A 54171-nucleotide genomic window follows, 5' to 3' on the forward strand; every position below is an offset into this window, starting at 1 on the left:
CCCCGCCGGCACCCGTGGGCGCCGCGGGGGGTGGGGCCCCCCCCCCCCCCCCCCCCGGGGGGGGGGGGGCCCCGGGGGGGGGGGGGGCCCGGGGCCCCACGACACTGTGGGGTGTGAGTGAGGCCTGTGTCAGATCTCCGCGAGCGAGCCCGCGTACATGCGGTCGATGTCCGGCGCGAACGACTTCTCCACGGCCCGGCGCTTGACCTTGAGCGAGGGGGTCAGCTCGCCGTCCTCGATGGACAGGTCGCGGCCGAGGATCGTGAACTTCTTGACGGTCTCCCAGCGGTTGAGCTTGGTGTTGAGCTCATTGACGTAGCCCGCGACGAGCTCCTCGGCCTCCTTGGAGGCGGCGATCTCGGCGTAGGACTTCCCGGCCAGCGCGGTGCCCTCCGCCCACGCCTTGATCGCGTCGGGGTCGAGCGTGACCAGCATCGTCACGTAGTTGCGGGCCTGGCCGACGACGATCGCCTGCGAGGTGTACGGGCATACCGACTTGAACAGGCCCTCGATGTAGCTCGGCGCGACGTACTTGCCGCCCGAGGTTTTGATCAGGTCCTTCTTGCGGTCGGTGATGCGCAGGTAGCCCTCGGCGTCGAGCTCGCCGATGTCGCCGGTGCGGAACCAGCCGTCCTCGGTGAACGCCGCGGCGGTCTCGTCGGGCAGGTTGTGGTATCCCCGCATGACGGGCGTGCCCCTGAGCAGCACCTCGCCGTCGGTGTCGAGCTTCACCTCGAGGTCGCCGAGCGCCTGGCCGACGGTGCCGATGCGCTCGCGGCCCTCGCGGTTGACGAACGAGCCCGCGGACGTCTCGGTCAGCCCGTACCCCTCCAGGATGGGCAGGCCGGCGGCGAAGAAGAACTCGCCGATCTCCGGGGCCAGCGGCGCGGATCCGGAGACCATCGCGCGCATCCGGCCGCCGAGGCGGGCGCGCAGCTTGCTGAAGACCAGCTTGTCGGCGATCGCGGCCTGGACCTTGAGCATCCCGCCCGGCTCGCGGCCGGCCAGCCGCTCGGCGGAGGCGCGCTTGCCGACCGCGACCGCCCAGGTGAAGATCTTCCACTTGGCGCCGCCGTCGGTCTGTGCGCCGGTGACCACGCGGTTGTACACCTTCTCGAAGATCCGCGGCGCGGCGCACATGAGCGTCGGGCGGATCCGGCCGAGGTTGTCGATGATCTTGTCGACCCGGCCGTCGACGTACGTGGGCTGGCCGACGTACAGCATCCCGCACAGCAGTGTCTTGCCGAACGAGTGCGACAGCGGCAGCCACAGGAACTGCAGGTCGTCGATGTTGAGTACGCCCGTGTCCTGCTGCGTCTTGCCCTGCCAGACCCAGCCGGCGTGCAGCAGCTCGACGCCCTTGGGCCGGCCCGTGGTGCCCGACGTGTAGATCAACGTGGCGAGCCGGTCGCCGTCGATGCCGGCCGCGATCCGGTCGATGAGCTCCGGGTCCGCGGTGGTCGCCGCCCGTCCGGCCTCCTCCAGCTCCGCGAGGGTCAGCGTCTTCACGGGTTCGGTACCGCTGGGAGCCCCGTCGATCAGCACGACCGCCGTCAGGTTCGGCAGGTCCGCGCCGCCGAGCTTGGCCGCCTGGTCCGGGTTTTCGGCGATGAGCACCTTGGAGCCGGAGTCGGCGACGATGTAGACGGCCTCTTCGGGCTCGGTCGTCGGGTAGACGGTGGTGGTGGCGGCGCCCGCCAGCATGATGCCGAGGTCCGCGAGGATCCAGTCGACGCGGGTGCTGGACAGCACCGCGACGCGGTCCTCGGCCTGCACGCCGAGCGTGGTCAGGCCGGCGCCGATGGCGCGGGCGCGCTCGCCGGCCTCGCGCCAGGTCATCCAGATCGGGTCGGCGGCGTCGTCCGGGGCGGGGCGGCCGAAGGCGCGGGCGTCCGGGGTCTCGGCCACCCGGTGGAGGAACATGTCCGGGATCGAGCGGTACGGCAGTTCGAGCCGCTGGGTCTGGGTCATGATCGGCCTTCCGGGGGCGTCCGGGAGCGAGCACCGGCGCCCGTGACTGCCATCACGTCCTCCGGTTACCAGACGGTAAACCGTCGATCCCTTCACCGGCTAGACCCGAAACCGAAACGTGAGGAACCGCCGGATCCCGTGCCCCGGAACCTCACCGGAATCCGTTACTGGAACCGGAATCGAGACCCAGCGGCGCCGCTCAGATGCCCAGTCGCGCTCCCCGGAGGCGTTCGACCAGATCTTCCGGCCCGGTGAGCTCGACCTGGGCGGCGGCCTGGCGGCCGGTGAAGAACAGCAGCAGCTCGCCCGGGGCACCCTCGACGGTCACCTGCCGGGCCGGGTCGGGGTCGCCCTTGCCGGCCGTGAACGGCTCCATGATCGGTTCCGAGGCCGGTTCCAAGCCCGGCGACCGCACCACGATGCTGGCCGGGAACCGGCGGGTCGACAGCCGCGCCGAGCCCCTGGCGCGGGCGCCCAGGGCCCGCGCGTAGGCCTCCGGCAGCTCGCGCGGCGCCCAGCCCGGCGCCGCGCGGCGGACGTCTTCGAGGTGGATGAAGAACTCGACGAGGTTGACGGCCTCCTCGGCGAACCCGGGGCGTACGAGCGGCGCGGGGGTGCGCACCTTCTCGACCAGCGCCGCGTAGTCGCCGGCGGCGAGCCGGTCCTGGACCTTCTTTGTGTGCCCGGCCACGGGCTTGATCAGGATGCCGGCCGCCGCGTCGGGTCGGCGCTCGCGCAGCACGAGGTGTGCGGCGAGATCGCGGGTGGCCCAGCCCTCGCAGAGGGTGGGCGCGTCGGGGCCGGCGGCGAGCAGCGCATCGGCGAGCGCCGCGCGTTCGGCGCGGGCGAAGGACGTCATGTGCGTAACGCTAGCCCCGAAATTGTCGTAGGTCGTCGGTAAGGTTGGCGTGCGTTCGGGGTCGCTTACCGGGCGCGGCGAAAACAGGGGGCTGATGTGACCAGCGGCAAGGTGCTCGCGAAGGGCTTTCGGGTGCTGGGTCACGCCGTCCGTGACGAGCCTCACATGTTCGTCGTCTCGGTCGTCGGCAGCGTGTTGTTCAGCATCCTCACGATCGCGACCGCCTTCGTCTCCGGCGGGGTGGTCGGCCGGATCGTGGTGCCGGCGTTCGAGCGAGGTCACGTCGCCACCGGCACGCTTCTGCTCGGCGGCCTGGCGATCCTCGCGGTCAGCCTCGGCAAGGTCGTCGGCATCTTCGGCCGCCGGCTGGGCGCCGGGGCCATGCAGTTCAACCTCCAGGCGAAGTACCGCCGCGCGGTGACCCGCCGCTATCTGCGCCTGCCGCTGGCCTGGCACCAGCGCCACCCCACCGGCACCCTGCTGTCCAACGCCAACGCCGACGTGGAGTCGGCGTGGTATCCGATCGCGCCTTTCCCGATGGCGGTCGGCACGGTCGTCATGCTGGTCGCCGCGGTCGTCTCGCTGTTCGCCACCGACTGGGCGATGGCGCTGGTCGGCGTCGCGATCTTCCCGGCCCTGCTCGGCGTCAACGTTGCCTACTCGCGCCGCATGGCGCCCCGGGTCGCCCGGGCCCAGCAGCTGCGCGCCGAGGTCAGCGCGGTCGCGCACGAGAGCTTCGACGGCGCGCTCGTCGTCAAGACCATGGGGCGCGAGGCGTCGGAGACCGAGCGCTTCGCCGCGAAGGCCGTCGAGCTGCGCGACGCCACGATCCGGGTCGGCCGGATCCGCGCGCTGTTCGACCCCGTCCTCGACGCGCTGCCCAGCGTCGGCACCCTCGCGGTGCTCGTCGTCGGCGGCTGGCGCTATCAGCAGGGCGCCGCCGACGTCTCCGAGGTCGTCAGCGTCGCGTTCCTGTTCACCGTGCTGGCCTTCCCGGTCCGGGCCATCGGCTGGGTCCTCGCCGAGCTGCCGCGCAGCGTCGTGGGCTGGGAGCGGATCCGGCACGTGCTCGACGCCGAGGGCGACACCGTCTACGGCGACACCGATCTGCCCGGCACCGGACCGGCCGCGCTGCGCTTCGCTGGCGTCGGCTTCGCCTACACCGACGAGGACGGCGCCGGCCCCGGCGTGCTCACCGACGTGACGTTCGACGTGCCGGCCGGGCGCACCGTCGCGCTCGTCGGCCCGACCGGCTCGGGCAAGTCGACCATCGCCGCCCTCGCCGCCCGGCTCGTCGACCCCGTCTCCGGCGTCGTCGAGCTCGACGACGTCGACGTGCGCGAGCTGACCCAGGACGCGCTCGTGCGCAGCACCGCGCTGGTCGCCCAGGTCCCGTTCGTCTTCGACGACACCATCCGCGGCAACATCACGCTCGACCGGCCCGGCGTCGACGACGGCGCGGCCTGGCGGGCGCTGCGGCTGGCCCAGGCCGACGGGTTCGTCGGGCACCTCGCCGACGGGCTCGAGACGACCGTCGGCGAGCGCGGCACGTCGCTGTCCGGCGGGCAGCGCCAGCGACTCACCATCGCCCGGGCCCTTGCCGGCGCCCCGCGCCTGCTCGTGCTCGACGACGCGACCAGCGCCGTCGACCCGCGCGTCGAGGCCGCGATCCTCGCCGCCCTGCGCCGCGCCGACGGCGCCACGCAGCCGGCCTCGATCCTCGTCGTGGCCTACCGGCGGGCCACCATCGCCCTGGCCGACGAGGTGGTCTACGTGGAGCGCGGACGGGTCGTGGCCCGCGGCACCCACACCGAGCTGCTGGACAGCGCGCCCGGCTACGCCGACCTGGTCACGGCGTACGAGAAGGCCGAGGAGGAGCGGGAGCGCGAGCACGCCTTCGACGGCGACCGCCTGGACGACGGTCTGGACGACCGCCTGGACGAGGAGAGCGTGACCGCATGACGAGCACCGTCGAGGCCGCCCCGCGGGCGGGCATCCTGCGGCGCGGCCTGGCGCTGTCCCCGGAGCTGTTCACCGGGCTGGCCGGCACGCTCGGCCTGGCCCTGGTCGCCACCGCCGGTCGGGTCGCCGTGCCGGTCGCCATCCAGAAGAGCATCGACCTGGGCATCCACGCGCGCGGCGGGCCCGACCTCGGCCTGGTCGGCACGATCGTGGCGATCACCTCGGGCGCGCTGGTGCTGACCACGTTCAGCGCCTACCTCATGAACGTGCGCCTCTTCACCGTCAGCGAGACAGCGCTGGCCGGCATCCGCGCCCGCACGTTCCGGCACATCCACGATTTGTCGATGCTGCACCAGCAGTCCGAGCGGCGCGGCGCGCTCGTCTCCCGGGTCACCAGCGACGTCGATCAGATCAGCCAGTTCCTGCAGTTCGGTGGACTGTTGTTCCTCGTCAGCCTCGGCCAGCTCACGGTCACCACGATCGTCATGCTCGTCTACTCGTGGCAGCTGACCCTCGTCGTCTTCGCCGCCTTCGCGCCGCTGCTCTTCGTCGTGCGGTTCTTCCAGCGCCGGCTCAGCGTCTTGTATCTCGAGGTCCGCGAGAGCGTCGGGGCGATGCTCGGCGCCATCGCCGAGAGCGTCGTGGGCGCCTCGGTCGTGCGCGCCTACGGCATCCAGGGCCGCACCGGCGAGCGGCTGGACCAATCGATCGAGCGCAGCCGGCGCAGCCAGTTCCGCGCCCAGACCAACAACGTGATCAGCATGAGCTTCGGCGAGCTCGCGGCCGGCCTCGCGCTGGCCGGTGTCGTGGTCGTCGGCACGCTGCTCGGCGTCGGCGGCCGGCTCAGCGTCGGCCAGCTCACCGCGTTCCTGTTCCTGGCCACCCTGTTCGTGCAGCCGGTGCAGGTGGCCACCGAGGTGCTCAACGAGGCGCAGAACGCGATCGCCGGCTGGCGGCGGGTGCTCGACATCGTCGAGACCGAGCCCGACGTCGCCGACCCCGGCGCCGACGGCCGCGCCCTGCCGGACGGCCCGATCGACGTCCGGTTCGAGCACGTCCACTTCGCCTACCCCGACGGCCCCGAGGTGCTCACCGACGTCCACCTCACCGTCGCCGCCCGCACCCGGGTCGCCGTCGTCGGCGAGACCGGCAGCGGCAAGACCACGTTCGCCAAGCTGCTGACCCGGCTCATGGACCCGAGCCGGGGCCGGGTCCTGCTCTCCGGCGTGCCGCTCGGCGACGTCCGCTTCGACTCGCTGCGCAGCCGCGTCGTCATGGTTCCGCAGGACGGTTTCCTCTTCGACGCGAGCATCGCTGACAACGTCCGCTTCGCCCGCCCCACCCTCACCGACATCGATCTCGAACTCGCCTTCACAGAGCTCGGCCTCATCGACTGGGTCGAGGGCCTGGCCGACGGCCTGCACACCCAGGTCGGTGAGCGCGGCGAGGCGCTGTCGGTGGGGGAGCGGCAGCTGGTGGCGCTGGCCCGGGCATACGTGGCCGACCCCGACCTGCTCGTCCTGGACGAGGCCACGAGCGCCGTCGACCCGGCCACGGAGGTCCGCCTGCAGCGCACGCTCGACGCGGTGACCCGCGGCCGCACGACGATCGCGATCGCCCACCGCCTGTCGACCGCCCAGGCCGCCGACGAGGTCATCGTGGTCGACAAGGGCCGCGTCGTCCAGCGCGGCCCGCACGCCCGCCTGGTCACCGAGCCCGACTCAATCTACGCCCGCCTTTACGCATCCTGGCTCGAACAAACCCGCTGACCCCGTCCCGCGGGCGTTCCCCTCCCGCAGCGTTCGGCCCCGCCTGCGGCGCTGGGGCCCGCCTGCGGCGCTGGGCCCCGCCTGCGGCGCTGGCTTGGAGCGACCGTCATGCGCTCGGCGGTCGCGGTGCGCGGGTTTTCATCATCACGGAGTGAACGTGCTGCTCCTTGTACATGTTGACTCCGTGATCACGGCGAAAAGCGCACGCCGGTCGGCGCGGATCGCACGCCCGGCCGCTGCTTGCTCGGGCGTGTGTCGTTGTCCGGCGGCTTGTCGTTTGCGGTGACCTCGATCGTGGACGCTGGGCGTAGGTTTTGTCACCGGGACGGATTCCATTTACGTGCGGCTCTATGCGTCGAGGCGGGGTGGGCGCGCCGATCGCCTACATTTGGCTGCATGCCAGCCGGGGGGCGCCGATCCGTGCCAATGCAGGTCCGCATCGCGGTGACGGGTTTCAATGCGGTCGGCGGCGCCATGCTCACGCTCGCGCTGGCCGCGCTCGGCGTGCTGCTGTCCGGTATGCAGATCGACCCCGTGGCGCAGGGCGGCACCGCCTACCTCGACTTCGTCCTGTTCTTCAACGCGGCCCTGTTCATGTCCCCGCTGGCGGCGGTCCTGGTCTTCCTGGGCATCCGAGTGCGGCGCGGCGAGTACTGGGCCTGGCTGGCGAGCCTGGTGTTCTGGGCGTTCGTCGGCACCACGACCCCCCTGCTGGCGTGGCTGCTGGAGGCCCCGCTGCCCTTCGGCCTCCTGCCGGTCCTGTGCGCCGTCACGCTCCTCGCCCTGCTGCTGACCCCCCAGGCTCGCACCTACTGCGCCGACCTCGTCGACTACTGACCCCTCGGCGTGGCCTCGCGGACCGATTTGTTCGACACATCCGGTCGGGGGAGGGGATCGGCGAGGTAGTGCTGGATGGTGGGGCCGATGTTGCGCACGACGTCGTCCTGGGTCATGGAGGCCAGGGGCTCGAGCTTCAGGATGTACCGCATCAACCCCAGGCCGATCATCTGCGAGGCGACCAGGGCGGCGCGCTTCGGGGCCTCGGCGGGGTCCAGGTTGAGGGTGCGGGTCGCGCGGCGCAGGATCTGGCTCACCAGGAACTCCCGCAGCATGCGGGCCGACCACTCGTGCTGCAGCGCGCTGCGGACCAGGGCGGCTGCCGTGCTGCCGGCGGGGGAGTCCCAGACGGTGAGGAAGGCGCGTACCAGGCGCTCGCCGACGCCGTCCAGGCCGGGCTCGAAGACCTTCGGCAGGACCGTGCCGGGGTCAAGCGGGGCGTTCATCGCGGCGAGGAACAGCTTGTCCTTCGACCCGAAATAGTGGTGCACCAGCGCCGGGTCGACCCCGGCGCTGGTGGCGATCTGGCGGATGGACGCCCCGTCGAAGCCGCGCTCCGCGAAGGCCTTGGTGGCGGCGGCCAGGATGGCCTCTCGCGTGTCCTGGTTGCCGGGGCGTCGTCCGGTGCGGGCCATGAGCCTCTTTCTGCCGTTCCTTGTTGCCTGTTCGTGCCGTTTCCTCGTTGCCTTACTGCCGCTGCGTTGCCTGGTGCCACCGCGTGTTGCCGGTCGTGCGGTGCCTTGTTGCGGTGGCGCCGTCCGGTTTGCGGTCCCCACGGCCGTCGGCTCGCCGGCCGGCGGGGTCCGCGCGTTCGGGCGGTGCTGCCATGCGGTGCGCCGGCCTGCGTGGCCGGGTGCCCGCCCCCGGGGCGACGGGGCGGGCGCGGGTCATGCGGTGCGGCGGCGGAGCGTGGCCGCACCGAGCAAGAGTGCCACGATCACACAGCCGACGATGATGGCGAGGTCCCGCCACATGATCGACGTCGGGTCCGTGTGGGTGCCGAGCTCGGTGAGGGCCTGCACGGCGTACGACATGGGCATGACGTCGCTGATCGCCTCCATCCAGCCGGGCATCCGGTCCCGGGGCTGCAGCAGGCCGCAGAGCAGGACCTGGGGGAGTACGACGGCGGGCATGAACTGCACGGCCTGGAACTCGCTGTCCGCGAAGGCGCTGACCAGCAGGCCGAGCGCCATGCCGAGCACGGCGTTGCCGACCGCGATGACGCCGACGAGCCACGCCGGCCCCAGCGTGTCCAGGCCGAGCAGCCAGAACGCGAGCGTCGAGACGATCGCGGCCTGTACCGCGGCGGCCACCGCGAACGCGATGCCGTAGCCGAGCAGGATGTCGACCTTGCCGATCGGCGTGGTGAGGAGCCGCTCCAGGGTGCCGCTGGTGCGCTCGCGCAGCATCGCCACGCTCGTCAGCAAGAACATGATCACCAGCGGGAACACGCCCAGCATGATGAGGCCGACGCGGTCGAACAGCAGGGGGTTGTCGTCGTAGAGGTACCGAAGCAGGGTCAACAGGACGGTCGGGACCACGAGGATCAGGGCGATCGTCCGGCGATCGTGCCGAAGCTGGCGCAGGATGCGCCCGGCGGTGCCGAAGGTCAGTCGCAGGGACATTGGGTCAGCCCACCTTCTCCGGGTCCTGTGCCTTCGCCGTTTCCTGTGCCTGCACGAGCCTGAGGAACGCCTCGTCCAGGTCGTCGGTGCCGGCGCTCTGACGTACCTCCGCGGGGGTCTGATCGGCGATGAGGTACCCCTCGCGGATCAGCAGGAGCCGGTCGCAGCGGCCGGCCTCGTCCATCACGTGGCTCGACACGAGCAGCGTCGAGCCGGCGGCGGCCAGCGCGTGGAAGTGCTGCCAGAGCTCGTTGCGCAGGACCGGGTCCTGACCGACGGTCGGCTCGTCGAGCACGAGGAGTCGCGGCTTGCTCACGATCGCGCAGGCGAGCGACGCGCGGGCGCGCTGGCCCCCGGAGAGCTGGCCGACCAGCTGGTCCTTGGCCTGACTCAGGCCGACGTCGCTGATCGCCGCGTCGGCCTGCTTCGCGCCGAGGCCGTAGAGGGACGCGAAGTACCTCGTGTTCTCGCGGACGGTGAGGTCGGCGTACACGCTCGGTGCCTGGGTGAGGTAGCCGACCTTGTCACGCAGCGGCTTCGACCCTGCGGGGTGGCCGAGGACCGTGACGGTCCCACTGACGATCTTCTGTACGCCGACGACGGCGCGCATGAACGTGGTCTTGCCGCTGCCGCTGGGGCCGAGCAGGCCGGTGACGCTGCCGCTGGGCACGGTGCAGGTGAAGTCGTGCAGCACCCGCCTTTTGCCGCGCGCGATGACGAGGTGTTCGACCTCGACCGCGTTGCTCATCGTGGATTCCTTCTTCCGGGCGGTCGGTCTGGGTTTGTCGGGGCGGTGCGATGTGCGGTGCGATGCGGCGGTCTCGAAACTCAACGCCTGATGAACTCAACGGTAGATGAAATCTGCGCGGCCCGTCAATGCGACAGGGGGCGGACCGGTTGCCGGTCCGCCCCCTGTGCTGGGGTTTTCGGGTTGCGTCAGAGCGACAGGACCCGCTCGAGGAAGTCCTTGTACTGCCGCAGCGCCACGCGCAGCGCCTCGGTGTCGGGGTGCTTCGACGACTTGGCCGGGTTGAGGGCGTGCTGCTGCTCCTGCAGCTTCTCGGCGAGGGTCTCGATCGCGTCACCGACCACGGCGGACGCGCGGGCGACCGCCTTGACCGGGTCGTCGACGAACCCGGCCTCGGCCTTCCCCAGCCGCCGCCGGAACTTGTCGGCACGCTTCTGCTTCCACAGCACGATGCGCCGCTCGACAATGTCCCCGGGCCGCAACGGCGCGGGGGCGACGGCCGCGTACTCGACCTCGTCGTCCTCCTCGTCCACGACGATGTCGACCGGCTCGGCGTCCTCCTCCTCTTCGTCGACGTCCTCGATCTCGGCCACGAGCACCAGGACGTCCTCGTCCTCGTCCTCGTCGTCCTCGTCGACGGCCGCCTCGATGTCGCCGTCCTCGTCTTCGTCGTCCTCAGCGTCGGCTTCGGCTTCGGGCTCCTCCGCGGCGTCGTCGTCGCCTTCCTCGGCGTCGGCGTCGGCGTCGGCGTCGGCTTCGGCCTCGGCCTCGGGCTCTTCCGCGGCGTCCTCGGCCTCGGCGTCCTCGGCCTCGCCGGTCACCTCTTCGATGTCCGCGACAAGGTTGACCTCCTCGGCCGACCCTTCCTCCTCGGCGTTGTCGACGCCGGCCTCGATGACCTCGACCAGCTCGTCGGTCGGCTCCTCGGCGGCCTCCTCCTGAGCCTCCTCGGCCTCGGCGGCGACCTCCTCTGCGGCGTCCTCCACGGCCACCTCGTCCGACGCCTCTTCGGCCTCGGCCGTAGGCTCCTCGGTTGCGTCGTCCTCCGACTCCTCGGCGGCCTCTGCGGCGGGCTCCTCGGCGTCCGCGTCCTCCGACTCCTCGGCGGCTTCCTCGGAGGCCTCGGCCTCGGGCTCCTCCGTGGTCTCCTCTTGGGCCTCTTCGGTCTCGGCGGCGGGCTCCTCGGTGACCTCGTCGGCTTCCGCGGCGGGTTCGTCGTCGGTCTCGGCGGCGGGTTCGTCGTCGGTCTCGGCGGCGGGTTCGTCGTCGGCTTCCGCGGCGGGCTCTTCCTCGGTCTCGGCGGCCGGCTCCTCCTCGGCGGGGGCGTCGGCGGCTTCCTCGGTCACCGCCTCCGGTTCGTCCTCAGCCGCGACGTCCTCCGCTTCCGCAGCCGGTTCGTCGCTCTCCGTTGCATCGACCTCCGCGACCGGGTCGGCATCTTCGTCCGTCTCGCTCTCTGCGGCGTCGGCGTCGCTCTCGGCGACCGGCTCCTCGTCGCCCTCGGCCGCGGCGGGCTCCGCCTCGGCTTCCTCGTCGGCGGGCGCCTCCTCGACGACCACCTCGGCGGCCGGCTCGTCCGCGTCGGCCTCTTCGCTCTCGTCCCCGGCCTCGTCGGCAACGGCCTCGGGCTCCACGTCGTCGCTCTCGGCGACGGCCTCGGCCTCATCGGTCGCCTCGGGCTCGACCTCCTCCGCCTCGGCGGCCGGCTCTTCCTCCGCGGCTTCCTCGGTCGTCTCGGCCTCTGCCTCGGCGGCCGGCTCTTCCTCCGCGGTTTCGTCGGTGGTCTCGGCCTCTGCCTCGGCGGCCGGCTCGTCGTCCGCGGCCTCATCAGTGGCGACCGGCTCTTCGTCGGCTGCCTCCGCGGCCGGCGCTTCGTCCGCGGTCTCGTCGGTGGTCTCGGCGACCGCCTCTTCGTCGCCGGCCTCATCCGCAGTCTGGGCAACCGGCTCCTCGTCGCCGGTCTCGTCGGTCTCGGTGACCGCTTCCTCGTCGCCCGTTTCGGTGACGGCCTCGGCCTCGTCGGCGGTGTCAGCGGCCGGTTCGGCGTCGGACTCTTCCGCCTCTGCGACGGCCTCGACGTCATCGGCCTCGGCGTCGGACTCCTCCGCCTCTGCGACGGCCTCGACATCCTCGGCCTCGGCGTCCGATTCCTCCGCCTCCGCGGCAGCCTCGACATCCTCGGCCTCGGCGGCGGCCTCCGCCTCGGGCTCGTCCGTGGTCTCGGCGGCGGGCTCCTCGTCGCCCGGCGCCTCGGCGTCCGCGGCAGCCTCGATGTCCTCGGGCTCCTCGGGCTCGGCCTCGGGCTCTTCGGTGGTCTCGGCCGTGGGCTCCTCTTCGCTCGGCTCGGCGGCGGGTTCCTCGGTTTCCGCAACAGCCTCCGTGTCCTCGGCCCCAGCCTCGGTGACCTCGACGGCCGCCTCCTCGCCTTCCGTCTCGGCGACGGCCTCTTCCGCGACGTCCGTGGAAGCCTCTTCCGCGCCGTCCGTCGACGCCTCCTCAGCGCCGTCGGTGGAAACCTCCTCCGTGGTGTCCGTGGAAGCCTCTTCCGCGCCGTCCGTCGACGCCTCCTCAGCGCCGTCGGTGGAAACCTCCTCCGTGGTGTCCGTGGAAGCCTCTTCCGCGACGTCTGTCGACGCTTCCTCAGCGACGTCCGTGGAAGCCTCTTCGGTGGCGTCCGTCGATGCCTCTTCCGAAGCTTCCGTGGAGGCCTCGGAAGCGGCGGAGTCGTCCTCCGTGAGCGGCTCCGGGGATGCGGTGGCGGGGCCGACGATGGCGGAGATGTCGTCGGGTACGGAGACGGAGATCGCCGAGGTGTCGGCGAGGTGGTCTTCAGCGGCGGGCGGGGTCTCAGCAGACTCAGCGGACTCAGCGGACTCGGGGGACTCGGCCGGGACGGCGGGCGTATCGTCGGCCTCGGCGGCCGCCGGGGCGTCGTCGAGCGGCTGGCGCGGCTCGGGCACCACGGCCTCGGCCGGCTTGTCCTCCGAAGCGGCTACTTCCGGGGACGGGCTCGACTGGTTGTTCGGCGGGGTGAAGTTGGGATGCATCGTTGGGTCCTCCGTCCGCTCGGTCCGAACGGGGGCAGCCACCCGGTCGGACTGCTGCTTGGCTCAGCGCTGGGGTCGCGGACGCCGGGAGGCCGAGCGGCGCCCGGAACCGACGACCGCATGACCGACGGTGGGGTGCCCCCAGCGAGACGGGTAGGGGGTGGCCGTCGGCGGGCGGGGAAGGTGGGCGACCGCGCAGATCTTCCGTGCGGCGCACCGCCAAGGTACTCCCTCAACACCAGCAGCCATAGACCCCAAACCGCCGAGTGTCCACGGTGCGGGAGAATTGCCGTTGTGTCGTCGAACCTTGATCCAGAAGTCGCCAACCGTCTACGCCGGAACGAGGCCGGGCTGGTGCCCGCGATCGTCCAGGAGCACGGCACCGGGCAGGTGCTCATGCTGGCGTGGATGGACGACGAGGCCCTGCACCGCACCCTCACGACGGGGCGGGCCACCTACTGGTCGCGCAGCCGCAACCAGTACTGGGTCAAGGGCGAGACCTCCGGCCACGCCCAGCACGTCAAGAGCGTGGCGCTCGACTGCGACGGCGACACCCTGCTGCTCATCGTCGAGCAGACCGGCGCTGCCTGTCACACCGGCAACCACACGTGCTTCTTCACCCCACTGGAGGTGGCCGGATGACCACCGGCGCCGTGGCCCCGGACGAGGCCACCTTCCGCGAGCTGGCCCGCACCCGCCGGGTGGTGCCGGTGACCCGCCGGCTGCTGGCCGACGGCGAGACACCGGTCGGGGTGTACCGCAAGCTCGCCGGCGGCCCGGGCACGTTCCTGCTCGAGTCCGCCGAGCAGGGCGCCGGGGCGGCGGGGGCGGTCTGGTCGCGGTACAGCTTCATCGGGGTCCGCAGCGTGGCCACGCTCGTCGAGCGGGACGGGCACGCGCACTGGCTCGGCACGCCGCCCGCGAACGTGCCGGTCGACGGGGACCCGACCGAGGTGCTGCGGGCCACGATCGCGGCGCTGACCGCGGACGACGCCGACCTGCGCGACCTGGACCTGCCGCCGCTGTCGGGCGGGCTCGTCGGCTTCCTGTCCTATGACGCGGTACGCCGCTTCGAGCGCCTGCCCGAGCTCGCCCTCGACGACCTGCACCACCCCGAGCTGGGCATGATGCTCGCGACCGACCTCGTCGCGCTGGACCACTTCGAGGGCGCGGCGCTGCTGATCGCCAACGCGGTGCTGCCCGCGGCCGGGGCGGACGACGCGGTGGTCGGCGCCGCGTACCACCAGGCGATCGGCCGGCTCGACGCGATGACCACGGCGCTGTCCCGGCCCACGCCGCCGCTGGTGTCCACTGTGGACAGAGTGCCGCTCGGCGAGGTGGTCAGCCGCACGCCGGTGGGGGATTATCCGAAGGCGGTCGAGGTCGCCAAGGAGGCCATCCGGGCCGGGGAGTGCTTCCAGATCGTGGTCGCCCAGCGCTTCGAGCGCGCCACCGAGGCCGACCCGCTGGACGTCTACCGGGTGCTGCGGACGACCAACCCCAGCCCGTACATGTACCTGCTGCGCTTCGACGGCTTCGACGTGGTCGGGTCGTCACCCGAGGTACACGTGAAGGTGGACGGGCGGAGGGCACTGCTGCATCCGATCGCGGGCACGCGCTGGCGCGGGGCGACGCCGGAGGAGGACGCGGCGCTCGCCGCCGACCTGCTCGCCGACCCGAAGGAGCGGGCGGAGCACGTGATGCTCGTCGACCTCGCCCGCAACGACCTCGGGCGGGTGTGCAAGCCCGGCACGGTGGAGGTGCCCGAGTTCATGACCGTTGAGCGGTACTCGCACGTCATGCACATCGTCTCGACCGTCGTCGGCGAGCTGCACGACGATCGCAGCGCGTTCGACACGCTCGCGGCGACGTTCCCGGCCGGCACCCTGTCGGGGGCGCCGAAGGTGCGCGCGATGGAGATCATCGAGGAGCTCGAGCCGACGCGCCGCGGCCTGTACGGCGGGGTCGTCGGCTACTTCGGCTTCGGCGGCGACATGGACACGGCGATCGCGATCCGCACCGCGCTGATCCGCGACCGGATGGCGTACGTGCAGGCCGGCGCCGGCATCGTCGCCGACTCCGACCCCACCGCGGAGGAGACCGAGACCCGCAACAAGGCCGCGGCGGTGCTCGCCGCCATCGCGACCGCCGAGACACTGCGGCCGGCCCGGTGAACCTGATCGGCCGGCTGACCGGCCGGCGGGGCCTCGCGACCACGGCCGTGGCCTGCGCCGCGGGCGCCGCGCTGGTCCTGCTGGCCGCCACCCGGGGCTGGCAGGACCTGGTCACCAACCAGCCGGCGCCGCTGCCGCCGATCACGAAGCACCGCACCGGCGCGGAGATCGCGCCCTGGCTTCCGGCGCTCGGCGTGGTGGCGCTGGCCGGCGCCGGCGCGCTGCTGGCCACCCGGGCCGCGGCGCGGCTGGTCGTGGGCGCGCTGCTGATCCTGTCGGGCGCCGGCGTGGTGGCGGCCGCGCTGGTCACGCTCGGTGACGACGTCAAGGTCGTCTGGCCGCTGCTGTGCGCCCTCGGCGGCCTGGTCGTGCTGGCGGCGGGCCTGGTCACCATGCGTGCCGGGCGGTCGTGGCCGGGGATGGGCGCCCGCTACGAGCGCCCGGTGGCGCCCCAGACGAACGAGAAGAACGAGCCGAAACCGGGCCGGCCCGCCTCCCAGGCGGAGCTGTGGGACGCCCTCGACCGAGGCGAGGACCCCACAACCGGGGACCGCCCCTGATCAGGGCCGGGGGCTTCCGGGCGGAGCTGCGGGTGCGATCGGCCGGGTGAGGACCTGGCCAGGGTGCGGCCAAGGCCCGCGAAGGTCCGGCCGTCGGGGGCCTGCCCTAGTAGGGTTCGGCCCATGGCGAGCAGCACCGAGGAAGTGATCGAGGTCGCCGGGCGCGAGGTGACCATCACCAATCCCGACAAGGTCTACTTTCCGAAGTCCGGCCGCACCAAGCTCGACGTCGTGCGCTACTACCTGGCCGTCGCCGACGGGGCGCTGCGCGGGGCGGGCGGCCGGCCGATGGCGCTCAAGCGCTACGTCAACGGTATCGAGGGTGAGGCGTTCTTCCAGAAGCGCGCGCCCGCCAAGCGCCCCGACTGGATCGAGACCGCGCAGCTGCGCTACCCGTCCGGGCGCACCGCCGAGGAGGTCGTGCTGCGCGACGCCGCCCAGCTCGCGTGGGTCGTCAACCTCGGTTGCCTGGAGCTGCATACCCACTCGGTCCTCGCCGAGGACCTCGACCACCCCGACGAGCTGCGCATCGACCTCGACCCGGTGCCGGGCGTGCCGTGGGGCCAGGTGGTCGACGTCGCGCTGATCGCGCGGGAGGTCCTGGAGGATTACGGCCTGGCCGGCTGGCCGAAGACGTCCGGCTCCCGCGGCTTCCACATCTACGCCCGCATCGAGCCGCGCTGGACCTTCGCCGAGGTGCGCCGGGCCGCCGAGGGCTTCGCCCGGGAGGTCGCCCGCCGGGCGCCCGACCTCGCCACCGGCGCCTGGTGGAAGGAGGAGCGGCACGGCGTCTTCGTCGACTACAACCAGAACGCGAAGGACCACACGACGGCCTCCGGCTATTCGGTGCGCCCCTCGGAGGAGGCGAAGGTCTCGGCCCCGCTCGCCTGGGACGAGGTGCCCGGCTGCGATCCGGGCGCGTTCACGATGGAGACGGTCCCCGGCCGGCCCGACCCGTGGGCGGGCATCGAGGACGCGCGCGGGTCGATCGAGCCGCTGCTGGAGCTCGCCGCCACGTTCAAGAAGCGGGCGCCGGCGAAGAAGGGCACGGGCCGTCGGCAGCCGAGCATGCCGCTGATCGAGATCACGCGCACCGCGACGCGGGAGGAGGCGCTGGCCGACCTTGAGCGGTGGAAGGAGCGGCACCCGGCGGTGTGGCCGCTGCTGGAGCCGGCCGACGTCCTGGTCGACACGATGCGGGGGATCAACTCGGTCTGGTATCGCATCCGGGTGAATCTCGTGCACGTGCCCGAGGCCGAGCGCCCGCCGCAGGAGCCGCTGGAGCACGAGTTCGACCCCTTCGCCAAGTGGAAGGAGATGCAGGCGCGCGGCCAGATCCCGGCCCGCTGGCAGCGGCCGAACGCGAAGCCGCCGAAGGCCGAGCCGCAGGAGCAGACCGAGGCCGAATAGAAGGCCGAGGAGAAGGCCGAGGCGGAGGAGCAGAGCGAGGCGCAGTGGCGGCATCCTAGGCATCCTCCGGGTCGTCGACCCAGCCGGCCATCACGACGAGGCCGGTCGGGCGGTGGACGGTCAGATAGCCGAACGGGAGGTCGAACCGCACGGTCACACGCAGCCGGCGGGTCGTGGACGCCCGATACGGCACCGGGACCACGGGTGCGGGCGCCACCGGGGCCGCCCGGAACCCGCCGGCGGTGAACGTCGCCGCCGCGCTCTGCCCGGCCGCACCGACCCGCAGGCCGCCGGGGCCGATGCCGGGGAACGTGCCCGACGCCGAGGCCGCGCGCAGCCCGAAGACATCGGCCACGGCGAGCAGGTCGTGGGCGGCGGACGCGGCGAACCGCGGAACTTTCACCACCAGCTCCGGCCCGGCGTCGTCGGCGTCGACCAGCGCGCTCGTGATCGCGGGGCCTTCCGTGGCCGCGGTCGCCGCGTCCGCGGCGGTCGTCGCGGCGGACAGGACCGCGCCCGGCGGGGCGGCGCCGGCGGCCGTGCACAGGACCACGTCGACGTCCGCGCTGCCGGCGACGGTGAGCAGGGTGACCGGGCCGGCGGCGGTCCCGGCGACCCGCAGCGCGGAGAGGTCGGGGCCGCGGCGGTGCAGCGAGGCGAGGCGGCGGCCGGCCCACGGGCCGGCGACCGGGCGCATGACGCCGTCGGTGAACGGGTCTCGCCAGTCGGCGGTCACGGCCACGGCCGAGGTCAGGACCAGGGCGTCTTCGTGCGTGGGGCCGGCGGTGGCGGCCGGCAGGGGCGGGACCGGGGCGCCGGTCTGCGCGGACGCCCACGCGTCGAGCAGCGGGCGGTCGATGGCCGGGTCGCCGGTGAGCCGCGGATCGCAGCGGGCCGCCCAGTCCAGCGTCAGCGGGGTGCCCTCGCGGGTCCAGACGCCGAGGGCGCCGCGGACCGGCAGATCGAGCGGTGTCGGCGCGACCGCGAGCAGGTCCCCGCGGGCCGGGCCGCCGGCGACGGACGCGAGCAGGGCGAGCAGGGGATAGACGGCTGCGCCCGAGAACACCCCGGCGGGGGACACGGACGCCCAACCGGCCGTCAATGTGTTCGCCCGCTGCACGCTCATGCCGGACACCCTAGAACTGGGGTACGACAAAACTCGGCGGCGATGCATTATGCCCTAGCCCGTCAGGTGACGTCGGCCATACCCCCGCGACCGTCCACTGACCGGGGGCGACCTAGCATCGGTCGCATGACCACCGGAGAGGGGAGCTCCTTGATCAACGCGGAAAGCGGCCGGGTGCTCGACGAGATCCTCGCCGGAGTGCGCGAGGACCTGGCGGCCCGCGAGGCTCAGGTGCCCCTTGCAGAGATTAAGCAGCGCGCCGCGCAGGCGCCGCCGCCACTGGACGCATATGCCAAGCTGCGTGCTCCCGGCGTCGGCGTGATCGCGGAGGTCAAGCGCGCGTCGCCGTCGAAGGGGCAGCTGGCCGAGATCCCTGACCCGGCCGAGCTCGCGAAGGAATATGCGGCCGGTGGCGCCCGCTGCGTCAGCGTGCTCACCGAGGGCCGGTGGTTCGGCGGCAGCCTCGACGACTTCGCCGCCGTCCGTGCCGCCATCGACGTGCCGATGCTGCGCAAGGACTTCGTCGTGTCCTCCTATCAGGTGCACGAGGCCCGGGCGTACGGCGCCGACCTCGTGCTGCTCATCGTCGCCGCGCTGGACCAGAACACGCTGACCGGGCTGCTCGACCGGATCGAGAGCCTCGGCATGACGGCGCTGGTCGAGGTGCACGACGAGGAGGAGACCGACCGCGCCCTGGAGGCGGGTGCGCGGGTGATCGGGATCAACGCGCGCAACCTGCGCACGCTCGAGGTCGACCGCACCGTGTTCGAGCGGATCGCGCCCGGCCTGCCCGCCGAGGTGGTCAAGATCGCCGAGTCGGGCGTGCGCGGCCCGCACGACCTGATCCGCTACGCGTCGGCGGGCGCCGATGCGGTGCTGGTCGGCGAGGGCCTGGTGACCCAGAAGAGCCCCCGCGAGGCGGTCGCCGAGCTGGTCACGGCCGGCAGCCACCCCGCGACGCCACGGGCGGCCCGGTGAGCGCGTTCCTGTCCGCCGCGGGCCTGCTGCCCGACCCGTCAGGGCACTTCGGCACCTACGGCGGGCGATTCGTCCCCGAGGCGCTCATCGCCGCCCTCGACCAGCTCGACGCCGCCTACCGGCACGCGCAGGCCGACGAGGCGTTCCAGGCCGAGTTCGGGCGGCTGCTGCGCGACTACGCCAACACGCCGAGCCCGCTGTACCGGGCGGAGCGGCTGTCCCGCGGTACCGGTGCGACGATCTTCCTCAAGCGTGAGGATCTCAACCACACCGGCGCGCACAAGGTGCGCAACGTGCTGGGCCAGGCGCTGCTCACCCGGCGGATGGGCAAGACCAGGGTCATCGCCGAGACCGGGGCGGGCCAGCACGGCGTGGCCAGCGCCACCGCCTGCGCGCTGCTCGACCTCGAGTGTGTGGTGTACATGGGTGAGGAGGACACCCGTCGCCAGGCGCTCAACGTCGCCCGGATGCGCATGCTCGGCGCCACCGTGGTGCCCGTCGCGACCGGCTCCAAGACGCTCAAGGACGCCATCAACGAGGCCCTGCGCGACTGGGTGACCAACGTCGACAACACGCACTACCTGCTGGGCACCGCCGCCGGACCGCACCCGTTCCCGGCGATGGTGCGCGACTTCGTCGGCGGGATCAGCGTCGAGGCGCGCCGGCAGATCCTCGAGCAGACCGGCCGCCTGCCCGACGCGGTCGCGGCCTGCGTCGGCGGCGGCTCCAACGCGATCGGCGCGTTCCACGCGTTCGTGCCCGACGAGGGCGTGCGGCTGTTCGGGTTCGAGGCCGGCGGCGACGGTGTGGACACCGGCCGGCACGCGGCGAGCATCACCGGCGGCGCGACCGGCGTGCTGCACGGCGCGCGCACCTACCTGCTGCAGGACGAGGACGGCCAGACCATCGAGTCGCACTCGATCTCGGCCGGCCTGGACTACCCGGCGGTCGGCCCCGAGCACGCCTACCTGCACGACACGGGCCGCGCGCAGTACGAGCCGGTCACCGACGCCGAGGCGATGGACGCCTTCAAGCTGCTGTGCCGCACCGAGGGGATCATCCCCGCGATCGAGAGCGCACACGCCGTTGCCGGCGCCCTGCGGGTGATCCCGCGCCTGGCCGCCGACCTGGGCCGCGAGCCGACCGTGATCGTCTGCCTGTCGGGCCGCGGCGACAAGGACATGGACACCGCGCGCGAATGGTTCGAGGTATAACGCGAATGGTTCAGGGTGTGACAGTCCAGACCGCGTTCGAGCAGGCCCGGGCCGAGGGGCGCAGCGCGCTGATCGGGTACCTCCCGGCCGGTTTCCCCGACTACGCCACGGCCGTCGACGCCGTCCGCGCCATGATCGACAATGGGGTGGACATCGTCGAGGTCGGCCTGCCGTACTCCGACCCGGTCATGGACGGCCCCGTCATCCAGCGCGCCACCGAGGCCGCCCTGGCCGCCGGCTTCCGGGTCCGCGACGGCCTGCGCACCGTCGAGGCGGCGGCCTCGACCGGCGCGCCGATCCTCACCATGACGTACTGGAACCTCGTCGAGCGGTACGGCGTCGAGCGCTTCTCCGCCGACCTGGCCGCCGCGGGCGGGGCCGGGCTGATCACGCCCGACCTCATCCCGGACGAGGCGGAGCCGTGGCTGGCCGCGTCCGACGCGCACGGCCTGGACCGGGTCTTCCTCGTCTCGCCCTCGTCCACCGACGCGCGCATCTCGGTCACCGCCACCGCCTGTCGCGGGTTCGTCTACGCCACCAGCGTCATGGGCGTGACCGGCGCCCGCAGCCGGACCAGCAGCGCCGCGCCCGCCCTCGTCGAGCGCGTCCGCCGCCTGGCGCCCGGCACCCCGGTCGCGGTCGGCCTCGGTGTGTCCAACGGCGACCAGGCCGCCGAGGTCGGCGCCTTCGCCGACGGCGTGATCGTCGGCAGCGCCCTGGTGCGGTGCCTGCTCGACGCCGAGACCCCTGCCGCCGGCATCGCCGCAGTGGCCGAGCTGAGCGCGCAACTCGCGGAGGGCGTCCGCCGCCACTAACCGCGCGCCGGGTTCGTTGAGCCCTCGTGCGGCATTTCGGTACGGCGGATGCTTCTCCTCGCGGCCCTGTCCGCCCTGCTGGGCTCGTTCCCGACGCATGCGCTCGCCGCCGAGCGGCACGCGACCACGGCCGACGCGGACTGGCGCCAGGACGGCGGCGACGCCGGGCGGTCCGGTCACCAGGCGCTCACCGGTGACCTCGACGCGGCTGCGGCGCACCGCCTCCGCCTGTCCTGGACGGCCCCGGCCACGCGGCCGGACGAGCAGGTCGGCGGTGCGGTCGTGGTGGACGGGACGCTGTTGCGCTCGTCCGGCGGCCCGTCGGGGCGGATTCGGCGGTACGACGCCGTCACCGGCAGCGACCTCGGGCCCGTCGTGGACGAGCCCGGCCGCGCGCCCGGCGGTGGCGCACCTCGTACGGGCTGCACGACGAGGTCGACGCTTCCTACTGGGCCCCGGTGAACGGCAGGGGCGTCGTTTACGCCGTGGTGTACCACTTCGCCGTGCGCGGCGGCGTGAGCACGCACCGTGTGTCGAGCTCGTCGCCGTCGACGCGGCGACCGGGGCCCTGGTGCGCCGGCTCGACCTCGACGTCGACGCCGTGCGCGGCGGCGAGCCGCTACTGCTGTCGGGCGGCCACGTGTACTTCGCGGCGCTCCAGCGGCTCTACGCCTTCGCCGCCCGGGACGGGCGCTAGCCGCGCAGGGCGGCGCGCCACGCGTCGCGGATCGCCTCGGCGCCCCACGCGTTGGGCTCGATGTGGCCGCACAGCCACAGCTCGCGGTTGGCCGGGTGGGAGTCGGGGCGCGTGATGTCGCCGGCCTGGGCGCCGTGGCCCAGGAACGCCGCGTGCAGGTCGGCCACCGCCGCGCCGTAGCGGGCCGCCGCCGCGCGGATCTCCCCGTTGAGGGCCTCGAGCAGGGCCAGGCCGCCCTCGACGTCGGGCAGGCCGGCCCACGACATGTCGCCGGTGCCGTCGGTCGGGTCGTAGACGGTGCTGACCACGATCCGCGCCCCGGTGGCGGCGAGGACGGTGAGCGTCGCGTCGTAGTTGGCCGCGACCGCCTCCACCGCCGCCGGCACCTTGTCGGGCGACTCGACCATGGCGGTGAGCAGGTCGTTGCCGCCCATGGTCACCGTGACCAGCGCTGGCCGGTCGCCCACCTGGCCGAGCTGCCGGCGCAGCACGTCGTCGCTCGTCGCGCCGTCGCGCGCGAGCAGCATGAGCTCGATGCCGAGGTCGTCGGCGAGCAGGGAGGCGGCGCCCAAGCCGGGGCCGCCCGCGTAGTCGTCGATCGACATCGAGTCGCCGAGCGCGTAGTACCGCGGGGCCATGCAATGATCTTCGCGGATGTGTGCCCCGCGATCCAGCGGGATCCGGCAGGGAATTTCAGGCCTCGACGACCTCGGGCTCGGTGTCGCGCTCGACCTCGCGGATCACGCCGATGCGTTTGGCGGCCGCGTCGGCGATGGCGGCGCGCGTGGTCACGGTGAGCGGCTCGGGCAGCGCGTCGGGGGAGTGCCAGGCCAGCCCGCTGATCCGCCCCGGGGCGTTGAGGGCGGGTCCGTCGCCGTCGAGACGGCCGCGGAAGACGTGGACGAACAGGTCGGGCATGGCGGCACCGCACCCGTCGCCGGTGAGCTGGTACATGCCGATCAGCTCGACGATCTCGGTCTCCAGGCCGGTCTCCTCGCGGATGTCCCGGATGATCGCGTGCACCGGGCTCTCCGCCGCGCGGATCTTTCCCCCGGGCAGGCCCCACAGCCGGTGGCCGCCGGCCTGGCGGCACAGCAGCACACGACCGGCCGCGTCCTCGATGACGGCGGCGACCGCGGAGGTCACCTTGCTGCCGTTACTCAGCGCTGAGTAGCTCATGTTTCGCACTTTAGGCCCCACCGCTCAGCGTCGCGAGAGCTTCGCTCGTGGTGATCTCCGCGGGGGCATCGAACGGGGTGGCCATCGCAATTCGCCGGATCGGCGGTAGCGTGTTCACCCGTGGATGCTGCCCTCTCACCGCTGGCCGAGATCCCGAGCCCGACCCGTGGCGTCTGGGACCTCGGACCTATCCCGCTGCGCGCCTACGCACTCTGCATCGTGCTGGGCATCGTGGCCGCCTGCTACATCGCCGACCGGCGCCTGCGCTCCCGGGGCGCGCCGCCCTGGGTGATCCTCGACGTGGCCATCTGGGCGGTGCCGTTCGGCATCGTGGGCGCCCGGCTGTATCACGTGATCACCTCCCCGGAGGCGTATTTCGGCGAGAACGGCTCGCTGCTCAAGGCGTTCAAGATCTGGGAGGGCGGTCTCGGCATCTGGGGTGGCATCGCGGCCGGAGCGCTCGGCGCCTACATCGCGTGCCGCCGGCTCGGCCTGTCGTTCGCGATGACCGCCGACGCGTTGGCCGTCGGCCTCCCGGTGGCCCAGGCGATCGGGCGCTGGGGCAACTGGTTCAACAACGAGCTGTACGGCAAGGAGACCTCCCTGCCCTGGGGCCTCAAGGTGTACAACTGGGACACCGCGAACGGCCGGGCGCTGGAGGCCGGCGGCCAGCCCATCGTGCTGGGCGTCTTCCAGCCGACGTTCCTCTACGAGTCGCTGTGGTGCATCGGCGTCGCGGTGGCCGTGTGGCTGCTCGACCGGCGGTACCGGTTCGGCCGCGGCCGCGCCTTCGCGCTGTACGTCATGCTTTACACGGTCGGCCGGTTCTGGGTCGAGCTGCTGCGCATCGACGACGCCCACCACGTGCTGGGCATGCGCCTGAACAACTGGACGTCGATCATCGTCTTCGCCGGCGCGCTGGTGTACTTCCTGCGCGTGCGCGGCCCGCAGGAGCACGTGACCGTGGACGAGGACGGCCGCATCTCGCTGGTCGGCGCGGAGCCGGCCGGGCCGGACGGTGACACCGTGGACGGCGCGGCGGAGGCCGGGGAGACGCCGGAGCCGGCGGAGAGCGCAGCGGAGCAGGCTGGGGAGCAGGCCGGGGAGCAGGCTGGGGAGAAGGCAGAGGCCGGCGGGCCGGAGGCCGAGGAGCAACCCGAGCCGGGGCAACAAGCGAAGGAGCACGAGAGCAGCGACGCGGCCGGTAAGGGCTGATGCGGACCGCGGTCGTGGTCGGGGCCGGCGTCGGCGGGCTCGCCGCCGCCGGCGCGCTGGCCCGGGCGGGCTGGAAGGTCACCCTGCTCGAGCGCGACGACCGGCTCCGCCCCGGCCGGGCCGCGCTGGTCCTGTGGCCCAACGGGATCCGCGCGCTGCGGGCCCTCGGCCTGGCCGGCGGCCTCGACGGCATCTCCACGCCCGTGCCGCCCGCCGGCATCCGCCGCCCCGACGGCACCTGGCTGGTCCAGCCCGGCGTCTCCGAGATCGAGTCGCCGCCCGTGGTTGTGCACCGCGAGGACCTGCACGACGCGTTCATCGCCGGCCTCGGCGAGCAGGTCGACGTGCGCGGCGGCGTCGAGGTCCAGAGTGCCCGGGTGCACCGCGACCGCCCGGCCGTTGGTGACGGGCGGGTGACGTTCGAGGCCGACCTGGTCGTGGCCGCGGACGGCCCGCACAGCGCGATCCGGCGCCGGCTCGCCGCCGCCAGCACCTTCGCCAGCGCGGGGTTCGCCGCGTGGCGGGCGGTCATTCCGTGGTACCGCGCCCCGGAGCTCCCGCCGGAGGTCTCGCCGCACGGCGAGACGCTCGGCGGCGGCCACCGGTTCGCCTACGCCTCGCTCGGCGAGCGCGGGTCGTCCGGCGGCTCGACCCGCGGCGGCATCTACTGGGTGGCCACGGTGCCCGGCGCGCTGCGCCCCGAGCCGGCCGCCGGCCAGCTGGCCCTGCTGCGCCGCTGGTTCGCCGGCTGGCATGCCCCGGTCGGCCAGCTGCTGGCCGCGACCGAGGCCGACGACCTGGTGCAGGAGCCGGTCGGCGAGCTGGCGCCGCTGCCGGAGACCTTCGGCGTGCCGGCCGGGCCGGGCGGCTACGCGCTCGTCGGCGACGCCGCCCACGCCATGCCGCACCACCTGGCGCAGGGCGCCTCGCTGGCGCTGGAGGACGTGGCGACGCTGCAGACGGTGCTGGTGGGCTCTTCTGCTGCAGCGCTGGGGCCGGCGCTGCAGGAGTACAACCGGCTGCGCCGCGCCCGGGCGCTGCGGGTGCTGCAGCAGTCGAAGAAGGCCGCGGCGGTCCTGCAGCAGCGCGGCCGGCTGGCCTCGTCCCTCGCGCGGGTCAATCCCCGCACGCTCGAGCGGGCCGCGGCCGCGTCGACGGAGTGGGCCGGCCCTACCGGCTGAGGACCCCGTGCTCCACGCACGCGGCCGACCAGCCGGCGGGCAGCACCTGGACCTTCATCCGCCGCCGGCACTGCGGGCAGAAGCGCGGCGGCTCCAGCTCCCGCGCGGCCGCGCACGCCGCGTGGGAGCCGCCCTCCAGCGGCTCCCCGCAGCGGTCGCAGTAGGTCCCGGCGGTCACAGCGTCGCCGAGAGGGCTTTGACGGGCATGCTCAGCTCCTCGAGCAGCGCCAGGTCCTGCGACGGCGAGCGGCCCAGCGTGGTGAGGTAGTTGCCCACGATGACCGCGTTGACGCCGCCCAGCAGGCCGTCGCGGGTGCCCAGGTCGCCGAGCGTGATCTCCCGGCCGCCGGCGTATCGCAGCAGTGTGCGCGGCAGCGCCAGCCGGAACGCGGCGACCGCCCGCAGCGCGTCCTTGGGGTCGAGCACCGGCTGGTCGGCCAGCGGCGTGCCCGGGCGCGGGTTGAGGAAGTTCAGCGGCACCTCGTGCGGGTCCAGCTCCTGCAGCTGGATCGCGAACTCGGCACGCTGCTCCACGCTCTCGCCCAGGCCCAGGATGCCGCCGCAGCAGACCTCCATGCCGGCGTCGCGCACCATCCGCAGCGTGTCCCAGCGCTCCTCCCAGCTGTGGGTGCTGACCACCTGCGGGAAGTGGGAGCGCGCGGTTTCCAGATTGTGGTTGTACCGGTGGATCTTCAGCTCGGCCAGCCGGTCCACCTGCGCCTGGGTCAGCATGCCCAGCGACGCGGCGATGTTGATGTCCACGGCCTCGCGGATCGCGGCGACGCCGTCGGCCAGCTGCGCCATGAGCCGCTCGTCCGGGCCGCGCACGGCGGCGACGATGCAGAACTCGGTCGCCCCGGTCGCCGCGGTCTGCTTCGCGGCCTCCACCAGCGACGGGATGTCCAGCCACACCGCCCGCACCGGCGAGGCGAACAGGCCCGACTGCGAGCAGAAGTGGCAGTCCTCGGGGCAGCCACCGGTCTTGAGCGACACGATGCCCTCGACCTCGACCTCCGGGCCGCACCAGCGCATCCGCACGTCGTGCGCGATCGCAAGGTATTCGGGCAGTTCCTCATCGGTGCAGCGCAGGACGGCGAGCACCCCGTCGTAGTCGAGGCCCACACCGGTGTCCAGGACGGCCTTGGCAGCTTCAAGCATGCTCGTACCTTACAAAGCGTTAGGGTCGCCTGTCCGGGCCCGGCAGGCCTCGGCTAGGTTGTGCACATCGCACAACTGGCATCGTAGATGTTCTACAACGGCAAGGGGAGGCCAACGGTGGAGTGGCTGTCCGCACTCGATGAGGAGGCCGCCGCCCGGCGCGCTGCGGGCCTGCGCCGCGAGCTGCTGCCGCGCTCCGCCGGCGACGCCGACCCGATGGTTGACCTGGCGGGCAACGACTACCTCGGGCTGTCGCGCCACCCGCGGGTGCTCGACGCCGCCGTGCGGGCCCTCGAGGCCTTCGGCCTGGGCGCCACCGGCTCGCGGCTGGTGCGCGGCTCCACGGAGCCGCACCGCGACCTGGAGGCCGCGCTCGCCGCGCTGCTGGGGATGCCGGCCGCCCTGGTGTACTCCTCCGGCTACCTCGCCAACCTCGGCGCCGTGCGCGCCCTCGTCCGCCGCGGCACCCTCGTGGTGTCCGACGCGCACAACCATGCGTCCATCGTGGACGGTTGCCGGCTCGCCTGCGCCGGGCGGGCGGGGCGGGAGGGCGCCGAGACGGTCGTCGCGCCGCATGCGGACCCCGATGCCGTACGCGACATCCTCGCCCGCCACCCGGGCCGCCCCGCCGTCGTCGTCACCGAGAGCGTCTTCTCGGTCGACGGGGATCTCGCTCCGCTCGCCGAGCTCTACGCCGTGGCCCGCGCCCACGGCGCCCTCATGCTCGTCGACGACGCGCATGCCCTGGGCGTCATCGGCAAGGCCGGCGCCGGGGGAGTGGCGGCCGCGGGCCTGTCCGGGGCGCCGGGCGTCGTGGTCACCGCGACCCTGTCCAAGTCGCTGGGCGCCGCCGGCGGCGTGATCGCCGGTCCGGAGCAGCTGCGCCGCGAGCTCATCGACACCGGCCGCACCTTCATCTTCGACACCGCCCTGCCGCCGGCCGTCGCCGCCGGCGCCCTGGCCGCCCTCCGCCTGCTCGCCGCCGGCGACGACCTGCGGGCCGAGCTGCACGCCCGGGCCCGGCGTACGGTGGACCGCCTGCGTGGCGAGGGCCTCGATGTCTCCGAGCCCGCCGGCGGGGTGATCTCGATCGCCGCGCCGGGCCCCGACGAGGCGCTCGCGTGGGCGGCCGCCTGCCGGGACCGGGGCGTGGCGGTAGGCTGCTTCCGGCCACCGTCCACTCCGGACGGTCGCTCCCGCCTGCGGCTCACGGTCGGCGTGGGCGTCCCCGCCGCGGCCTTCGACCGGGCCGTCGACATCATCGTGAAGGAACGCCCGTGACCGCTCCCCTGGACGCCTCCTTCACGGCTTCGCCGGACGCACCCTTCACGGCTTCGCTGGACGCCCTCTTCGGTGAGGAGATCCCCGGGCCGGTCACCGGCACGATCGTGGTGACCGGCACCGACACCGGCGTCGGCAAGACCGTCGTCACCGCCGCGATCGCCGCCGCCGCCACGGCCGCCGGCCAGCGCGTCGCGGTGGTCAAGCCGGCCCAGACCGGCACCGCCGACGGCGACGAGCCGGACGCGGTCACGGTCGGCCGCCTCGCCGAGCCGGCGATGATCCGCACGCTGGCCAGCTTCCCGGACCCCCTCGCCCCGCTCTCGGCCGCCCGGGTCGCCGGCGAGGACCCGCTGACCGCGGTGATGGCCCAGCTGGCCATCCGTTCCATCGCCGAGGACCACGACGTAACCCTGGTCGAGGGCGCGGGCGGCCTGCTCGTACCGCTGGGCGAGGGCGGCTGGACCGCCCTCGACCTCGCCTGCGCCCTCGGCGCGACGGCGGTCGTCGTGGCGCGCGCCGGCCTGGGCACCCTGAACCACACCGCGCTGACGCTGGAGGCCCTGGCCCGCCGCGATGTGCCGGCCCTGGTGGTGTTCGGCGCGTGGCCCGCCGAGCCGGAGCTGGTGCACCGCACCAACCTGCACGACCTGCCCGGTGAACTGGCCGGCGCGGTGCCGGACGGTGCCGGCGCCATGACCCCGCCGCTGTTCCGCCGCGAGGCCCCGCATTGGCTCGACGCCCGCCTGTACGGCCGCTTCGACCCGGTGGCGTTCCGCTCCCACAGCCGCTGACCCCCGCCTGGACCACCGCGCCGACTCGCGCGGCGCCGGGCAACGGGCAATAGGGCATAACCGAAAAATCCGATATGTCCGTCGCGGCACGGCGGACATATCGGATCCAAAGGCCGGCCCGCGCTACGGCAGGACGACGACGCTGGTGCCGGCCGCGACGTTGTCCAGCAGGACCTTCTGGGCGGCGGGCGGCATCCGGACGCAGCCGTTGGACTTGCGGTAGCCGAACTCGTCGCGGTACCAGGCGTGGATGCCGGTGTGCGCGTCGGCGAGGCCGGTCGCCACCGCCTTCTTGTCGTCGGGCACGGCGCCCAGGGCGAGGACGTCCAGCCCGGCGTACACCTTGCTCGGCAGCGACGAGCGGCCCAGCACGAACGTACGACCCAGTGGTGTCTGCGTGGCCGGGGCGCCGACCGTCACCGTCCACGTCTGCTGCGCCACGCCGTCGCGGAACCAGGTGAGCGTGAACGCGCCGCGGCGCACCACGATCTGGTCGCGCAGCGCGACGGTGTGCCAGCCGCTCGGCGGCAGCCAGCCGACGCTGCGGTTCATCGACGGCAGCAGCACCGCGACCCAGCCGTCCGTGCGCTGCACCACCGGCATGATCAGGTCCACGCCGCTGATCTTCGGGGTCAGGTACGCCCGCGCCTGCCCGCCCGGCGCGTCGTACACCGGGCTCGTGGCGTCCACCTGCAGGCCCTCGCCCAGCGGGGCGGTCGAGGCCTGGTCCGGGTCGGCCGGGAAGCCGGTCGCCGCCTGGGTGTACGTGATTGTCGGCAGGCCGGCCGCCGGTGCGGCCGCGGGCGGCGGGCTGGCGGCCGACGACGGCAACGGCGACCCGGCCGGCGTGCTGCCCGCGGGCGCGGGCTGTGTCACGGCGATCGGCGGCGTCTGGTGCTTGGAGCCGCAGGCGGCGAGCGGCGCGGCGAGGACCGCCGCGAGCGCGACGAGGGCGGCGGCGCGGCGGGCGTGCATGAGCACACGGTAGCGGTTGCCGGTCGCCGCCGCTGTCAACAGGACAGGTGGACCGCAAGCCGACCTTAGTCGACCGAGCCGGCCTGGTCGGCCCGGTCGGCCTGGTCGGCCAGCCGGTCCAGTGCCTCGGGCAGGTCGGCGGTCGCGATCGCGCCGTACCCGATCGCGAGTCCCGGGTCGGGCACGCGCGGCGGCTCGGCGTAGAAGTGCGTCAGCGGCTCCACCGCCACGCCGGCCGCCCGCAGCCCGCGCACCAGGCCGGGCACGTCCAGCGGCACGTCCAGCGGGGCGGTGCAGCGCAGCGCCACGTGCAGCCCGGCGCTGGAGGGCACGAGCGAGAACCATGGCGCGAGCGGGCCCCGGGCCGCCCGGACCACCAGCTCGTGGCGGGCCGCGTAGACCCGGGCGACGCTGCGCAGGTGCCGCTGCAGCAGCCCCTCGTCGATGAACGCGGCGAGGGCGGCCTGCGCGGCCGGCTCGCCGTGCCAGTCGGCCAGGCGCCGCGCCGCGCGCAGGGCCGGGCGCAGCGCCTCGGGCGCGACCAGGAAGCCCAGGCGCAGCGACGGCAGCAGCGTCTTGGAGAACGAGCCGACGTAGATCACCCGGCCGGCCCGGTCGAGGCTCTGCAGCGGCTCGAGGGGCCGGTCGGAGAAGCGGAACTCGCTGTCGTAGTCGTCCTCGACGATCGCCGCCCGGTGCTCCTGCGCCCAGGCCAGCAGCGCCGAGCGGCGGGCCAGGGACATCGCCGTGCCGAGCGGATGCTGGTGGGACGGGGTCACGTACACCAGGCGCGCCGACGGCGGGATGGCGTCCACGACGATGCCGTCGGCGTCGACCGGCACCCCGACAACCCGGGCGCCGTGGCTGCCGAACAGCCGCCGGACCGGGCGGTAGCCGGGCTCCTCCACGGCGGCTACCGTGCCGGGCTCGATGAGTACCCGCCCGACGAGGTCGATGGCCTGCTGCGCGCCGGCGGTCACGAGGACGTCCTCGCCGCCGGCGCGCACCGAGCGCGACAGGCCGACGTGCCGCGCGATCGCGCCGCGCAGGCCGGGGAGGCCGGACGGGTCGGCGTAGTCCGCCGTCGCCCGCAGCGACCGCGACAGCAGCCGGCGCCAGGTCGCGAGCGGGAACAGCGCCGGGTCGGGGTGGCCGACGCGCAGGTCGTAGCGGGCCGGCGGGGTCGGCGGCGGCTCGTCGGCGAGGGCCGCCCAGCGCCGCGCCGGCAGCAGCGGCCCGGCCGGCGCCCGGCGCGACGGGGCCTGCGGCTCGCCCGAATACGCCACGAACGTGCCGGCACCGGCCCGGCCCTCCAGGAACCCGTCGCCGACCAGCCGGTCGTACGCGGCGGCGACCGTGTTGCGGGCCACCGACAGGCTCCGGGCCAGCTCGCGGCTCGGCGGCACCCGCTCGCCGGGGCGGAGCCGGCCGTCCAGGATCGCGTCGCGCAGCTGCCGGTAGATCCGGTCGGTGCGGTCGCCGCGCCCCTCCAGGCTGATGTGCAGATCCATTTTGGCCCAATCAAATGTACGGGCAATTGGCTCTTCAGGAGGGCCAAGTTCGACCTTAGCGTTGGGGGCATGTTGACCGTCAAGCAGGGCGCCGCGCTCTCGGTCGGCGCCGTGCTCGGCACCGGCGTGATCGCGCTGCCCGGGCTCGCCGCCCAGGTCGCCGGCCCGGCCGCGCTGGTCGCCTGGCTCGTGCTCATCGTGCTGTCCGCGCCGCTCGCGCTCACCTTCGCCGCCCTCGGAGCGCGCTTTCCGGACGCCGGCGGCGTCGCCACCTACGTCGGCCGGGCGTTCGGCCCCCGCGCCGCGGCCGTGGTCGGCTGGACCTTCTACTTCGCCGTGCCGGTGGGCGCGCTGCCCGCGGCCACCTTCGGCGGCGCGTATGTCTCCGCCGTGCTCGGCGGTGGACACCGCACGACGCTGCTCACCGCCGCAGCCCTCGTGGCGCTGGTGACCGCGGCCAACCTCGGGGGCGTGCGGCTGTCCGGCCGGGTCCAGCTCGGCCTGGCCGCGGCGCTGGTGGCGCTGCTCCTCGCGGCGATCGTCACCGCGCTGCCGCACGCCGACCCGGCCAACCTGCGCCCGTTCGCGCCGCACGGCTGGCGCGCGATCGGGCCCGCGATCGCGGTGCTGGTCTGGGGGTTCGCCGGCTGGGAGGCGCTCACCTCGCTGGCCGCCGACTACCGCAACCCGCGCCGCGACGTGCCTCGCGCCACCTGGATCGCGGTGGGCGTCGTCGGGCTGCTGTACCTCGCGGTCGCCGCCACCAGCCAGCTGGTGCTCGCCGAGCCGTCGACGGCGCCGCTGGCGGACCTGCTCGCGATCGGCTTCGGCCCCGGCGCCCGGGCGCTGACCGCGGTCGTGGCGCTGCTGCTCACCGCCGGGGCGATGAACGCGTACTTCGCCGGCGCCGCCCGCCTCGGCGCCGCGCTCGGCCGCGACGGCGCGCTGCCGGGCTGGTTCGCCCGGGGCTCCGGCGCGGGGCAGGTGCCGCGCCGCAGCCTCGCGGTCGTGGCCGGCCTCGCCGCCGCGACGCTCGCGGTGGCCGCCGCGACCGGGCTCGGCCCGCGGCCGCTGATGCTGCTCACGACCGGCTCGTTCGTGGTGGTGTACGTCCTGGGCACCGCCGCGGCGGTCCGGCTGCTCCCGCGCGGGTCGTGGGCCCGCCGCACGGCCGGCTTCGCGCTGCTGTCGGTCCTCGGCCTGCTCGCCCTGACCGGGTGGTACGTGCTGTGGACCGCCCTGGTCGCGGCGGCGGCGCTGGCGTACCAGCGGCTCGCCCCTGGTACGCCGGCCGGCCGTCGCTACAGGTTGCGGTCGTCGACGATGTGCATGGCGGCCTCCTCGGCCGAGGCCGCGCCGCCGTCGATGCCCACGTCCGAGCCGATCTCGTCCTTCTCGTCGTCCTCGCCGTAGCCCTCGTCGGGCGCGACGAGCCGGCCGGCCCGGCGGTCGCCGACCTCGTCGGCGTCGAAGAACTCGCCCGACTCGGTGGTCGTGCCGTAGTCGTCCAGGTCGGGCCGGGCCGACGGGTCGGGCTCTTCCTGCAGCAGCCGCCGGTCCAGCGACTCACCCTGCTCCGCCTCCGCCTGGGTGACGCCGAAGGCGTTGAGGCCACGCGGCTTCTCCGGCGGCGAGTACCCCTCGTCGAGGGAGTCGTCGAGCCCGCGGTCGGACAGCGTGTCCTGCGCGGACAGTTGGCCCTCGTCGTCCGGATCCGGGTCCCAGCTGTCGGTCCGCTGCGTCATGTCTTCCCCTGTTTCTAGCCTGGCTCTCGCTTCTGTTTCTAGCCTGGCTCTCGCTTCGCTCGAGCATCGGTGGGGGGTTCCCACCCCACACCCCCCATGCCCGCTTCGCGGGCACTTTTTCATGCGCTTCGCGCCCCTTGCGTCCGGGTTGCGGCTCGCGCGTCCGGGTTGCGGTTTGCTGCGGGCGCTTCGCGCGGCCTTGCCTGTTGTGAGCCTAGATCAGTGGGTCGCGGAGTGCTCTGTGGGCGGTGATGAGGTCGGCGTAGCGGTGGCCGCTGGCCTTGATCGTGCGGCGCTGCGTCTCGTAGTCCACGTGGATCAGGCCGAAGCGCTTGTCGTAGCCGTACGCCCACTCGAAGTTGTCCAGCAGCGACCACGCGAAGTAGCCGTCCACGGGCGCGCCGCGCAGCACCGCGTTGCGCACCGCCTCGACGTGCTGCTCCAGGTAGTCGGTGCGCTCCTTGTCCTGGATCTCGCCGGTGGGCTCGACCGTGTCGTACCACGCCGAGCCGTTCTCGGTGACCAGGATGCTGCGCGGGGAGTACGTCTGGGAGACCGAGACCAGGATGTCCTCCAGGCCCCTGGCGTACACCTCCCACGGCATCGCCGTCTCGACCGAGCCGGGCACCGGGATCTGCCGGGCGAACGGCGCCTGCCCGGCCGGGTCGTCGACCACGATCTGCCGGAAGTAGTAGTTGATGCCGAGGAACTCGGTCGGCGCGGCGATGAGCTCGAGGTCGCCCTCCCGGACCGGCGGCTGCACGCCGTAGCACTCGATCATGTCGGCCGGGTAGCCGCGGCCGAAGACCGGGTCGAGCCACCACCGGTTGACGTGCCCGTCGGCCCGCACCGCGGCGGCCACGTCCTCGGGCCGGTCGGAGCCGGGCTCGATCGGGCTGAGGTTGAACACGATGCCGACGTTGGGCGCGAGCCGCGCCGAGGCCCGGATCGCCTGGTTGGCCAGGCCGTGGCCGAGCAGCACGTGGTGCGAGGTGTGTACCGCACGGGTCAGGTCACGCTCGCCGGGCGCCATGCGCCCCTCGAGGTGGCCGATCCACGACACGCACAGCGGCTCGTTGACGGTGTTCCAGTCCGCGACGCGGTCGCCGAGGCGCCCGGCCACCACCGTCGCGTAGTCGGCGAACGCCTCGGCCGTGGCCCGGCTCGGCCAGCCGCCGGCGTCCTGCAGGGCCTGGGGCAGGTCCCAGTGGTACAGCGTGACGAACGGGCGGATGCCCTCGGCCAGCAGCGCGTCGACGAGCCGGTCGTAGAAGTCCAGGCCGGCCTGGTTGACCTGGCCCACGCCGTCGGGCAGCACCCGCGGCCAGGCCACCGAGAACCGGTACGCGTCGAGGTTGAGCCGGCGCATCAGCGCCACGTCCTCCGGCCACCGGTGATAGTGGTCGCAGGCCACGTCGCCGGTGTCGCCGTTGTCGACGGCCCCCGGTGAGTGGGAGAACGTGTCCCAGATGGACGGTTTCCGGCCGTCTTCGGCGGCGGCGCCCTCGATCTGGTAGGCCGCGGTCGCGGCGCCCCAGATGAAGCCGGGTGGTAGTGCGGACAGATCCAGCACGGGACGGTTCTCCTCTTGAGACGGTGATTCCCTGTTGCGGGCGGCGAGGAAGCCCGCATGCGTCCCGCGGCACGGCCGGCGTGCGGACGCGCGCTCGACAGGAGGGTGGCGGTGGTCCCTTTTCTATCGAGACTTAATTAATGTCGTCATTAAAGTAGCGCGCCCCTGTATGCGTCAAGGGTGGGGCCTTTAGAGTGGCGGGCGCGGTTCGGATGCGGGGGTATTGCGGGGGTAACGGTGCAGGTCGAACGGGCGACCAATCGCGGCGTACGGCTGCGCAACCGCTCGGCGCTGCTCACCCGGCTGTTCCTGGACGGCCCGCTGACGCGCCAGGACCTCTCCCGCAGCACCGGCCTGAGCCAGCCCGCGGTCTCCAACGTGGTCAGCGACCTGATCGAGGACGGCCTGGTCGCCGAGGCGGGTGCGCTCGAGTCCGAGGGCGGCCGGCCGAGCATGATGCTGCGGGTCGCGCCGAGCTTCGGCGCGGTGGTCGGCGTCGACGTCGGTGAGACGCGGGTCCGGGTGGAGCTCTTCGACCTCGCCATGGGCCAGCTCGCCAGCGTGGACCACCCGATCGACCCGGCCGGCTCGTCGCCCGAGGTTGTCGTGCGGCACATCCACGCCGGCCTGCGCGCGGTCACCGCCGGGTGCGCCTCCGGCCACGTGCTGGGCGTCGGCGTCGGCGTGTCCGGGATCGTGCAGCAGGGGTCCGGCGGCGCCGTCGTGCACGCGCAGACGCTGGGCTGGGACGCGGTACCGCTGGAGGCCCTGCTGCGGGCGGGGACCGACCTGCCGCTGCACATCGACAACGGCGCGAAGACCCTCGGCCAGGCCGAGATGTGGTTCGGCGCCGGCCGGGGCCGGCGCAACGCCGTGTTCGCGCTGGTCGGCTCGGGCGTCGGCGCGGCCGTGGTGACCAACGGGGCGACCTACCGCGGCGCGTCCAGCAGTGCGGGGGAGTGGGGCCACACCACCCTCGTCTACGGCGGCCGCGCCTGCCGCTGCGGCTCGCGCGGCTGCCTGGAGGCGTACGTCGGGGCGGAGGGCGTCCTGGACCGCTACCGCCAGGCGCGAGCCGGCCGCGCGGCACCGGGCGTCGACGAGGAGTCGCAGCTCACCGCCGTGGTCGCGGCGGCCTCGGCGGAACCGGCGGCCCGCGCGGTCCTCGACGACACCGCCGACTACCTCGGCGCCGGCGTGGCCAACCTGATCAACCTGTTCAATCCGGAACTGGTCGTCCTGGGCGGCTGGGCGGCGGTGGCCCTGGCCGGCCTGCTGCCGCGCGTCCGCGAGTCGGCCCGCCGGCACGCGCTGCGGCAGCCGTACTCGCAGGCGTGCATCGAGATGGGCCGGCTGGGCGTGGACGCGGTCGCCCTCGGCGCGGCGACCCTGCCGGTCGCGCGGCTGCTGAGCGAGGGCGGCGCCCGCCCCTGACGGGGTCATGGACATCTCCCGGACCTCGGGGCAGACCCGTCCGGCGCCACCGACAACTTTTTTTGTCTTGACAGGAGAAGTTGTCGGCTCCTACTGTTGAGACATGTTCGAAGTGGGAGTCATCGAGGAGGCGGGGGCGGCCGAGGTCGCGCTCGATCCGGTGCGGGCGCGGCTGCTGGCACTGCTCGCAGAGCCGCACTCCGCGACCAGCCTGGCGGCGATCGTCGGGCTGCCGCGGCAGAAGGTGAACTACCACCTCAAGACGCTCGAGTCGCACGGGCTCGTCGAGCTGGTCGAGGAGCGGCGCAAGGGCAACGTCACCGAGCGGGTGCTGCGGGCGACCGCGGCGTCGTTCGTGATCTCGCCCGTCGCGCTCGCGGCCGTGCAGCCCGACCCCGCGCGCTCGCCCGACCGGCTCTCCGCGCGCTGGCTGCTCGCCCTCGCGGCGCGGCTGGTGAAGGAGACCGGGCAGCTGATCACCGGGGCGGCGAAGGCCGGCAAGCCGGTGGCCACGTTCGCGCTCGACGGCACGGTGCGGTTCGCCTCGGCGGCCGACCGCGCCGCGTTCGCCCAGGAACTGACCGCGGCGGTCACCGCGCTGGTGAGCCGCTACCACGACGAGAACGCGCCCGGTGGCCGCGACCACCGGGTCATCGTCGCCATCCATCCGAGCATCCGAGGCGCCGAATCCGGCGATACCGAATCGAAGGGATCTTGAAATGTCCGACACGCACGAGTTCCAGCTGGTCCACGACATCGACCTCGCCGCGACGCCCGAGCAGGTCTGGGCGGCCATCGCCACCGGGCCGGGCATCGACTCCTGGTTCATGGGGCGCAACGAGGTCGAGCCCCGGGTCGGCGGCGAGACGAGCATGGCGATGCCGGGCTTCACGGCCACGTCCACGGTCACCGCGTACGAGCCGAACCGGCACTTCGCCTACCGCGGCCCGGCGGCCGAGGACGGCTCGTTCATGGGGTTCGAGTACCTCATCGAGGGCCGCGAGGGCGGCTCGACCGCGCTGCGGCTGGTGCACAGCGGCATCCTGTCGGGCGACTGGGAGTCGGAGTACGACGCGCTGAAGAAGGGCAACCCGCTGTACCTGCGGACGCTCGCGCAGTACGTGGAGCACTTCCCCGGCCGCACCGCGGTGCCGGTCGCCGCGTTCGGGCCGCAGCAGAGCGACCAGGACGTGGTGTGGAACGCCGTCACCGGCGCGCTGGGCCTGCCCAAGGACGTCGCCGAGGGCGACGCGGTCCGCCTGACGATCGGCGGCGAGGAGATCCGCGGCGTGGTCGACACCGTGCTGGAGCCGAGCTTCCTGGGCGTGCGCACCGACGACGCCCTGCTGCGCTTCGTGGGCCGCGGCGGCGTGATCCTGACCGGGCACCACCTCTTCGCCGACGTCGAGCAGGCCGAGGCCGAGCGGGCGTGGACCGCCTGGCTCGCCGAGGTCTTCGCCTGAGCGTTCCCCCGCGACCCGAAAGCCACCCGAAAGCGACCCGAAAGGAATCCGGCGATGCGTCGCAACCCGTGGGTCGGCCTGGCCGTGCTCGCCCTGCCGACCCTGCTGCTCTCGCTCGACGTGAGCGTGCTGTACCTCGCCCTGCCGAAGCTCAGCGCCGACCTGCACGCCGACGGCACCGAGCAACTGTGGATCCTCGACATCTACTCGTTCATGCTCGCCGGGTTCCTGGTCACGATGGGGGCGCTCGGCGACCGGATCGGCCGGCGGCGCCTGCTGCTCACCGGCGCCGCGGCGTTCGGCGTCGCGTCGGTCGCCGCCGCGTACGCGACCAGCCCGGCGATGCTCATCGCGGCCCGCGCCGCGCTGGGCGTCGCCGGCGCCACCCTCATGCCGTCGACCATGGCGCTGATCCGCAACATGTTCCCAGACCCGAAGCGCATGGGCGTGGCCATCGGCGTGTGGTTCAGCTGCTTCATGGGCGGCATGACGCTCGGCCCGCTCGTCGGCGGCCTGCTGCTGGAGCGCTTCTGGTGGGGCTCGGCGTTCCTGCTCGGCGTGCCGTTCATGCTCCTGCTGCTCGTCGCCGGGCCGGTGCTGCTGCCGGAGTATCGGCCGGAGCGCCCCGAGCATCGCATCGACCTGCCCAGCGTGGCGCTCTCCCTGGCCGCGATCCTGCCCGTCGTCTACGGCCTGAAGTCCCTCGCCCGCGACGGCCTCCACCCGGCCGCGCTCGCCGCGCTCGCCGCCGGCATCGCCTTCGGCACGCTCTTCGTGCGCCGCCAGCGCAGGCTGCCCGACCCGCTGCTGGACCTGCGCCTGTTCGCGAGCCGCATCTTCAGCACGGCCCTGGGCATCATGCTCCTCGGCGGCGTCGTGATGGCCGGCCTGTCCCTGCTGTCCAGCCTCTACCTGCAGAACGTCGCCGGCCTGGCGCCACTTTCCACGGGCGTGCTGCTCATCCCGCAAAACGTCGCGATGATCATCGGCTCGCTGGTCGCACCGGCCCTGGCCCGCCGCCTGCCGGCCGGCACCGTCGCCGCAGTGGGCCTCGCCGTCTCGGGCGCCGGCCTGGCCGTGGTCACGCAGGTCGACCCGCACGGCACCGGCCTGCTCGTCGTAGGGCTGGTGCTGGCCTCCGCGGGGATCTCGTTCCCGATGGCCCTCACCATGAACCTCATGATGGCGTCCGCCCCGCCGGAGAAGGCCGGCTCGGCCGCCTCGATCTCGGAGACGAGCGGCGAGTTCGGCGTCGCGGTCGGCGTGGCGCTGCTCGGCAGCCTCGGGACGCTGGTGTACCGCACGCAGCTCGACCTGCCGGCCGGAGCCCCGCAGGCGGCGCGCAGCAGCCTGACCGCGGCCCTGCAGGTGGCGAGCGGGGTGCCCGGCCTCCTCGACGCCGCGCGCAACGCCTTCACGAGCGGCCTCAACGTGGTCGGCGCGGTGGGCGCGGTCATCTTCGCCGCCCTGGCCCTGACGGCGGCAGTGACGCTGCGCCAGCGCCCCGAGCCGTCCTGACGCAGGCGCCCGCGCCCCATCCCCGCTGCTTCCGACGAAGTCGGATAAGTCCGACGCTGACGCGCCGGACTTATCCGATATTTCAGCATTTAGTGCGACCGTAATCGGCTGGTAGCGCCAGTCCGTGAGCAAGTCTCCGTGATCACGCGTTCGGCGGCCGCGTACACAGGGTCTTCCGTGATCGCGGAGTGTCCTCGTACCGCCTGGTACGCGTTCACTCCGCGATCATGGAGAACCCTGACGGTGGTGGGTTGCTGGTTCGGACCATTCATCGGGCGGCGCGGGGCCGTGGCGGCAGGCGGGAGCGGTGGGTAGAGGCGGGTCGATCGGCGGGGCGGCGGGTATTGAGATTGCGGCGGTATCGTGCGCGCTGTGGTCGATGCCGCGCAGCACAGGTCTGCCGTACGGCGTAGTGGCATGCGGGACGTGGCGCGCGCGGCGGGGGTGTCGGTCAGCACCGTCGCCAATGTGCTCAACAATCCTGCGGTGGTCGCCGAGGGTACGCGGCGGCGGGTCGAGGATGCGATGGCCAGCGTCGGGTTTGTGCGCAGCGGGCCCGCGCGGCAGTTGCGCGGGATGCCCAGCAGGCTCGTCGGCTCCGTCACGCTCGATCAAGCCAACCCGTTTTACGCCGAGCTCAATCGTGGCATCGAGGATCGTCTCGACGAGGCCGGGTGTCTGGTGCTCGCGTGCAGCACCGACGTGCAGCCCGACAAGGAGCTGCGGATCCTGCGGCTGCTGGAGGAGCAGTCGCCCCGGGGGATCATCGTCACGCCGACCGGGGAGAACCTGGCCGAGGTCGGGGCCATCAGCTCGCGGGGTACGCCGGTGGTGCTGCTCGACGCCCCGCGCGGGGCGCTCGACCTCTGTGCCGTCGCGGTCGACCACGTCGCCGGAGGGCGGCTCGCGGGGGAGCATCTGATCGCGCTGGGGCATCGGCGGATCGCGTTTCTGTCCGCGAGCTGGGATGCCGGGCCGGTGCGCGACCGGAAGGACGGGCTGTGCCGCGCACTCGCCGAGGCGGGGCTCGAACCGCCGGTCGAGGTGCGCATTGCGCAGGAGGGGTTCTTCGGCGGTACCGATGCGGCGGTTTCGGATCTTTTGCACTGCACCGATCCGCCGAGTGCGGTGGTGTGCCTGAACGACATCGCGGCCGTCGCCGTCGTGCGGGCGCTTCGGGAGCGCGGGCTGGGCGTGCCCGACGACATGTCGGTGGTCGGGTACGACGACCTGCCGTTCGCGGCGCACGTGCAGCCGCCGCTGACCACCGTGCGCCGGCCGATCCGCGAGATGGGGCGGGTCGCGGCGGAGCTGCTGCTGTCCGAGGGGGCGGCCGGCCACCGGCATCGCGAGCTGGTCTTCGCGCCGGAGCTGATGGTGCGCGCCACGACCGCACCGCCGCGGTGACCGGCGGACCGTAGGGTAGGGGTATGCCCGTCGCGCAGTCGTTGGAAGAGCTCGCGTACGCCGCCTATCTGCAGCGGCACGACGAAGGGGCGCTCGAGCACGACGGGAACTACACCGAGGTACACCTCGACGGGGTCGAGCTGGACGGCGGCGAGGCGACCAGCGTCAAGTTCATCGAGTCGGCGTTCACCGGGGTGGTGCTGGCCGACGTGGGGCTCGAGCGGGCGCGGTTCAGCGAGGTCTGGCTCAGCCGCAACCGGTGGGTGGGGGTGCGGCTCGTCGAGGCCGAGTGGCTCGATGTGTCCATGTTGGACAGTTCGCTCGCCGGGGTGCAGGCATACGGCTCGCGGCTGCGGCGGGTCGTCTTCCAGCGCTGCAAGATCGACACGCTCAATCTGCGTGGGGCGACGCTCGTCGACGTGGTGTTCGAGGACTGCGAGCTCAACGAGCTCGACTGCGCGGGCGCGTCGCTGTCCAACGTCACGTTTCCGGGGACCGCGATCCGCAACGCGCGGCTGTCGCAGGTCAAGTGCAAGAAGGTGGACCTGCGCGGGGCCCGGGAGCTGGACGTCGCCGAAGGGGCGGAGTCGCTGCGCGGGGCGATCGTCGACGGGCGGCAGCTGATCGAGCTCGCGCCTGCGCTCGCATCGGCGCTCGGCATCGTCGTCAAGTAGGTTCAGCCGAGCAGGCGCAGCGCGATCCGCACCGGGAACCGCTCCACCGTGCGGTCGAAGGACGTCTCGCCCAGGCAGAAGCGCTCGAACATCCGCCAGCCCGGCGGGGTGCGCAGCATGGCGTGGAACAGGCCCGGGTGGCGGGCGAAGGTGGCCAGCAGGCGGTGGCCGGCGCGCATCGGCGGGGCCAGGGTCGCCTCGACCTCGCGCTCGTACCGCGGCAGGTCGCCGTCCGCGGCCGCGGCGCCGGCCAGGGCACCCGAGCGGACCGCGAAGCTGATGCCCTCGCGGGTCCACGGCTCGAGCAGGCCGGCGGCGTCGCCGGCCACGATGACGCCGCCCTTGCGCAGCGGGGACGAGTCGGTACGGCACCTGGTCAGGTGGCCGGAGTCGTGCACCGGCTCGATCCCGGACAGGCCCAGGCGGTCGACGAACGCGCGCAGGTACGCCTTCGTCCGCTCGCCCTCCCCCCGGGCCGCGATGACGCCGACGGTGAGCAGGTCGCCCTTGGGGAAGACCCACCCGTACGAACCGGGCAGCGGCCCCCAGTCGATGAGCAGGCGGCCGCGCCAGTGCTCCTGCCGCGGGCCGTCGATCGGCAGCTCGACCTCCAGGCCCAGGTCGACCTGGCCGTACTCGACGCCTACGTGGCGGGCGGTGATCCCCGACGAGCCGTCCGCGCCGATCGCCACCCCGGCGGTCACCTCCTCGCCGCCGGCGAGCCGGATGCGCACGCCGTCCGCGGTCTGCTCCAGGGCGCGAGCGGCGGTGGCCTGGCGTACCGTGGCGCCGGCCTTCTCGGCGGCCAGGCGCAGGGTGTCGTCGAAGCCCGGGCGGCGCACCATCGTCAGCAGCGGGGCGCGGCGCGCGGTGCGGGCGAAGGCGGCGCGCCCGTCGAGGGTGAACTCGGCGCGCTCGATGTGGTCGTCGGCGGGGATCGTGATCCGGTCGGCGACCGCGCCCACCGTGAAGCCGATCAAACCGCCGCCGCAGGTTTTGTACCGCGGGTGCACGGCCTTCTCCAGGACGAGCGTGCGCGCACCGCGGCGCGCGGACTCGTACGCGGCCGAAAGACCGGCCGGGCCGCCACCGATGATCGCCACATCCCAATCGGTCACGCAGAGACATTAACGGGTGGGTGAGATTGGACTCGTGTGACCAACACATCAGCCGTTCGGATGAAGGATCTGATTCACTTCGGTTATGTCCGCGATCGACCACCTGATCCACGCGAACGAGCGGTACACCGAGACCTTTCCCGGGCCGCGCCCGCTGCGTCCGAAGCTGCGCCTCGCCGTCGTCGCGTGCATGGACTCGCGGCTGGACCTGTTCGGCGCGCTGGGCCTGGAGATCGGCGACGCGCACCTGATCCGTAACGCGGGCGGCCTGCCGACCGAGGAGGTGCTGCGCTCCCTCGCGATCAGCCAGCGCAAGCTCGGCACCCGCGAGGTGGTGCTCATCCACCACACCGAGTGCGGCATGGAGGGCTTCGACGACCCGGAGTTCCGCGCCGAGCTGACGGCGGAGTCCGGCATCGCGCCCAGCTGGGACGTGCCCGGCTTCGTCGACCTGCACGACACCATGCGCGGCTCGATCCGCACCGTGCGCGAGTGCACGTGGCTGCCGCACCGGGAGGACGTGCGCGGCTTCATCTTCGACGTGGCGACGGCGAAGATCGAAGAGGTGGTCTGACCGCTGTCACCGGCCGTGAACGCCGGGCGTGCGGTGCGTGGAGAAGACCCCCGAGGCGCGCTGAGTCCCTTCCGCAATTTGCATACGACGGGGGTGGCGCCGAGGGATGCGGGGCATCCTGCGGGGGTCGTTGATACGGCACGATCGAACGCATGCGATACGGGGGGCGACTCAACCGGATCGAGTTCACCGCGCTGATCGACCAGCAGGCGAACCGCATCCGCGCCAGTGCGACGGCGCTGCCGCTGTACGGGCCGGCCGGGTGGGGCGGGCCCTGTCGCATCGGTGTGTGGGGCTGGGAGGACGAGCGGCTCATGCACGCCGGGCTGCTGTTCGGCGACACCGCCGGCGGCCCCTGGATCGAGGTGATCACGACCGCGGGCCCGCCGATGCCGCTGCTGATCGACCTGCGGATGGCCGCCGCGGGGGAGACCCCCGGCGACCGGCGCGCCGCCGAGCGGGCCCTGCGCGCCGCGTCGACGCCGGCGCCGCAGCGCGTCGGGATCGCCGTCGACGGCGTGCCCCACCCGTTCTCCCGCTGGCCCGACGAGCCGCTCGGCGAGGCGGAGGGGCGCGGCTGGCTGGCGATCCTCGACGAGGTGCCCGGACTGCTGCTGCGGGCGTCCGGGCTGACCCCGGCCGAGCTCACCCTGGCCCGCGTCGGCGATATCGAGCCCCACCTGACCGGCACGCGCGCGCACCTGCTCGCCGGCTACGACGAGTACGGCACCGGTTAGCGGCGCCAGGGCCTGGGCGAAGTTCACCCGCTGCGGGGCTCAACCCGTCGCGGTGGGGCCCGACATCAGGGTGTTCAGCTCGCCGAAGTCGTAGGAGTCGGTGAGGGCGCCGTACGTGCCGGTCGAGTACGCCTCCCGCGCCGCCCGGCGGGCCAGGGCGTAGGCGGCCTCCGCGACCGACGAGCCCAGACTCACCCGCGCCACGCCCAGCGCCGCGAACTCGGCGACCGGCGGCGAGCCCGGCCCGGCGAGGACGTTCAGCGGCGCCGGGATCGCCTTGGCCAGGGCCGCGATCGCCTCGGGGTCCGCGACGCCGGGGACGAAGATGCCGGTCGCGCCGGCCGCGAGGTACGCCTCCGCCCGCGCGATCGTCTCCTCGGGCGCACCGCGGAAGTACGTGTCCACGCGCGCGTTGATGTACAGCTCGACGCCGGCGTCGTCGGCCGCGCCCCGGGCCGCGGCGATGCGCGCCTGCTGATCCTCGACCGCGCGCAGGCCCGCCGTCTCGCCGCGCTCGGTGTCCTCGAGGTTGATGCCGACGGCGCCGGCCTCCAGCACGCCGCGGATCGTGACCGCGACGTCGGCCGGGGTGGCGCCGAAGCCGGACTCGATGTCCGCGGTGACGGGCAGGTCGGCCGGCACCGCGTGCACGATGCGGGCCAGGTGCTCCAGTGCGGCCGCCCGGGACAGCGCGTCGCCGTCCGGAGCGCCGAGCGTCCACGCGACCCCGGCGGAGGTCGTCGCGATGGCCGGCGCGCCCGCGGCCGCGATGACGCGGGCCGAGGCGGCGTCCCAGGCGTTGACGAGCACGAGGGGCTGGGTGTCGGAGTGCAGGGCCCGGAAGCGGGCGGCGCGGGTCGTCATGGCGGCAATTCTTTCGCCGCCGTGCGGGTGCTCCCCAACGATTTAGTCAGGACTAAATTGTACCGGTGGTGTCGATCGACCTCTCCGCCAGCGCGATGGCGAAGATCCGGTTCGCCGTGTCGCCGCTGTGGGAGGCGATCGCGAGCATCCGGGTGCTGCGCGACCCGGGCGCCCACGCGATCCACCTGCCGTGGGCGGGCCGCATGCGCGGGCTGCGCTTCCCGGAGCTGTTCGCGCTGGTGCCGCCGGCCCCGGGGTACATCCCGGATTTCCTGACCCCGACCCCGCGCGGACCGTTCGCGGATCTGGACGAGGAGCTGGAGATGCTGGCGGCGACGCCGCCGGCCGCGGCGGCCGGGCAGGCGGCGCTGCTCGGCGCCCCGCCGCCCGACCCGGCCGCCCTGGCGGCGCAGATCCGCGCGTACTTCGCCGCCGCCATCGAGCCCGACTGGCCGCGCATCCGCGCCCTGCTCGAGGCCGAGGTGTTCGCCCGCGCCCGCCGCCTGGCCGCGGACGGCGTCGGCGGCCTGCTCAACGACCTGCACGCGCAGGTGACCTTCGCCGACGGCACCCTTTCGGTCCTGCAGCGCTGGTGCGCCGCCCCCGACGTGCCCGACGGCGGCGACCTCGTCCTCGTCCCGTCGGTCTTCGTGTGGCCGTCGGTGCTCACCGTCTTCGGCGTGGCGGCGCAGCTGGCCTATCCGCCCCGCGGCGTCGGCGCCCTGTGGGAGTCCCCGCCGGCACCGCCGGGCGCGCTCGGCGCCCTCGTCGGGCGCGCCCGGGCCCGGCTGCTGACCGAGCTCGCCGCCCCGGCGTCGACGACGGTGCTCGCCGAGCGGACCGGGCTCACCGCCGGGGGCGTGTCCCAGCACCTGGCGGTACTGCGGGCGGCCGGCCTGGTGCGCACCCACCGCTGCGGCCGCTCGGTCCTGAACGTGCGCACGGCGGCGGCCGAGGCCCTGCTGACCGCCAACGGCGCGGCTTCGTGAATGCTGGATGTGCGCTGGCCCGCCAGATTTATCCGACTTATACGGTATAAGCACGGTTACTACGAAATATCGGATAAATTCTGCTGCGAAGCGACGGGGCCGGGCGGCGCACTGTGCGCGCCGCCCGGCCCCGGTCCGAGCACGTGGTGCGAAACGGCTCAGCTGCTGGCCGGGCCGAGCTCGCCGGCGCCGCCGGCGCCCTCGATGCCGGTGTGGAACTCGGTGCCCTTCGCGAACGCGGCGTCGAACTTCTGCTCCAGCGCGTCGAGCTCCGAGAACTCCGCCTGGTGCGAGCTCTCGCTGCCCTCGGCCGCGAACACGTGGTCGTCGACCTCGGCGCTGTGGCTGTAGTTGGTGTAGTCGTCCGACTCGTAGTGCACGGCGGCCGGCGCGTCGTACTCGACGTGGTGACCCTGTGAGAAGGCCGTCGACTCCGCCGAGTGGTGGTCCTGCTCGTAGACGCCGAACTGCGACTGGGCGTCGGCCTCGCTGCCGTGGGCCTGGTGCAGCTGGTCGAGCTCGCCGCTCTCGTGGCCCGCCTCGTAGTGGCCGTAGTCGGTGCCGGTGTCGCCGGTGTCGCCGGTCTCGAAGTCGCTCATGCTGAGGGTCCTCTCGGGGTCTTGCAGGATGATGGTCTATGCGGTGTCCGGCCTGACACTGATCACGGTATTCGGGGTTTCTCGTCCGGAAATCCCGGAAACGTGCCACCGGCCTGACGCGTTGTGCGAGCTGATGGCGGGAGCGTATCGCCGGGCGGGCGACCCGAACTATCCCCGAGATGACACCTGAACAGCCATTTTTCGTCGCGGAAGTCCGGCGGTGCATACTCCTGCGGTGCTACGACACTGCTGCGACGGCATGCGCGCGCAACTGGAACTGTCCGGAGTCGCCTACGAGGATCCCTGGGACGACCCGGACGTGGTGGTCGTCTACATGTCGAGGTTCGACGAGTACGGGCTGCCGATCCGCGACGGCGGCACGTCGATGGTCGTCATCGGCTTCTGCCCGTGGTGCGGGGGGCGGCTGCCGCAGTCGCGCCGGGACGCCTGGTTCGACGAGATGGACCGGCTCGGCCTCGACCCGTGGGAGGACGAGATTCCCGAGGAGTACCACTCCGACTCCTGGTGGCGCGGGGAGGGCGCCGCGGAGGGCTCGGCGCGCGAACACGTCGAGCCCGAGCGCGTGATCAGCCCCGCCTAACGGACCAGCTCGACGACCGGGATCTGCCGCTCGATGCCGCCCTGGTGGTCGGCGAAGAAGGGGTACTGCTCGACGATCCGGGCAAACAGCGCGTCGCGGTCGGCTCCGGTCGCCGGGCGGGCGGTGGCCGCGTACTCCTCCCCGTCGGCCTCCACGGTGACCGCGGGGTCGGCGGCGAGGTTGCGGTACCAGTCGGGATGCTTCGCCGCGCCGGCGGCGGAGGCGATGACGAGCAGCCGGTCGTCGAGCCGGACGTACATCATCGGCGTCGTGTAGGGCCTGCCGCTGCGCCGCCCGGTCGTGGTGAGCAGCAGCAGCGGCCGGCCCTCCAACCGCCGGCCGCTGCCGCGGAACTCGGCGATGAGCTTGCGGTTGGCTTCCTGCAGGTCGCTCGGCACGCGGGTCATGAGCCGGACTCTACGCCGGCTCCAGCAGCTTCGACTTCCGCACGATCGGCACGGACAGCGTCTTGTACCCAACTTCGGCGAACAGCACCACCACGCGGTCCTGCTCGTACGCCATGACGGTGCCGGTGCCCCACGCGGTGTGCCGCACCTCGCTGGAGACCGGGAACGGCCGGTCGTCGTCGACCTTCACCTCGACGGCGGCGACGCGCTCGACGGGCTTGGCGAAGAGCCGCCGGTACCACGGCTGCCGCGGCACCACCGGGTCGACGACCACGGTGCCGTTCGCGCAGTTGTCGCAGTGCCCGCAGGCGCGCTCGGCCTGCTCGCCGAAGTAGGCCAGCAGCGCGTTGCCGCGGCAGCCGGCGCTCTCGGCGTACTGCCGCATCATGTCGATCCGGGACCGGCGCAGCGTCTGGTGCCGCTCGAACTGCGCCAGCGCCAGGCGCGCGGCCTCGGCGGGCACCGGCGCATACCGCGCGGCGGTCAGCTTGTTGCCGGCGCCGACCTCGACCGCGCCGACCTGCTCCAGCAGGCTCAGCAGGGACGTGATCCGCCGGGCCGGCAGCCCGCTGCGGGTGGCCAGGGCGGTGCGCGTGGCCGGGCCCTCGCGCAGCGCGGCGGCGAGCTGGGTCAGCTCCTTCGCGTCGGGCGCGCCCGCAGCGAAGAACCGCTGCAGGGCCACGTCCTCGGGGCGGAAGAACAGGATCGTGCGGGCCGGCGCACCGTCCCGCCCGGCGCGACCGATCTCCTGCAGGTAGCTGTCCGGGGAGTCGGGCAGGGCGACGTGGTGCACCCAGCGGATGTTGGGCTTGTCCACGCCCATGCCGAACGCGCTGGTGGCGACCATGACCGGGATCTTGTCGGCCATGAAGTCGGTGTAGCGCCGGTTGCGCTCGCCCCCGGCCAGCCCGGCGTGGAACGCGACCGCCTCGATGCCGCGCTCGGCGAGGCGCTCCGCGTACTGCTCGGCGATCGCACGCGTCGGGGCGTACACGATCCCGGGTTTCGGCTCTTTCTCGATCTGTGCGACCAGGCGCTGCCAGCGCTGCTCGTCGCTGGTGCAGTGCACCGCGGCCAGCTCCAGGTTGGCCCGGTCCAGCCCGGCGACGAGCGTGAACGGGTCGCGCAGCCCGAGCGCGGCGGTGATGTCGGCGCGCACCGGCGGCGAGGCGGTGGCGGTCAACGCGACGACCGGCGGCCGGCCCAGCTCGCGGATGAGGTGCCCGAGCTGCAGATAATCGGGCCGGAAGTCGTACCCCCAGGCCGATACGCAGTGCGCCTCGTCCACGGCGACCAGCCGGGGCCGCAGCGCCCGGACCTCGGCGAGCCGCTCCGGGTTGCCCAGCTGCTCCGGGGTGATGAACAGGAACCGGGCGGTGCCCTCGGCGAGCGCCTGCAGCGCGGCCCGCTGCTGGTTGGGCGTCTCGGCGGAGCTGACCCGCACCGCCTGGCCCGCGCGGCGCCGGTTGAGCCCGGCGATCTGGTCCTGCTGGAGGGCCAGCAGTGGTGAGATGACGATGGTGGGCCCGGGCAGCAGCGTGGCCGGAACCTGATAGATGGCGGACTTGCCGCCCCCGGTGGGTAACACCACGAGGGCGTCGCGCTTCTTGAGCAGGGCGCGCATCGGCGGTAGCTGTCCGGGGCGGAGCTCTTCCCAGCCGAACTCTCGGCGGGCGGTGCGGCGCAGGCGGGGCGCGAGAGGCACAAGATTCATCGGGGGCGACTGTACCGGTGTTCGAACGCCACAGCGCGTTGAGCGACACGCCGAGCCTTGAGGACTCTCACCGTCTCGCAACCAAGAAGCACCCGAAAGTGACGGCGTCGGCACCCTTAGTAGTCGAACGTTCTTCGTGTCAGCAGGTAAATGGGTATTAGGGCCATACGGCCAGTAGGCTATATTTGCCGCCATGCTGAGAAGACTGGCCTTGGTGGAGCCGTGCAAGGCGCAGTATCTGCAGGTTGCGGATGTGCTGCGGGAACAGATCGCGCTCGGGGAGTACGTCGAGGGGCAGGTGCTGCCGTCCGAGGCGGCGCTGGTCGATTTGCACGCCGTCAGCCTCATGACGATTCGGCGGGCGCTGGCGATTCTGCGGGAGGAGGGGCTGGTCACCACGCAGCGCGGGCGGCCGGCGCGGGTGCGGCGGCGGCCCGATCGGCGGCGGTTCGCGCTCGAGGCCGGCAGCCGGCTCATCAGCCGGATGCCCACGTCCGACGAGCGGGCGGGGCTGGGAATCGAGCGCGGCGTCCCCGTGCTCGAGATCCGGCGGGCCGACGGCACGGTCGAGACGCTCGACGCGGAGACCGTCGAGGTGGTCGTGCAGCCGCTACGGCCACAGGTCGTGCGCGGGGTAGCGTCTGGCCGTGCTCATCCTGCTGCCGCCCTCTGAGGGGAAGGCCGACGCCCCGCGTCGGGGGAACCCGCTCGACCTCGACCGGCTCACGCTCCCGGTGCTGCGGGAGGCCAGGCAGGCCGTGCTCGACGACCTCGTGAAGCTCAGCGCCGACCCGGCGGGGGCGATCGAGACGCTCGGGCTCGGCGCCGGGCAGGCCGGCGAGGTCGAGCGGAACGCCCGGCTGGAGACGGCCGCCGCAGTGCCGGCCGGGAAGGTCTACACCGGCGTGCTGTACGACGCGCTCGACCTCGGCACGCTTGACGCCGCGGCCAAGCGGCGCGCCGCGCGGCAACTGCTCGTGTTCTCCGGGCTCTGGGGCGTGGTGGGGATCGGCGACCGCATCCCGCCGTACCGGTGCTCGATCGGCGTCCGGCTGCCCTCGGCCGGGCCGCTCGCGGCGCACTGGCGGCGGGCGCTCGCCGCGCCGCTCGACGAGCTCGCCGGTGATGAGCTCGTGCTGGACCTGCGCTCGTCGGCCTACGCGGCCATGTGGGCGCCGCGCAACGCGGTCACCGTCCGGGTGCTGCACGGCAGGAAGGTCGTCAGCCACTTCAACAAGGCCACCAAGGGCCGCATGGTGCGCGCGCTGCTCGACTCCGGCGCCCGGCCGCACACCGCGGCGCGGCTCACCGATACGCTGCGCGAACTCGGCCACCGTGTCGAGGAACTCCGGCCGGGCCAGCTCGACATCCACGTGGAGCAGCTCTAGCTCGGCTGCGGGAAAGAAGCTAAAAAGAGAGCGGACGACGGGATTCGAACCCGCGACCCTCACCTTGGCAAGGTGATGCGCTACCAGCTGCGCTACGTCCGCACTGAGGCAATATCTTAGCGCATTCGGCCACGGGGCTCCCCGGCGGGGGCCGTCGCCCGTTAGCGTGACGCCCGTGAAGGTGCGTGTGCTCGCGATCGCCCTGCTGCTCGCGGGGTGCGGCGCGACGCCCGCGACCCCGGCGACGCCCGCGTCGAACCCCGCCGCCCCGTCCGGCCCGCCCTCCGCCGCGGCCGCCGCTGCGCAGCCGGCCGAGCTGCGGCTGGCCTTCGCCGGCGACGTGCACTTCATGGAGCGCACCGCGACGCTGCTGAAGGACCCGGCGACCGCATTCGGCCCGATCGCGTCCACCCTGTCCGACGCAGACCTCACCGTCGTGAACCTTGAGACCGCGATCACGTCGCGGGGCACGCCGGAGCCGAAGACGTACCACTTCCGCACCGAGCCGAAGGCGATCGACGCCCTGAAGGCGGCCGGGATCGACGCCGTGACGATCGCGAACAACCACACCCTCGACTACGGCCGCGTCGGCCTGCTCGACACGCTCGACGCGCTGCACGCCGCCGACTACCCGTACGTCGGCGCCGGGCGCACCGCCGACGAGGCCTACGCGCCCTGGTACACCACCGTCAAGGGCGTCAGGATCGCGCTGCTCGGCTTCAGCCAGGTCCACGAGCTCGCCTCCACCTGGGCCCCCGGCCCCGACAAGCCGGGCATCGCCATGGCCTTCGACACCAAACGCGCGACCGCCGCCGTCACCGCCGCCCGCTCCCAGGCCGACCTCGTGATCGTCTTCAACCACTGGGGCGAGGAGGGCAACGGCTGCGCCAACGCCGAGCAGAAGACCTTCGCCGCCCAGCTGTCCCGCGCCGGCGCCGACATCATCGTCGGCGCGCATGCGCACACCCTGCAGGGCTCCGGCTGGCTGGGCGGCACGTTCGTGGCGTACGGGATGGGAAACTTCCTGTGGTACGGCACGTCCAGGAGCACCGAGACGGGCGTGCTGCGCCTCACGGTCCGCTCCAGGTCCGTGGTGAAGACCGAGTTCCTGCCGGCCGTCGTCTCCGGCACCGGCCAGCCCGTGCCGCTCACCGGCCCCGCCGCCACAAAGCTCACCCAGCGGTACTCCGGGTTGCGCGCCTGCGCCGCCCTGGCCGCCTCCCCAACGTAAAACCCCAGGTCATCCCCACTCGACGCGCCGAACCTGGATACCGGTTTGGCATGGGGGATGACGGTCGGCTAAAGTTTCCATCCGTCGCCAGGTACGAGTTGGCGGTGCGGACGTAGCGCAGCTGGTAGCGCATCACCTTGCCAAGGTGAGGGTCGCGGGTTCGAATCCCGTCGTCCGCTCGGGTTGTCACCACGGTGGGGTGGCCGAGAGGCGAGGCAACGGCCTGCAAAGCCGTGTACACGGGTTCAAATCCCGTTCCCACCTCGAAGTTGCCATACCATAAGTGAGGCACCTCAGAGGGCGATTGGCGCAGTGGGAGCGCGCTTCCTTGACACGGAAGAGGTCACTGGTTCAAACCCAGTATCGCCCACACAGGTCAGAGGCCATGTCGACATGATCGACATGGCCTCTTGTCATTCCTGAGTGCCCAACTGAGTGCCTACGCCTCCGAGATACCCCCGAAGATCTGATCCATCGCCACCGCCCCGCTCAACAGCACCGGGCGGAGCTCGTGCCGGTAGACCGCCTCCGTCACCCGCGTGCCGGCGTGGCCCATGAGGTCGGCGATCTCCTCGATCCGCATTCCCCCGCTGGACAACAGCGACACGAAGCTGTGCCGTAGCTCGCGCGGTGTCCAGTTGTGTTCCGTCAGCCCGGCCTTCCGCGCCACCGACCGGAAGCCGCGCCGCACGTTCGCCGCGTCCAGCTCGGCGCCGCTCGAGGTCGCGAACACCAGGCCCGTCTCCTCTCCGTGGTGTTTAGCGCGGTGCGCTCGGAGAGCCGCCACACACCGGCCCGGCAGCGCGAGTGTCCGGCGCGACTTCTTGGTCTTCGTGTCCCCACCGGCCCGAACCGACCGCCACACCTGCATCGAGGGCGGGATGGGCGGGTCGACGTCGGCCAGGCCGTCGAGGTCGACGTGCGACCACATGAGCGCCCGCAGTTCCTCGGTCCGGGCACCGGTGAGCAGCGAGACCACGATGTACGCCTCGAGTGGCGCCCCACGGGCCGCGTCGAGCAGGGCGGTCGCCTCGGCGTGGTTCAGCGACTTCGACGGCCGTCCAGGCTGGCCGGTGGGGATGCCGCAGAGCGCGACCACGTTGCGCTTGACCTTGTCGCGGGCCATCGCTCTGGTGACGGCCCTGTTGAGGTAGTTGTGCAGGTTCTGCAGCGTCGCGGTACTGAGCGTCTTGGCCTTCGCTGCGAGCCACTTGTCGACGTCGGTCGCGCTGAGCGCCCGGAGCTTCCGTGCGCCGAGGTCCGGGATGACATGGGTGTTGCACAGCCCGGTGCACTTGGCCACCGTCTTCGCTGAGCGACCGGTGAGCCCGTAGGCGAGCCAATCGCGGACAGCGTCCGCCACGGTGAAGTTGGCCGGCGCGATCGCCAACCCGTCCTCGTGGTCGCGCAGGACCTCCTTGAGCTTGTTGCGCGCCTCGGTCTTGGTCTTTCCGCTCCCCCGGCGCATGATGCGCTTGCCCGCGGGCGTGTAGCCCACCACGGCGGCGGCGATGAACCGCTGCCGCTTCTCGTCCCAGTAGATGCTTCCCTCACCGCGTCCCCGTCGCGCTGTCATCGGACCGCCTCCCGCTCGAGCAGCGCGACGTACTCGCCGATGGCGCTATCGGGCACGAGTCGCGTGCGGCCGCATTTCACGGTGCGGAGGCGACCGGCGCGGATCTGCTCGTAGATCACGGTCCGGCTGATGCTGAGCAACTCCATCGCCTCGGGGATCTTCCAAAGCGCCTTACGCACGGTGACGGATGGACGGGGCGCCGACGGCGCAGGAACATCGGCCGTAATCGTCACGCGCCACCTCCCGCGCGCACTTCCCGCGGGGTATCCGTACCATCCGTACCAAGCTCGTTTTTGCTGCTCAAACCTGGTACGGATTGGTTGGGTGGTACGGATTGATCCGTACCAGGGATGCAATCCGTACCAGCACTGACCTGGGAAAAGGAGCTTGGTACGTTTGGTACGGATGGGACGGCGGAAGCGGGGCAGTAGCGCTGCCAAGCGTCGGCGAACGCCTCGCGCTGGTAGCCCTTCGCCTGCCCGACGGGGAAACGCAGCGTAGTTGAACTGATGCCGAACTCCCGGAGCATGTCGCCGAGACGCTTGCCGGTCAGTCCTGCCGGGCCGAAGCTCTGCCACGGCCCTTCGGGGTCGTCGTTGAGCGCGGCGAGTAGGTCGGCTGTGGTCGCGGCCGGCGGGTCGCCGAGCGTTGTGAACGCGGTCCGGATGTCGGCCAGCAACCGAATGCGGTTGGACACCGGCCCGGTCTCGTCCGCCTCGGCGGTGAGGACGCTCGCGGCGGCCCGGCCGCGCGTCGGCCAGTTGCCGCCCGCGAGGTCAGCGACAGCGATCAGCGGCTCCCAGGTGTCGGCGGCGCGGTCCTCGAGCGGCATCGCCGGTTCCGCGCGCTCGAGGGTGTCGAGATGCCCCCGAAGCCATGCGAAGAGGTCGGCAGCCAGCTGTCGCAGTGCCGGGCCGTCGCGGCGGTGCCGGTACGGGGCAACCGTCTCGCCGGCCATCCGGCGCCGCATGCGGACCACCACGGCGCGGTCTTCGATGGTGTCGGGCATGGCGCCGATCCCGGCGAGAGCCGCCATGGCGAACGTGGGGATCTTCTCCAGCCGGTGCGTGTTGTTGTCCCACCGGATCGCGGGCCGGTTGCGCTGGTGGCCGGCGTTGAGCAGGCCGCGCAGATCCTCGTTCGCTTCGGCGTTCTTGCCGCCGAAGATGGTGTCCGCCTCATCCACCAGCAGCGTCGGCGGTTCGTCGGTGCCGATGGCGCGGTAGACGGCGGCCGGTGAGGCGTTCACGGTGATGAGCGGGTTGCAGCTGGTGCCCTCCACGACATCGAGGAGACGGGACTTGCCGCAGCGCTTCTCCGGGGCACGTATGACCAAACGGGGAGCGTGCGCCCACGCGGCCTGGGCGTGTGTCGCGGCGATCCACAGGGTCACGGCGTCGACCGCCTCGGCCGAGGGAAGCACGACGTAGCGGGTGATGGTGGCGCGTAGCGCGTCGAGGATCTCAGCGCCGT

General features: G+C 73.0%; 53 protein-coding genes and 4 tRNA genes (1 of these 57 only partly in view). 33 read left to right on the forward strand and 24 right to left on the reverse strand.

What is annotated here, in order from left to right:
- Positions 1 to 129 precede the first annotated feature (129 nt).
- On the reverse strand, positions 130 to 1971 hold the full coding sequence (locus tag ACGFI8_RS34000; RefSeq protein ID WP_392810937.1) for an AMP-dependent synthetase/ligase: 1842 nt from the start codon (positions 1969 to 1971) through the stop codon (positions 130 to 132).
- A 199-nt stretch (positions 1972 to 2170) separates the two neighbouring features.
- Entirely contained in the window at positions 2171 to 2830 is a 660-nt protein-coding gene (locus ACGFI8_RS34005; protein WP_392810938.1) for a TIGR03085 family metal-binding protein, read from the reverse strand.
- A 111-nt stretch (positions 2831 to 2941) separates the two neighbouring features.
- On the opposite strand from ACGFI8_RS34005, the gene ACGFI8_RS34010 reads away from it, so the two are divergent.
- The 3 genes from ACGFI8_RS34010 to ACGFI8_RS34020 all read left to right on the forward strand — a co-directional run bounded on the left by ACGFI8_RS34010 (position 2942) and on the right by ACGFI8_RS34020 (position 7398).
- Positions 2942 to 4792 carry an ABC transporter ATP-binding protein gene (locus ACGFI8_RS34010; RefSeq protein ID WP_392811072.1) on the forward strand — a complete coding sequence of 617 codons (1851 nt, stop codon included), beginning with the start codon at positions 2942 to 2944 and terminating at the stop codon, positions 4790 to 4792.
- Positions 4789 to 6561 (forward strand): ABC transporter ATP-binding protein, encoded by a 1773-nt coding sequence (locus tag ACGFI8_RS34015; RefSeq protein ID WP_392810939.1) that lies wholly within the window; start codon positions 4789 to 4791, stop codon positions 6559 to 6561. The genes ACGFI8_RS34010 and ACGFI8_RS34015 overlap by 4 nt, the downstream gene beginning before the upstream one ends.
- 396 nt (positions 6562 to 6957) lie before the next feature.
- Complete coding sequence (locus ACGFI8_RS34020) at positions 6958 to 7398, forward strand: hypothetical protein (RefSeq protein WP_392810940.1); 441 nt, start codon at positions 6958 to 6960, stop codon at positions 7396 to 7398.
- Here ACGFI8_RS34020 and ACGFI8_RS34025 read toward each other — a convergent pair.
- The 4 genes from ACGFI8_RS34025 to ACGFI8_RS34040 form a co-directional block, all read right to left on the reverse strand.
- Complete coding sequence (locus ACGFI8_RS34025; RefSeq protein ID WP_392810941.1) at positions 7392 to 8033, reverse strand: TetR family transcriptional regulator; 642 nt, start codon at positions 8031 to 8033, stop codon at positions 7392 to 7394. The two genes, ACGFI8_RS34020 and ACGFI8_RS34025, sit on opposite strands and share 7 nt — an antisense overlap.
- Positions 8034 to 8285: 252 nt before the next feature.
- Positions 8286 to 9023 carry an ABC transporter permease gene (locus ACGFI8_RS34030; RefSeq protein ID WP_392810942.1) on the reverse strand — a complete coding sequence of 246 codons (738 nt, stop codon included), beginning with the start codon at positions 9021 to 9023 and terminating at the stop codon, positions 8286 to 8288.
- A gap of 4 nt (positions 9024 to 9027) precedes the next feature.
- Positions 9028 to 9771, reverse strand: coding sequence for an ABC transporter ATP-binding protein (locus ACGFI8_RS34035; protein ID WP_392810943.1), 744 nt, complete (start codon positions 9769 to 9771; stop codon positions 9028 to 9030).
- 188 nt (positions 9772 to 9959) lie between these two features.
- Positions 9960 to 12818, reverse strand: a complete 2859-nt coding sequence (locus ACGFI8_RS34040; protein WP_392810945.1) for a hypothetical protein — start codon at positions 12816 to 12818, stop codon at positions 9960 to 9962.
- Positions 12819 to 13112: 294 nt separating this feature from the next.
- On the opposite strand from ACGFI8_RS34040, the gene hisI reads away from it, so the two are divergent.
- The 4 genes from hisI (at position 13113) to ligD (ending at position 16962) form a co-directional block, all read left to right on the forward strand.
- A complete protein-coding gene (hisI, locus tag ACGFI8_RS34045; RefSeq protein ID WP_392810946.1) occupies positions 13113 to 13460 on the forward strand; it encodes a phosphoribosyl-AMP cyclohydrolase in 348 nt (115 codons plus the stop codon).
- A complete protein-coding gene (locus ACGFI8_RS34050) occupies positions 13457 to 14992 on the forward strand; it encodes an anthranilate synthase component I (protein ID WP_392810947.1) in 1536 nt (511 codons plus the stop codon). The genes hisI and ACGFI8_RS34050 overlap by 4 nt, the downstream gene beginning before the upstream one ends.
- Positions 14989 to 15552 (forward strand): Trp biosynthesis-associated membrane protein, encoded by a 564-nt coding sequence (locus ACGFI8_RS34055; protein WP_392810949.1) that lies wholly within the window; start codon positions 14989 to 14991, stop codon positions 15550 to 15552. The genes ACGFI8_RS34050 and ACGFI8_RS34055 overlap by 4 nt, the downstream gene beginning before the upstream one ends.
- 123 nt (positions 15553 to 15675) lie before the next feature.
- Positions 15676 to 16962 carry a non-homologous end-joining DNA ligase gene (gene ligD / locus ACGFI8_RS34060; RefSeq protein WP_392810950.1) on the forward strand — a complete coding sequence of 429 codons (1287 nt, stop codon included), beginning with the start codon at positions 15676 to 15678 and terminating at the stop codon, positions 16960 to 16962.
- A gap of 55 nt (positions 16963 to 17017) precedes the next feature.
- Here ligD and ACGFI8_RS34065 read toward each other — a convergent pair whose 3' ends face one another.
- Positions 17018 to 18088 carry a hypothetical protein gene (locus tag ACGFI8_RS34065; protein WP_392810951.1) on the reverse strand — a complete coding sequence of 357 codons (1071 nt, stop codon included), beginning with the start codon at positions 18086 to 18088 and terminating at the stop codon, positions 17018 to 17020.
- A gap of 174 nt (positions 18089 to 18262) precedes the next feature.
- Here ACGFI8_RS34065 and trpC point away from each other — a divergent pair, with 174 nt between their 5' ends.
- The 5 genes from trpC (at position 18263) to ACGFI8_RS34090 (ending at position 21792) form a co-directional block, all read left to right on the forward strand.
- Positions 18263 to 19066, forward strand: a complete 804-nt coding sequence (gene trpC / locus ACGFI8_RS34070) for an indole-3-glycerol phosphate synthase TrpC (RefSeq protein ID WP_392811073.1) — start codon at positions 18263 to 18265, stop codon at positions 19064 to 19066.
- Positions 19063 to 20280, forward strand: a complete 1218-nt coding sequence (trpB, locus tag ACGFI8_RS34075; protein WP_392810952.1) for a tryptophan synthase subunit beta — start codon at positions 19063 to 19065, stop codon at positions 20278 to 20280. Before trpC ends, trpB begins: the two co-directional genes overlap by 4 nt.
- A gap of 17 nt (positions 20281 to 20297) precedes the next feature.
- Entirely contained in the window at positions 20298 to 21095 is a 798-nt protein-coding gene (trpA, locus tag ACGFI8_RS34080) for a tryptophan synthase subunit alpha (RefSeq protein WP_392810953.1), read from the forward strand.
- Between the two features lie 48 nt (positions 21096 to 21143).
- Positions 21144 to 21557: a hypothetical protein gene (locus tag ACGFI8_RS34085; protein ID WP_392810954.1), complete on the forward strand. Its 414-nt coding sequence runs from the start codon at positions 21144 to 21146 to the stop codon at positions 21555 to 21557.
- A 109-nt stretch (positions 21558 to 21666) separates the two neighbouring features.
- A complete protein-coding gene (locus ACGFI8_RS34090) occupies positions 21667 to 21792 on the forward strand; it encodes a hypothetical protein (protein ID WP_392810955.1) in 126 nt (41 codons plus the stop codon).
- On the opposite strand, the gene ACGFI8_RS34095 is transcribed toward ACGFI8_RS34090, so the two are convergent.
- Both ACGFI8_RS34095 and ACGFI8_RS34100 read right to left on the reverse strand, forming a co-directional pair.
- The gene (locus ACGFI8_RS34095) at positions 21789 to 22430 is read right to left on the reverse strand and encodes an SGNH/GDSL hydrolase family protein (protein ID WP_392810956.1); all 642 of its coding nucleotides are present in this window, start codon (positions 22428 to 22430) and stop codon (positions 21789 to 21791) included. The genes ACGFI8_RS34090 and ACGFI8_RS34095 overlap by 4 nt on opposite strands.
- A 55-nt stretch (positions 22431 to 22485) precedes the next feature.
- Positions 22486 to 22971: an NUDIX hydrolase gene (locus ACGFI8_RS34100; RefSeq protein ID WP_392810957.1), complete on the reverse strand. Its 486-nt coding sequence runs from the start codon at positions 22969 to 22971 to the stop codon at positions 22486 to 22488.
- Between the two features lie 120 nt (positions 22972 to 23091).
- Here ACGFI8_RS34100 and lgt point away from each other — a divergent pair, with 120 nt between their 5' ends.
- Positions 23092 to 24186, forward strand: a complete 1095-nt coding sequence (gene lgt / locus ACGFI8_RS34105) for a prolipoprotein diacylglyceryl transferase (RefSeq protein ID WP_392810958.1) — start codon at positions 23092 to 23094, stop codon at positions 24184 to 24186.
- Positions 24186 to 25367, forward strand: coding sequence for an FAD-dependent oxidoreductase (locus tag ACGFI8_RS34110; protein ID WP_392810959.1), 1182 nt, complete (start codon positions 24186 to 24188; stop codon positions 25365 to 25367). The genes lgt and ACGFI8_RS34110 overlap by 1 nt, the downstream gene beginning before the upstream one ends.
- On the opposite strand, the gene ACGFI8_RS34115 is transcribed toward ACGFI8_RS34110, so the two are convergent.
- Entirely contained in the window at positions 25357 to 25545 is a 189-nt protein-coding gene (locus ACGFI8_RS34115) for a hypothetical protein (RefSeq protein WP_392810960.1), read from the reverse strand. The two genes, ACGFI8_RS34110 and ACGFI8_RS34115, sit on opposite strands and share 11 nt — an antisense overlap.
- A complete protein-coding gene (gene bioB / locus ACGFI8_RS34120; RefSeq protein ID WP_392810961.1) occupies positions 25542 to 26525 on the reverse strand; it encodes a biotin synthase BioB in 984 nt (327 codons plus the stop codon). The genes ACGFI8_RS34115 and bioB overlap by 4 nt, the downstream gene beginning before the upstream one ends.
- A gap of 87 nt (positions 26526 to 26612) precedes the next feature.
- Between bioB and ACGFI8_RS34125 the strand changes: the two genes are divergently transcribed.
- The gene (locus ACGFI8_RS34125; RefSeq protein ID WP_392810962.1) at positions 26613 to 27806 is read left to right on the forward strand and encodes an 8-amino-7-oxononanoate synthase; all 1194 of its coding nucleotides are present in this window, start codon (positions 26613 to 26615) and stop codon (positions 27804 to 27806) included.
- 104 nt (positions 27807 to 27910) lie between these two features.
- Entirely contained in the window at positions 27911 to 28600 is a 690-nt protein-coding gene (gene bioD / locus ACGFI8_RS34130) for a dethiobiotin synthase (protein WP_392811074.1), read from the forward strand.
- 123 nt (positions 28601 to 28723) lie between these two features.
- Here bioD and ACGFI8_RS34135 read toward each other — a convergent pair whose 3' ends face one another.
- Both ACGFI8_RS34135 and ACGFI8_RS34140 read right to left on the reverse strand, forming a co-directional pair.
- The gene (locus tag ACGFI8_RS34135; protein WP_392810963.1) at positions 28724 to 29575 is read right to left on the reverse strand and encodes a L,D-transpeptidase; all 852 of its coding nucleotides are present in this window, start codon (positions 29573 to 29575) and stop codon (positions 28724 to 28726) included.
- 65 nt (positions 29576 to 29640) lie between these two features.
- The gene (locus ACGFI8_RS34140) at positions 29641 to 31086 is read right to left on the reverse strand and encodes a PLP-dependent aminotransferase family protein (RefSeq protein WP_392810964.1); all 1446 of its coding nucleotides are present in this window, start codon (positions 31084 to 31086) and stop codon (positions 29641 to 29643) included.
- A gap of 69 nt (positions 31087 to 31155) precedes the next feature.
- Between ACGFI8_RS34140 and ACGFI8_RS34145 the strand changes: the two genes are divergently transcribed.
- On the forward strand, positions 31156 to 32499 hold the full coding sequence (locus ACGFI8_RS34145) for an APC family permease (protein WP_392810965.1): 1344 nt from the start codon (positions 31156 to 31158) through the stop codon (positions 32497 to 32499).
- On the opposite strand, the gene ACGFI8_RS34150 is transcribed toward ACGFI8_RS34145, so the two are convergent.
- Positions 32388 to 32831 carry a DUF5709 domain-containing protein gene (locus ACGFI8_RS34150; RefSeq protein ID WP_392810966.1) on the reverse strand — a complete coding sequence of 148 codons (444 nt, stop codon included), beginning with the start codon at positions 32829 to 32831 and terminating at the stop codon, positions 32388 to 32390. The two genes, ACGFI8_RS34145 and ACGFI8_RS34150, sit on opposite strands and share 112 nt — an antisense overlap.
- A 214-nt stretch (positions 32832 to 33045) precedes the next feature.
- Positions 33046 to 34404 carry a GH1 family beta-glucosidase gene (locus ACGFI8_RS34155; protein WP_392810967.1) on the reverse strand — a complete coding sequence of 453 codons (1359 nt, stop codon included), beginning with the start codon at positions 34402 to 34404 and terminating at the stop codon, positions 33046 to 33048.
- A 237-nt stretch (positions 34405 to 34641) separates the two neighbouring features.
- Between ACGFI8_RS34155 and ACGFI8_RS34160 the strand changes: the two genes are divergently transcribed.
- From ACGFI8_RS34160 to ACGFI8_RS34185, 6 genes are all read left to right on the forward strand, one after another.
- The gene (locus ACGFI8_RS34160; RefSeq protein WP_392810968.1) at positions 34642 to 35838 is read left to right on the forward strand and encodes an ROK family transcriptional regulator; all 1197 of its coding nucleotides are present in this window, start codon (positions 34642 to 34644) and stop codon (positions 35836 to 35838) included.
- 103 nt (positions 35839 to 35941) lie between these two features.
- On the forward strand, positions 35942 to 36556 hold the full coding sequence (locus ACGFI8_RS34165; protein ID WP_392810969.1) for an ArsR/SmtB family transcription factor: 615 nt from the start codon (positions 35942 to 35944) through the stop codon (positions 36554 to 36556).
- A gap of 1 nt (position 36557) precedes the next feature.
- Positions 36558 to 37301 carry an SRPBCC domain-containing protein gene (locus ACGFI8_RS34170; protein WP_392810970.1) on the forward strand — a complete coding sequence of 248 codons (744 nt, stop codon included), beginning with the start codon at positions 36558 to 36560 and terminating at the stop codon, positions 37299 to 37301.
- 54 nt (positions 37302 to 37355) lie between these two features.
- A complete protein-coding gene (locus ACGFI8_RS34175) occupies positions 37356 to 38819 on the forward strand; it encodes an MFS transporter (RefSeq protein WP_392810971.1) in 1464 nt (487 codons plus the stop codon).
- 417 nt (positions 38820 to 39236) lie between these two features.
- On the forward strand, positions 39237 to 40226 hold the full coding sequence (locus ACGFI8_RS34180; protein WP_392810972.1) for a LacI family DNA-binding transcriptional regulator: 990 nt from the start codon (positions 39237 to 39239) through the stop codon (positions 40224 to 40226).
- Positions 40227 to 40249: 23 nt separating this feature from the next.
- The gene (locus ACGFI8_RS34185; protein WP_392810973.1) at positions 40250 to 40900 is read left to right on the forward strand and encodes a pentapeptide repeat-containing protein; all 651 of its coding nucleotides are present in this window, start codon (positions 40250 to 40252) and stop codon (positions 40898 to 40900) included.
- 2 nt (positions 40901 to 40902) lie between these two features.
- Here ACGFI8_RS34185 and ACGFI8_RS34190 read toward each other — a convergent pair whose 3' ends face one another.
- Positions 40903 to 42018 carry a geranylgeranyl reductase family protein gene (locus tag ACGFI8_RS34190; protein WP_392810975.1) on the reverse strand — a complete coding sequence of 372 codons (1116 nt, stop codon included), beginning with the start codon at positions 42016 to 42018 and terminating at the stop codon, positions 40903 to 40905.
- 85 nt (positions 42019 to 42103) lie between these two features.
- Here ACGFI8_RS34190 and ACGFI8_RS34195 point away from each other — a divergent pair, with 85 nt between their 5' ends.
- Together ACGFI8_RS34195 and ACGFI8_RS34200 are read left to right on the forward strand one after the other, a co-directional pair.
- Positions 42104 to 42592, forward strand: a complete 489-nt coding sequence (locus ACGFI8_RS34195; RefSeq protein ID WP_392810976.1) for a beta-class carbonic anhydrase — start codon at positions 42104 to 42106, stop codon at positions 42590 to 42592.
- 152 nt (positions 42593 to 42744) lie between these two features.
- Positions 42745 to 43329 (forward strand): hypothetical protein, encoded by a 585-nt coding sequence (locus ACGFI8_RS34200; protein ID WP_392810977.1) that lies wholly within the window; start codon positions 42745 to 42747, stop codon positions 43327 to 43329.
- Between the two features lie 39 nt (positions 43330 to 43368).
- Here ACGFI8_RS34200 and ACGFI8_RS34205 read toward each other — a convergent pair whose 3' ends face one another.
- Entirely contained in the window at positions 43369 to 44193 is an 825-nt protein-coding gene (locus ACGFI8_RS34205) for an isocitrate lyase/phosphoenolpyruvate mutase family protein (protein ID WP_392810978.1), read from the reverse strand.
- Between the two features lie 65 nt (positions 44194 to 44258).
- On the opposite strand from ACGFI8_RS34205, the gene ACGFI8_RS34210 reads away from it, so the two are divergent.
- Positions 44259 to 45182, forward strand: coding sequence for a helix-turn-helix domain-containing protein (locus ACGFI8_RS34210; RefSeq protein WP_392810979.1), 924 nt, complete (start codon positions 44259 to 44261; stop codon positions 45180 to 45182).
- 158 nt (positions 45183 to 45340) lie between these two features.
- Here the strand turns inward: ACGFI8_RS34210 and ACGFI8_RS34215 are convergent, their stop codons facing one another.
- Positions 45341 to 45781 (reverse strand): hypothetical protein, encoded by a 441-nt coding sequence (locus ACGFI8_RS34215; protein ID WP_392810980.1) that lies wholly within the window; start codon positions 45779 to 45781, stop codon positions 45341 to 45343.
- 235 nt (positions 45782 to 46016) lie between these two features.
- On the opposite strand from ACGFI8_RS34215, the gene ACGFI8_RS34220 reads away from it, so the two are divergent.
- Positions 46017 to 46382, forward strand: a complete 366-nt coding sequence (locus tag ACGFI8_RS34220; RefSeq protein ID WP_392811075.1) for a DUF6980 family protein — start codon at positions 46017 to 46019, stop codon at positions 46380 to 46382.
- On the opposite strand, the gene ACGFI8_RS34225 is transcribed toward ACGFI8_RS34220, so the two are convergent.
- Entirely contained in the window at positions 46379 to 46789 is a 411-nt protein-coding gene (locus ACGFI8_RS34225) for a nitroreductase family deazaflavin-dependent oxidoreductase (protein ID WP_392810981.1), read from the reverse strand. The genes ACGFI8_RS34220 and ACGFI8_RS34225 overlap by 4 nt on opposite strands.
- A 10-nt stretch (positions 46790 to 46799) precedes the next feature.
- Complete coding sequence (locus ACGFI8_RS34230) at positions 46800 to 48503, reverse strand: RecQ family ATP-dependent DNA helicase (protein WP_392810982.1); 1704 nt, start codon at positions 48501 to 48503, stop codon at positions 46800 to 46802.
- A 193-nt stretch (positions 48504 to 48696) separates the two neighbouring features.
- On the opposite strand from ACGFI8_RS34230, the gene ACGFI8_RS34235 reads away from it, so the two are divergent.
- Entirely contained in the window at positions 48697 to 49176 is a 480-nt protein-coding gene (locus ACGFI8_RS34235; RefSeq protein WP_392810983.1) for a GntR family transcriptional regulator, read from the forward strand.
- On the forward strand, positions 49151 to 49891 hold the full coding sequence (gene yaaA, locus ACGFI8_RS34240) for a peroxide stress protein YaaA (RefSeq protein WP_392810984.1): 741 nt from the start codon (positions 49151 to 49153) through the stop codon (positions 49889 to 49891). Before ACGFI8_RS34235 ends, yaaA begins: the two co-directional genes overlap by 26 nt.
- Positions 49892 to 49920: 29 nt before the next feature.
- Here yaaA and ACGFI8_RS34245 read toward each other — a convergent pair.
- Positions 49921 to 49993 (reverse strand) — tRNA-Gly (locus ACGFI8_RS34245).
- A 73-nt stretch (positions 49994 to 50066) separates the two neighbouring features.
- On the opposite strand from ACGFI8_RS34245, the gene ACGFI8_RS34250 reads away from it, so the two are divergent.
- The 4 genes from ACGFI8_RS34250 to ACGFI8_RS34265 all read left to right on the forward strand — a co-directional run bounded on the left by ACGFI8_RS34250 (position 50067) and on the right by ACGFI8_RS34265 (position 51492).
- On the forward strand, positions 50067 to 51122 hold the full coding sequence (locus tag ACGFI8_RS34250) for a CapA family protein (protein WP_392810985.1): 1056 nt from the start codon (positions 50067 to 50069) through the stop codon (positions 51120 to 51122).
- Between the two features lie 106 nt (positions 51123 to 51228).
- Positions 51229 to 51301 (forward strand) — tRNA-Gly (locus tag ACGFI8_RS34255).
- A 14-nt stretch (positions 51302 to 51315) separates the two neighbouring features.
- Positions 51316 to 51386: transfer RNA gene (locus ACGFI8_RS34260), tRNA-Cys, on the forward strand.
- Positions 51387 to 51420: 34 nt separating this feature from the next.
- Positions 51421 to 51492, forward strand: a tRNA-Val gene (locus tag ACGFI8_RS34265).
- 69 nt (positions 51493 to 51561) lie between these two features.
- On the opposite strand, the gene ACGFI8_RS34270 is transcribed toward ACGFI8_RS34265, so the two are convergent.
- The 3 genes from ACGFI8_RS34270 to ACGFI8_RS34280 all read right to left on the reverse strand — a co-directional run.
- On the reverse strand, positions 51562 to 52698 hold the full coding sequence (locus tag ACGFI8_RS34270; RefSeq protein ID WP_392810986.1) for a tyrosine-type recombinase/integrase: 1137 nt from the start codon (positions 52696 to 52698) through the stop codon (positions 51562 to 51564).
- Complete coding sequence (locus tag ACGFI8_RS34275) at positions 52695 to 52844, reverse strand: excisionase family DNA-binding protein (RefSeq protein WP_392811076.1); 150 nt, start codon at positions 52842 to 52844, stop codon at positions 52695 to 52697. The genes ACGFI8_RS34270 and ACGFI8_RS34275 overlap by 4 nt, the downstream gene beginning before the upstream one ends.
- An 83-nt stretch (positions 52845 to 52927) precedes the next feature.
- On the reverse strand, positions 52928 to 54171 hold the 3' portion of the coding sequence (locus tag ACGFI8_RS34280) for a DUF3631 domain-containing protein (RefSeq protein WP_392810987.1). The gene runs 19 nt beyond the window's last position; the window shows 1244 of its 1263 coding nt (coding positions 20–1263); the start codon falls outside the window, past its right edge; the stop codon is at positions 52928 to 52930.

The sequence above is a fragment of the Dactylosporangium sp. NPDC048998 genome (assembly GCF_043197855.1).
In the GTDB taxonomy this organism is placed as follows: Bacteria; Actinomycetota; Actinomycetes; order Mycobacteriales; family Micromonosporaceae; genus Dactylosporangium.

What these genes read in the sequence shown, in the direction of transcription:
- ACGFI8_RS34205 (WP_392810978.1), bottom strand. Translation starts at nt 44,193, where the DNA reads ATGACGACCCGCGCCGCCCGCTTCCGGGCCCTGCACTCCGACACCCAG.
- ACGFI8_RS34140 (WP_392810964.1), bottom strand. Translation starts at nt 31,086, where the DNA reads ATGGATCTGCACATCAGCCTGGAGGGGCGCGGCGACCGCACCGACCGG.
- ACGFI8_RS34185 (WP_392810973.1), top strand. Translation starts at nt 40,250, where the DNA reads ATGCCCGTCGCGCAGTCGTTGGAAGAGCTCGCGTACGCCGCCTATCTG.
- ACGFI8_RS34275 (WP_392811076.1), bottom strand. Translation starts at nt 52,844, where the DNA reads ATGGAGTTGCTCAGCATCAGCCGGACCGTGATCTACGAGCAGATCCGC.
- ACGFI8_RS34050 (WP_392810947.1), top strand. Translation starts at nt 13,457, where the DNA reads ATGACCACCGGCGCCGTGGCCCCGGACGAGGCCACCTTCCGCGAGCTG.
- ACGFI8_RS34015 (WP_392810939.1), top strand. Translation starts at nt 4,789, where the DNA reads ATGACGAGCACCGTCGAGGCCGCCCCGCGGGCGGGCATCCTGCGGCGC.
- ACGFI8_RS34145 (WP_392810965.1), top strand. Translation starts at nt 31,156, where the DNA reads ATGTTGACCGTCAAGCAGGGCGCCGCGCTCTCGGTCGGCGCCGTGCTC.
- bioB (WP_392810961.1), bottom strand. Translation starts at nt 26,525, where the DNA reads ATGCTTGAAGCTGCCAAGGCCGTCCTGGACACCGGTGTGGGCCTCGAC.
- ACGFI8_RS34035 (WP_392810943.1), bottom strand. Translation starts at nt 9,771, where the DNA reads ATGAGCAACGCGGTCGAGGTCGAACACCTCGTCATCGCGCGCGGCAAA.
- ACGFI8_RS34215 (WP_392810980.1), bottom strand. Translation starts at nt 45,781, where the DNA reads ATGAGCGACTTCGAGACCGGCGACACCGGCGACACCGGCACCGACTAC.
- ACGFI8_RS34225 (WP_392810981.1), bottom strand. Translation starts at nt 46,789, where the DNA reads ATGACCCGCGTGCCGAGCGACCTGCAGGAAGCCAACCGCAAGCTCATC.
- ACGFI8_RS34125 (WP_392810962.1), top strand. Translation starts at nt 26,613, where the DNA reads ATGTTCTACAACGGCAAGGGGAGGCCAACGGTGGAGTGGCTGTCCGCA.
- ACGFI8_RS34110 (WP_392810959.1), top strand. Translation starts at nt 24,186, where the DNA reads ATGCGGACCGCGGTCGTGGTCGGGGCCGGCGTCGGCGGGCTCGCCGCC.
- ACGFI8_RS34165 (WP_392810969.1), top strand. Translation starts at nt 35,942, where the DNA reads ATGTTCGAAGTGGGAGTCATCGAGGAGGCGGGGGCGGCCGAGGTCGCG.
- ACGFI8_RS34175 (WP_392810971.1), top strand. Translation starts at nt 37,356, where the DNA reads ATGCGTCGCAACCCGTGGGTCGGCCTGGCCGTGCTCGCCCTGCCGACC.
- ACGFI8_RS34180 (WP_392810972.1), top strand. Translation starts at nt 39,237, where the DNA reads ATGCGGGACGTGGCGCGCGCGGCGGGGGTGTCGGTCAGCACCGTCGCC.
- ACGFI8_RS34030 (WP_392810942.1), bottom strand. Translation starts at nt 9,023, where the DNA reads ATGTCCCTGCGACTGACCTTCGGCACCGCCGGGCGCATCCTGCGCCAG.
- ACGFI8_RS34200 (WP_392810977.1), top strand. Translation starts at nt 42,745, where the DNA reads ATGCGATACGGGGGGCGACTCAACCGGATCGAGTTCACCGCGCTGATC.
- ACGFI8_RS34005 (WP_392810938.1), bottom strand. Translation starts at nt 2,830, where the DNA reads ATGACGTCCTTCGCCCGCGCCGAACGCGCGGCGCTCGCCGATGCGCTG.
- ACGFI8_RS34020 (WP_392810940.1), top strand. Translation starts at nt 6,958, where the DNA reads ATGCCAGCCGGGGGGCGCCGATCCGTGCCAATGCAGGTCCGCATCGCG.
- ACGFI8_RS34100 (WP_392810957.1), bottom strand. Translation starts at nt 22,971, where the DNA reads ATGAGCTACTCAGCGCTGAGTAACGGCAGCAAGGTGACCTCCGCGGTC.
- ACGFI8_RS34040 (WP_392810945.1), bottom strand. Translation starts at nt 12,818, where the DNA reads ATGCATCCCAACTTCACCCCGCCGAACAACCAGTCGAGCCCGTCCCCG.
- ligD (WP_392810950.1), top strand. Translation starts at nt 15,676, where the DNA reads ATGGCGAGCAGCACCGAGGAAGTGATCGAGGTCGCCGGGCGCGAGGTG.
- ACGFI8_RS34135 (WP_392810963.1), bottom strand. Translation starts at nt 29,575, where the DNA reads ATGCACGCCCGCCGCGCCGCCGCCCTCGTCGCGCTCGCGGCGGTCCTC.
- ACGFI8_RS34230 (WP_392810982.1), bottom strand. Translation starts at nt 48,503, where the DNA reads ATGAATCTTGTGCCTCTCGCGCCCCGCCTGCGCCGCACCGCCCGCCGA.
- ACGFI8_RS34150 (WP_392810966.1), bottom strand. Translation starts at nt 32,831, where the DNA reads ATGACGCAGCGGACCGACAGCTGGGACCCGGATCCGGACGACGAGGGC.
- ACGFI8_RS34235 (WP_392810983.1), top strand. Translation starts at nt 48,697, where the DNA reads ATGCTGAGAAGACTGGCCTTGGTGGAGCCGTGCAAGGCGCAGTATCTG.
- ACGFI8_RS34085 (WP_392810954.1), top strand. Translation starts at nt 21,144, where the DNA reads ATGCTTCTCCTCGCGGCCCTGTCCGCCCTGCTGGGCTCGTTCCCGACG.
- ACGFI8_RS34025 (WP_392810941.1), bottom strand. Translation starts at nt 8,033, where the DNA reads ATGGCCCGCACCGGACGACGCCCCGGCAACCAGGACACGCGAGAGGCC.
- ACGFI8_RS34195 (WP_392810976.1), top strand. Translation starts at nt 42,104, where the DNA reads ATGTCCGCGATCGACCACCTGATCCACGCGAACGAGCGGTACACCGAG.
- ACGFI8_RS34000 (WP_392810937.1), bottom strand. Translation starts at nt 1,971, where the DNA reads ATGACCCAGACCCAGCGGCTCGAACTGCCGTACCGCTCGATCCCGGAC.
- ACGFI8_RS34270 (WP_392810986.1), bottom strand. Translation starts at nt 52,698, where the DNA reads ATGACAGCGCGACGGGGACGCGGTGAGGGAAGCATCTACTGGGACGAG.
- ACGFI8_RS34170 (WP_392810970.1), top strand. Translation starts at nt 36,558, where the DNA reads ATGTCCGACACGCACGAGTTCCAGCTGGTCCACGACATCGACCTCGCC.
- ACGFI8_RS34065 (WP_392810951.1), bottom strand. Translation starts at nt 18,088, where the DNA reads ATGAGCGTGCAGCGGGCGAACACATTGACGGCCGGTTGGGCGTCCGTG.
- ACGFI8_RS34095 (WP_392810956.1), bottom strand. Translation starts at nt 22,430, where the DNA reads ATGGCCCCGCGGTACTACGCGCTCGGCGACTCGATGTCGATCGACGAC.